Source organism: Sphingomonas aerolata (assembly GCF_023935825.1).
Lineage (GTDB): Bacteria > Pseudomonadota > Alphaproteobacteria > Sphingomonadales > Sphingomonadaceae > Sphingomonas > Sphingomonas aerolata.
On record NZ_CP098762.1, the window covers coordinates 1,493,554 to 1,549,264 of the forward strand.

Sequence of the window (55,711 nt, forward strand, 5' to 3'; positions counted from 1 at the left end):
GATGATCTGCGGTGCGCGCAGGCTGACATATTGCCAGACCTGCGCGTCGCCATTCCCCGCCTGCGCCAGGATGTTGCCCGATTCGCTCAGCAGATCGAGCGCCTGGAGCACGAGGACCAGCGCCGCGAGGATGCTGAACGTCCGCGTCATGAACAGCCGGCCCATATAGACCGCGACCGTGCGCGACGGAAAGATCGTGATCCTGCTCATGCCGTCTTCTCTTTGCGGCGCCCGGGCAGCCGGCTGGTGATCGCCTTGCCGATCCGGCCGACGCCGCGCTCAAGCGCACCGATCGGCTCGCCGCCGGGCACATAGGCGATGGTGTAGTACATCCACAGGATCAGCCCTGCGAACACCGTGAACGGCACCCACAGCGCGATCAGCGGGTCGATCCGGCCAAGCTCGCCGACGTCCGCCGCATATTGGTTCACCTTGTGATAGGTGACGATCATCACGATCGACAGGAAGACGCCGAGACCGGACGTCGATCGTTTCGCAGGCACGCCGAGCGCCACCGCCAGCATCGGCAGCAGGAACATCATCGCCACCTCCGCCAGACGGAAGTGGAATTCGGACCGGCTTGCATCGCGCAGCTCGGGCGTCGCCGCCTCATGCCCCGCACGCGCGAGTTCGGGCAGCGTGAATTCGAGGTTGCGCCCGCCGCGGACGCGGAAGCTCTCGAACTTGGGCAGGTTGATCGGCAGGTCATGGCTGCTGAAGGTCAGCACGCGCGGCGTCTTGAATTCGGGCCGTTCGTGGATCAGCGTGCCGTTGGCGAGACGGAAGATGATGACGTTGGGATCGTCGGTCGCGAGGAAGCGTCCCTTCTCCGCGGTGACGCCGATCCAGTCGTTCTTGGGCGTCTGCGCATGGACGAAGATGCCCGACAGCTCGCGCCCCTTGTCGCGGCTCTGCTCGATCCGCAGCGTCATCCGGTCGCCCAGATGCGTGAATTCACCAACCTTGATCGATGCGCCGAGCGCGCCCGTGCGCAGCTCGAAGCGGAGCCCCTCGTAATAATAGCGGGCGATCGGCTGGAGATAGCCCACGATCAGCAGGTTCGCGATCGCCAGCACGATGGCGAACATATAGGGCACCCGCAGCAGCCGGGTATAGCTCATCCCCACGCTGCGCAGGACGTCGAGTTCCGACGTCGTCGCGAGCTTGCGGAACGCGAGCAGGATGCCGAGCAGCAGCCCGATCGGAATCCCGAGGCCGAGATATTCGGGCAGCAGATTGGCGAGCATCCGCCAGACGACGCTGATCGGTCCGCCCTCGGTCGCGACGAAATCGAACAGCCGGCGCATCCGGTCGAGCACGAGCAGCATCGCCGCGATGATCAGCGTCGAAAAGAGCGGGACCGCGATCAGCCGGGCCATGTAGCGATCGATGGATTTCATGAAGCGGGGGCTCTGCGAGCGCCTCGAACGCGAGGCGTGGGGCGGGTCTATATCAGCTTTTCGCGCGGGATATAGGGCGGCGGCTATAGTTCGGACGGGGCGGGCCTGTCACGGTCTATTCGGCCGCCATCTGGCGGGGCGGGGTGGGGCGGTCGGTGCCCATCGCCGCCGCGACCGCGCGTTCCAGGCCGCTCAGCGTGAAGGGTTTGCGCAACACCTCATGGTCGCCGAACTCGCTCGTCGCGGCTTCACCCGCAAACCCCGTGACGAACAGGATCGCGATGTCGGGGAAAAGCGGCCGCAATGCCGCGATCATCTCAGGCCCCGTCTGCCGCGGCATCAGCACGTCGGAAATGATCAGGTCGATCGCGCCGTGACGCGCGAGCATCGCCGCCGCATGGGTCGGGTCGTCACAGGCGACCGGATGATGGCCAAGCTCCTCGAGCGCACCGATCGTCGCGGCGAGCACGCGGGGATCATCCTCGACCACCAACACGTTCAGCCCCGTCGGCGCGACGGGCTGTACCGGCTCTGGCAGGTCCGCAAACGGCAGGACGGGCTGCGGCTCGATCGCGGGATCGCTGGTGTCGCGGGGCAGATACAGCGTCACCGTCGTCCCTTCACCGACCACGCTGGCAATCGCGATCTCGCCGCCCAGCTGCCGGACGAGGCCGAAGATCTGGCTGAGGCCAAGGCCCGTACCCTTGCCGGTTTCCTTGGTGGTAAAGAACGGCTCGAACACGCGCTCGGCGACGTCCGGCGACATGCCGCTGCCGTCGTCTGCGACCGTGATGGTGGCAAAGTCGCCCGCCGGGCAGTCGCCGATCGCGCCCGCGGCCAGCACTGCCGCGCCGGTGGTCACGATCATCGTGCCGCGGCCGTTCATCGCGTCGCGCGCGTTGACTGCAAGGTTGAGCACCGCATTTTCGAGTTGGACGCGATCCGCGCGGACCCGCCAGCCTTTGGAGGCGTCGACCACGTGCAGCGTGATCGCATCGCCGAGCGTCCGGTCGAGCAGGTCGGACATGCCCTCGACCAGCCCTGCCACCCCCATCGTCTCGGGCTTCAGCGAATCCTCGCGGCTGAAGGCGAGCAGCCGGCGGGTCAGCGCGGCGGCACGGGTGGCGCCGTCGGTCGCGCTCTCGATGTGTCGCCGCGCGGTCGCCGGATCGCGCGCGATGTTGCGCAGCGCCAGTTCCAGCCCGCCCAGGATGACGGCCAGCATATTGTTGAAATCATGCGCAATACCCCCGGTCAGCCGACCGACCGCGTCCATCTTCTGGACCTGGCGCAGCTTGGCGTCCTGCACGCGCAACTCGGCCGTCGCCTGTTCGACCGCGGCGGACAGTTCCTCGGCACGGCTGCGTTCCATGTCCGCGTCCGCCTGCGCGACCGCCCGGTCGCTGACCGCGCGGATCGTGAACCAGCCCAGCCCGATCGCGCCGAGCACGATCAGCATCCCGAACACCGCCAGCACGCCCGCGATCGAGCTTGAGCGTTCGACCGATGCCATCGCTCGCGACGTCCGGTTGTCGAGCAGCGCCCGCTCGCGCGCGATGAGCCGGTCGAGCGTCCGGTTGATCGCGATCAGCGTCGGGGCGTTGCGGCCCTGGTAATAGCGCGCGAACGCCTGCGAATTCTTGCCGTAATTGGTGCTGAGCGCGGTCATCGACAGCTCGCGGCCGCGGTCTTCATAGGCCTGGCGCAGTTCGGCGATGTGCCCGCGCTGTTCGCCATTGTCGTAGGTCAGCCGCTCGAGCCGGTTGAGCTGCGTCCCGGCCAGGACCCATTCCTCGAAATAGAGCCGGCCGAGCTGTCGGTCGCCGCTGATCACATAGCGGCCGAGCGACGCCTCCGACCGGGCGATCGTGCTCGACAGCGTGCGCGCGAGGATCATCACGTCATAGCTGTGCGCCTGCAGCCGCAACGCGCTGTCGCGCTGACGGTTCGCGCTGCTCAGCGTGGCGATGAGCCCGACCAGAACGGCGGCGCCCAGCAGCGCCATCACGATGAGCGTGATGGTCCGCCAGGTCGCACCGCCCCCAAGGGCTGCCGCGTCGGCCTCGTCCTGCGTCACCCCGCGACGATAGCGTGCGTATTGCTCCCGACGCAATGACAGCGGCCGGCTGCTAGCCGATCACGCCGACGGCGCGACCCGCGTCGCGGAACATGCCCAGGATCGTCTCGACCTGCGCGTCGGTATGTTCGGCGCACAGCGAACAGCGCAGCAGGAACGTGCCCGCAGGCGTCGCCGGCGGGCGTGCCATGTTGACGTAGAGCCCGCCCTCGAGCAGCGACTGCCAGATCGCGATCGCCTGTTCCTGGTCGGTCAGGATGATCGCGATGATCGCCGAATCCGACGTCTCGGTGCCGAGCTTGAAGCCCATCGCCTTGAGGCCCGCATGCATCGCGCGTGCATTCTTCCAGAGCTGCGCGCGCTTGTCATGCGCGGTCATGAGCTTGCGGATCGACGTCGCGGCGGTGGCGACGACCGAGGGGGGAAGCGACGCGGTGAAGATGTACGGGCGGCAGGCGAAGCGGACCATCTCGAACTTCGGGTGGTTCGACACGACGAACCCGCCGACCGTCCCGACCGATTTCGAGAAGGTGCCGACGACGAAATCGACCTGGTCGGTCAGCCCCATCTCCTCGTACACGCCGCGGCCATTGGGGCCGAAAAAGCCCATCGAATGCGCCTCGTCGACCAGCACCATGCAACCATGCTTCTTGGCGACCGCAACCATCTCCTTGAGCGGGGCGATGTCGCCGAGCATCGAATAGACGCCTTCGAGCACCACCAGCTTGCCGGCTTCCTTGGGCAGGCGGCCGAGCCGCTTGTCGAGATCGGCGACGTCGTTGTGGCGGAAGCGGACGATCTCGGCATTGCCCTGCTTGCAGCCGTCATAGATCGACGCATGGCTGTCCGCGTCGAGGATGACGTACTCGCCCTTGCCGGCGAGCGTCGAGATGATCCCGAGATTGGCCATGTAGCCGGTCGAGAACACGATCGCGCCGCTCATGTCGTAGAACTCGCGCAGTGCCTGCTCGACGTCGATATGATCGTGGAACGTGCCGTTGAGCATCCGGCTGCCATTGGTGCCCGACCCGAATTTCTCGAGCGCGTCCTTGCCCGCCTGGATGACGTCGGGGTCGAACGTCATGCCCATATAGTTGTAGGTGCCGAGCAGGATCGTGTCCTTGCCGCGGATCACCGCCTCGGTCGGCGACTTGACCTCGTCCATCACGATCGTGAACGGATTGCGCACGCCGGACTGCACCAGCGCCTCGCGTTCGGCGATCAGGCCATCGAACTTGCTCATCAGATCGCGTTCGGGCGCGACCTCGGGGGGATCGACGGGGAGGGCGTGGGCGGTAGTGGCGGCTTCGGTCATGTTCGGTTCCAGATCAGGACGGTATCGCCCCTTGCCATTCGCCGTGAGCGAAGTCGAAGGGCCTGTGTCTCATGTGCTTCGACTACGCTCAGCACGAACGGGATATTTTTGGTTAGTCCTGCTTCAACTTCGCGACGGCATCGACCAGCTGGCCGACGGTTTCGATCTCGGCCTGCATGTTCATCGTGATGATGATGTCGAATTCATCCTCGATCGCGGCGACGAAATCCATGACGGTCAGGCTGTCCCATTCGAGATCGCCCTGGAAGGTGGTCGCATCGCTCAGCGCGACGCCCTTCTTGTTGAACGGCTCGATCTGCGCGGTGACGGTGTCGTAGATCTGCTGACGGTCGCTCATGCTCTTCCTTCCGGGTGTCGACGCAATCCTGACAGCGAATTGCGGCGGCTTTTCGGCGCTATAGCAGCCCCGCCGCGCGATACCACGCCGCGGTTTGCGCCAGGGCCTGCGGGGTCGGGACCGCGGGCGTCCAGAGCGTAGCCGGCGGCGGCGTGTGCGAGACCCAGTCGGGATGGCAGAAATAGCGGACCCGGTCGCGCGTCAGCTTGGCCTTGCCGCGCCGGACGAAACGGTCGGCGGCGGACGCCAGCGACAGGACGACGCGCGGCATCGATAGCGGCCTCACCGGTTTCCCGACCGCGACGCCGATCGCGCGCGCGAAGTCGCGATTGTCCCAGCCCTTTGGCGTGCCATCGTCGGGTTCCATGATCGCCGGCGCGACCGGGATCTCGGCCAGCGCGAGCAGCAGCGCGGTCAGATCCTCGACATAGAGCAGCGAGACGCGCGTGCCGGCAGGGGGCATCGGCACATACCCCGACCGCGCCGCCTTGAACACGTCGAGCAGGTCGTGATCGCGCGGGCCGAAGATCGCGGGCGGGCGGACGATCGTCCAGTCGAGCCCCGACGCGGCAACGCACGTCTCCGCCTCGGCCTTCGACCAGCCATAGTTGGACAGTGCCGGCGCTCGCGCCGCCAGCGACGAGACCTGGACGAAGCGGCGAATACCCGCCGACCGCGTCGCATCAACGATCGCCTGAGTGCCGGCGATATTGCCCTCGGCAAAGCCCGCGCGATCCGCGGCGTTGACCACGCCGGCGACGTGGATGACCACGTCCGCGCCCTTGACCAGCGTCGCCAGGCTCTTCGGGCGATCGAGCGCGCCTTCGATCCAGGTCACGCCGATGCGCTTGGCCTGTGGCTTGCGGGCGAGCGCGCGGATCGTGTGTCCCGTCTCCAGCGCATGGTCGATCAGGTGGCTGCCGACGAACCCGGTACCGCCGGTGATGGCCAGGATCATGACGGCTCGCTCCAGATCGACGGTTGCGCGGCAGTCATACGAGCGCCAGATGATTGCGATGGACGAGCGCCGAGCGCGGCGCATAGCCGAGGATCGCGGCGTGATCGTCGCTATGGCGGCCGAGCAGACGCGCGGTGTCCGCCGCGTCATATTCGGCGAGGCCGCGCGCAACGATGCCGGCCGGCCCCTCGATCGTCACCAGATCGCCGCGCACGAAGCCCCCGTCGAGCCTCGTCGCGCCCGCGGCCAGCAGGCTGCGCCCCTGGCCGAGCGCGGCAGCGGCGCCCGCGTCGACATGGATCGTGCCCTTTGCAGTCAGTCCGCCCGCCAGCCAGGCTTTCCGCGCAGACGCGGTGCGTTCGGCGCTGAAGATCGTGTGGCGGGCAGGGGTGGAGAGCGGATGGTCGATTCGGCCCGAGGCGATCACGAGTGGAATGCCTGCCGCCGTGGCGATTCGCGCGGCGGCGATCTTCGATGCCATGCCGCCCGATCCCATGCCGGACCCCGACCCGTCGTCCGCCATCGCCGCGACCGCGTCGATCTTGGGGACATCGGCGATATGGGCGGACGAAGGATCGACATGCGGATTGGCGGTATAGAGTCCGTCGACGTCGGAGAGCAGGACCACACCCTGCGCTCCAGCAGCCTGCGCGACCCGCGCCGCGAGCCGGTCATTGTCGCCGAAGCGGATTTCGGCGGTCGCGACGCTGTCATTCTCGTTGATGACCGGCACGACCCCGAGCGACAGGAGCCGGCTGAGCGTCGCGGCGGCATTGAGATAGCGGCGGCGGTCCTCGAGATCGTCGAGCGTCACCAGCATCTGCGCCGCGTTCAGCCCCTTCGCGGCGAGCAGCTCGGCCCAGACCTGGCTCAGCGCGATCTGCCCGGTGGCGGCCGCGGCCTGCGCATCCTCGAGACTCGCGCGGCCGCCCTTGGCGAGGCCAAGCCGCCGCGCGCCGAGCGCGATCGCCCCAGACGACACGATCGCGACCTGCTGCCCGGCACCGGTGCGCGCGGCGACGTCGGCGACGAGCCCGGCGAGCCAGTCCCGCCGGACACTGCCGTCGGGATCGACGAGCAGTGCCGAACCGATCTTTACGATCAGGCGGGGACAGGAGGACGGCGGAAACATCATTGGTCGACCCCGTAGGTCCTCCCCGTAGGTCGTCATAGCCTGCAACACCCTATCGTCATTCCCGCGGAGGCGGGAACCCATATTGGCTGGCCTCACCACCGAATCGCATACCCCTGAGGCTATGGATCCCCGCCTGCGCGGGGATGACGATGGCGTACATGATCGGGCTACGGAGCGGTTTTGAACGCTACAGCGGCGACCATGCGACCGGCTCTTCGCCCTCCGCCAGGTCCTTCGGCGCGCCCGGTGCCGGGCCGATCTCGCCGATCAGCTTGTCGAGCACGGCTTCCACGCCGGCACCGCTCGCGCCGGACATCGCCATCACCTCGGCACCGCTGGCCTCGGCCAGTTCGGCCGACAGCGCCGCGATCAGCTCGGCGTCGAGCATGTCGGTCTTGTTCAGCGCGACGATCACCTTCTTGTCGGTCAGGCCCTCGCCGTAATTGGCCAGCTCGTCGCGGACGATCCGGTAGGATTCGCCGACATCCGCGTCGTTCGCATCGACCAGATGCAGCAACACGCGGCAGCGTTCGATATGCCCGAGGAAGCGGTCGCCGATGCCTGCGCCCTCGGCCGCACCCTGGATCAGCCCGGGAATGTCCGCGACGACGAATTCGCGCTGCTTGTGGCGGACCACGCCCAGCTGCGGCCGGGTGGTGGTGAAGGCATATTCGCCAACCTTGGCCTGCGCGTTCGTGACCTGGTTGATGAAGGTCGACTTGCCCGCATTCGGCAGGCCGACGAGACCTGCATCGGCGAGCAGCTTCAGCCGCAGCCAGACCCAGGCCTCGCCATAGGGCCAGCCGGTGCCGTGCTGGCGCGGGGCGCGGTTGGTCGATGTCTTGTAGCTGGCGTTACCGCGCCCGCCGTCGCCGCCGCGGAACAGCACTTCGCGCTGGCCGACTTGCGTGAAGTCGATCAGCACCTCTTCCTTGTCCTCCGACAGCACCTGCGTGCCGAGCGGAACGCGGATCACGAGGTCCTCGCCGCCCGCGCCGGTGCGGTTCGAGCCCGAGCCGCCGGAGCCGCGCGGGGCACGGAAATGCTGTGTGTAGCGAAAGTCGATCAGCGTGTTCAGGCCGGCGATGCATTCGAACACGATGTCGCCGCCCTTGCCGCCATTGCCGCCATCGGGGCCGCCATATTCGATGAATTTCTCGCGGCGGAAGCTGACGGCACCGGGGCCGCCCTCACCCGAACGTACGTAGATCTTGGCTTGGTCTAGAAAATGCATCGCCGCCCCATAGCGAAATTGGCGAAAATCGCCAGCCTCTGCGACTCGGGCCCTGGTCGGCGTTGCTCAGGCCGACGGGCAGGCGGCGGCGTCCTTGCTCGCGAGCAGCGCGTCGAGCGCGAGTTCGCGCGCCCTGGTCGCGGGCAGGCCGAGCGCGCGGGCCATCGGCGCGCCCATCAACGCGTCGCCCAGCGCCATCAGGACCAGCGTCAGCGTCTGGTCCTGGATCGGCTGGTCGCCGGGCATGTCGCCCTCGGCAAGTTCGTCGACCAGATCGTGGATCGCGGTGAGAATCGGGTCGAGCGCGTCGGTGTTGCCCGACAGGATCATCCAGCTCGCCAGCGCGCCCGCGCCGCCCTTGCCGAATGCGTCGAAGGTCATCTCGACCACCTCGCGCGGATCCAGCTCGCCCGCGCGGACACGCAGCACCGCGGCGCCGATCGTGCCGACGATATCCGCCGCCATCCGCGTGATCAGCGCGGTCTGCAGCGCCTCGGCCGAGCCGAAATGGTGGAGCAGATTGGCGTGCGTCCGCCCGATCCGGCCCGCCACCGCCTTCAACGTGACCGCGCCGGGACCGCTTTCGACGAGCAGCGCGCGCGCGGCCTCGACTGCGGCGTCACGCGATTCGGTCGGGGAGAGGCGCTTGCGGGGTGTTGACGTCACGAAATGAAAAACCTACTTACAACTGTGTCAGTAATGACGATCTGTCTCTGTTTGGAGGTTTCCGTGGCGAAAGCAACCACACCCGTCGATCTGACGATCACACCGCGCGATCGTCGATTTGGCCGGGGCTCGCCGATTCGCCGGTGGTGGCTGAACGACGATCCGATCGCGACGGCCTTTTACAACGCCTTGTCGGTCACCTTCCCCAAGGGCGAGGGCTATTTCGTCGACAGCGTTCGCCGGTTTCGCGACGGTACGCCGCCCAAGCTGACCGCCGAGATCAACGCGTTCATCAAGCAGGAGGTGATCCACACCCGCGAGCATGTCGCGTTCAACCGCCACGTCACCGATCAGGGGTATGACGTCGCGCCGCTGATCGCCGATGTCGACGCCGCGCTCGCGCTGACCAAGGGGCGCCCGCCGATCGCGAGCCTCGCCGCGACGACCGCGCTCGAGCATTTCACCGCGATGCTCGCGCATGAATTGATCGCGAACCCCCGGCACCTCGCCGGCGGCGATCAGCAGGCGGCGGCGCTGTGGCAATGGCATGCCGCCGAGGAGATCGAGCATAAGGGCGTCGCCTATGACACCTGGTTGCACGCGACCCGCGACTGGCCTCGGTTCACCCGCTGGCGGGTCAAGTCGCTGGTGATGCTGATCACGACGTGGCGCTTCTTCACGGGGCGGGCGCGCGGCATGACCGAATTGCTGCGGCAGGACGGGCTCACGGGCCCGCGGATCTGGGCGCGGATGGCATGGTATGCGTTCGGCAACCCGGGCATGGCGCGCAAGATAGCGGGCGTGTGGGCGGCCTATTTCCTGCCCGGCTTCCATCCCTGGAAACACGACGACCGCGCGCTGATCGCGCTGGCCGAAAGTGATTATGAGGCGGCGGTGCTGCCGGTCGAGAAGCGGGCGGTCGTGGTGGCCTGAGCTACGGTTGCGGCCTCTCTTCTGCCGCGTTCTCCCGCGAAGGCGGGAGCCCAGAGTCCCAAACGGCACCGCCCGCGACTCCTGGACCCCCGCCTTCGCGGGGGGACGGGGAGTAGGGCGAATCGTCGCCAACATATTCCACCCCGGCGGAGGCCGGGGCCCAGTTGGAAAGGTCGTAGTAACGACGCGATGACCGCAGTCAACGACGTTCCCCAACTGGACCCCGGCCTCCGCCGGGGTGGTGAACCACAGCCGGGATGCGCGAATCACGCCGCCATCGGCATCGGCGCACATCGGTCCTCATCGAGCACCAGTTCGAACAGTACGGCCTGAGCCTCGCCGCCACGCCCGCGCGACGCCCGAGGCTCGACCCGCCCGGTCGGCCGGAAGCCGAGCTTGGCCAGGACGCGGCCGGACGCGGGATTGTCGACGAAATGGAACGCCTCGAGCCGCCGGAGCCCGAGCGCATGGCGCGCGATCGCGATCACCGCCTCGCCAGCTTCAGTCGCATAGCCGCGTCCCCAGGCATCGGGCGTCACCCAATAGCCGAGCTCATGGCCATACCCGTCCGGCGATGCATGGATATCGATGCCGCCAATCAGCCGCGGCGCGCCGGGGTCGAGCGCATCGATCAGGAAGCGCGGCTGATGCTCGCCGCGCGGCTGCGCCAGAAAGGCCGCCGCGTCGCCGAGTGAATAGGGCCAGGGTGCCCGCGTCAGCTTGGCGATCACGGCTTCGTGCCCGATCGCCTGCGTCAGCGCAGGCGCATCCTCGGGCCAGCCGGGCCGCAAGGTCAGTCTCTTCGTGCGCGCGAACATTGCTCTCTTCCTCTCGCGTCGTCGGCTGCGCGCATGCCACGTCAGGATGACGGGACGGCGACAGCCAAGGGGAGGGAGCAATAAAAAAGGGAGCCGGGGTGACCCGTCTCCCTTGTTCAGGTTCGCTTTCGCGACCCGGGTCACCCTGGTGGGCAACCCGGATGGTTACCCGATGTTATTCGGCTGCAACTGCCATGTCGGCGGCATCATTCGCTGCCAGCTCGACCGAGCAGAACTTGCGACCAAGTTTGCCCTGGCTGAACACGACGCGGCCATCGACCAGCGCGAACAGCGTATGGTCCGTGCCGATGCCGACATTGGTGCCCGGATAGAACTTCGTCCCGCGCTGGCGCACGAGGATGTTGCCGGCAACGCATGCCTGGCCACCGAACTTCTTCACGCCGAGACGACGACCGGCTGAATCGCGACCGTTGCGCGAAGAGCCGCCTGCTTTCTTATGTGCCATCTGAAACTACTCCTTATGCCTGAGCGGCCGGGGCGTCAGCCTCGGTCTGCTTGGCGGTCTGGCCGCCGACGGACACGATCTTCAGGATCGTGTGCTGCTGGCGATGGCCGTTCTTGCGACGATAGTTATGACGACGACGCTTCTTGAAGACGATGACCTTGTCCGCCTTCGCCTGAGCGATGATCTCTGCAGCGACGGTGAAACCCTCGACCGAGCGCAGTTCCGAGCCTTCGCCCGCCAACAGCACATCACCCAGCGTCACCGACGCACCTGCATCGCCCTCGATCTTTTCGACGACGATCTTATCTCCGGCGGCGACGCGATACTGCTTGCCGCCCGTGCGCACGACTGCGAACATGGCCCTTGTCACTTTCCAAATACATGTGCCCCACGAACGCAGGGTCCGCCGGGAGAAGCCGGGGAGCTAAGCGAGGGGCGTGACGATGTCAACCAAGAAGGGCCATTGCGGGGGGCGAAAACATCGCAGGTCCTGGCAGGAACCGCGTCAGGACGCTGTGCCCGAACCGGCGATCAGTGCCGGTGGACGGCGCGCAGCGTGTAGCGACCATCGGCAAAGTCGGTGAACAATCCGGCGATACCGGGATGGTCCACCGGTTCGTCACCCGCATCGGATACCAGGTTCTGCTGGCTGACATAGGCGACGTAGCTCGACTCGCGATTCTCGGCGAGCAGATGGTAGAAGGGCTGATCCTTCTTCGGCCGCATCTGTTCGGGAATCGCCTCGTACCATTCATCGGTGTTGGCAAAGACCGGATCCACGTCGAACACGACTCCGCGGAAATCGAACAGGCGGTGCCGGACGATATCGCCGATCGAGAAATTCGCATGGACGATCGGCGGGGCAACGACCTCGACCGCCGCCGCCGGTGCCGGCTCGGACGAGAGGGCATCGGACGCGGCGATGTCGGGGGTGGCGGGGTCGATGGGGATGTCGTGGCGGGGCATGGCGACAATTTAAGCGCTGTTTCGCGACGCACAAGCCGGGCCGCTCGTGATTGCAAAAACCCTCTTGCACTGCGGCAAGGTCTGATTTAGAGGCCCGCCCTCGACCGATCGGAGGCGCTGCTCGCAGCACTTCGGATGACCTTGCGGAGAGGTGGCAGAGTGGTCGAACGTACCGCACTCGAAATGCGGCGTACCCGCGAGGGTACCGTGGGTTCGAATCCCACCCTCTCCGCCATTTACCTTGCGCCATGTGGGTCACAGAGGCCCCTGGCCCCCGCGCCGGGGCCGCGCACTTCTCTATAGCTATCGTCCGATGATCCGCTGCTGTGGACAGCGCATTCATGTGCTCAGAGCAGTAGTCACGGGCGACGGTCAGGGAGGCGGTGCGTTGTCTCCCATGCTCGTCCCGGCCAAGGCCCCCTCCAGATCGAGACCGCGATGCGTACGTTCCTTCTGAACATCCTGCTGGCGGCCGGACTGGTGGCCCTGGCCGTCCTTTCGCGGTTCATGCTGCTCGATACCTATTCCCGCTGGCAGATCGCGGCGTTCTGGCTGCTGGCGGCGCTGCTCGAATGGGGCGTCAAACCACGGATTGGTCTGAAAGCACGCTGGCTGACCGCGCTCGCCACCGCGATCGCGACGACGTTGGCGATCCTCGCCGTGCGCTGGCACGTCGAAGGCCTGTGCCCGCACACCTGGCCGCAATGCGCGTCCTATCCGTTCTGGCGTGTCGTCCTGCACCTGATCCAGCGCGCATAGACCGGACGTGCGCCCCGGTATCGCCAAAGCAACGCCGGAAGCGTGGCCCGACGGCAACAAGTCCCGATAAAGTACAAGGATCGACGATAGACCGGCAATTTTTCGTGGAGAAATTCTTCTGTATCCGCCTAGGCGTTGAATTGCTTGAACTCGCCTGTGTGCTGGCTCGGCGTGAACCGCATCGACGGCGCTCGTAAGCAATGCTGCATTGCCCAGTGGCGTCGCCAGTCCGGTTTCATCATTCGTTCAATATACCGGGCGGCACGTCATGAAGATTGCTTTCTTTCTTTCGAACTATCCCGTTCTTTCGGAAACGTTCGTCGTTCGTCAGATCAGGGGTATGATCGACCTCGGGCATGAGGTTACGATCATTACCGGCCAGCATGATCGTTCTGTCGATGATCCACTATCCGGTGCCGCGCGTATCGTCTCCGTTCGCGCGAATACAGGAGGCTCATCGCCGATCGCGCATTTGCTGAAAAAGTCGGCTCGACTTCTGCTTGGCGCGCAATCCGGCAAGAGCCGACGGCGAATTCGCGCAGGACTTACTGGTTTGCGCGATGGAATTGTCGCGCCGATCGTCGATATTCTCAGTGTCGGCGAACAGGGACTTGGTCATTTCGATGCCATCATCGCGCATTTCGGTCCCGCGGGCGTGCGGGCGATGTATCTGCGCGACGCCGGTCTGATCTCGGGCCCGATCGCCACTGTCTTTCATGGTCTTGACGTGACCGAGCATGGTCTCGTCAAAAAATTCCTGCCGCATTACCGCCGCCTCTTCACTCAGACCGAAGCACTGCTTCCGATCAGTGAATTGTGGAAGAAGAAGCTGATCGGCTGGGGTGCTGACCCGGCGATGATCACGGTCCACCGGATGGGGGTCGACGTCAGCGACTTTCCAATGCCGCAGCCACGTCGCGGCGCTGCCGGGCCATTGCGGCTGCTGACGACGGCGCGCTTCGTCCAAAAAAAGGGGCTGATCTACGCGATCAACGCCATGTGCGCCGCGCCGGGCGACTCGCATCTGTCGATCATCGGCTACGGGCCGCTGGAAAAGGAACTGCGCGAGGCCGCTGCGGCCTGTCCTGCGCGCGTGACGTTCCTCGGCAAGATCCCGCACCGCGAGGTGCTTGCGGAGCTCAAGCGGTCCGACGTGTTCCTGCTGCCCTCCGTCGTCGCCGACAATGGCGACATGGAAGGGATTCCCGTGTCGTTGATGGAGGCCATGGCGCTCGGCGTCATCACCGTCTCCACCTGGCATAGCGGCATCCCGGAACTCATCGACGACGGCGTCGAGGGCTTTCTGGTCGAAGAGCGCAATGCCGGACAGATCGCCGACATCATAACGACAATCGAATCGGGGGAGGTGGATCTGGCGAGCATGCGGGTGGCGGCACGCGCCAAGATCGAGCGCGAATTCGACAATAGCGAGCTCGATACCAGACTCGAGCAGATTGCGTTCACGCTAGCGGGCATCGTTCCGGCGACGGAGCCGGTACGCGTGGCGGAAGCGGTGTCCTGATGCTCATCTGCTGGCATCGCCTCGGCGAATGGCGCGTTGTTTCAGTGGATGAGGCCGGTGGCGAGACTTGGGTGCGGAAATGCAAGAAGTGCGCATACTCCCAATCGCGCTTTTCCTTCGGGAGACGGCCGCACCAGCGTTGATGCTGCCGTCCCGAAATCGGGTATCGTAAGTCCGACTTTATACCGCCCGGCCACAACCGCGCGGGGTCAGCGGCCGAGCAGGCGGTCGAGATAGGCGTCCTTGTGCTTGGGGCCAAAACCGCCCTTTTTCGGTTCGATCTTGAACAGATACCGCTCGTTCCAGGCCGCGCCGCCGCCCCACCAGGTCACGCCGACGACCGTATCGGCATTGGTTTTGAGATAGGCGATCGCCGCTGCGCCTGCCGCCTCGCAGCTCGGCGGTATCGCCCCAGCGCGTCCGAACGCCGATTCGGTGATGATCCCCTTCAACCCGCGCGCCCGCAGCTCGGACGCGAAATTGTCATAGCCCGGCGTCCCCGTGCAGCTCGGCTGGGTTCCGCTCGACCCCTTGTCGAAATAGCGGTGCCCGTTGATGATGGTCAGGCCTAGCGGATCCTTCAGCCCGCCCGCGCGGTCGAGGGCGACCAGCGCACTTTCGGACGGCTTGGCGGCGTCCTCGCGCTTGCGCAGCCGGAAGGTGGCGGAGGACCCGGGATATTCCGGCGCGATGACATTGCGGATCCCCGCGGCGCGCAGGCCCGCGATGATCTGGTTGGTATCGCGCGCCCATTGATCCCAGTCGTTGGTCAGCACCGGGTCGTCGAAATGCCTCGGCTCGTTCATCGGGTCGATGATGATCCGGTCGGACCGCGGCATGCTCGCCATCAGCGACGTCCAGAACGCAACCTGTTCGGATACCGATGGCCAGCTATAGTCGTGACGATCGAGCACGACATAGGCACCGCGGTCGAGCGCGGCGCGCGTCGCTGCCACCAATTTCCTGCGGATCGCGGGGTCCGCCATCTGCGGTCCCTTGAACGGCAGGCGGACCATCGTGAATCCCTTGTCGAGATAGGCGCGGACCGACGCCGGCGTCGGGCAGAGCGTACCGTCGGCGACAAAGCTGCACCCGGCAATGTTCACGCCGAAGACGGGGCCCCTGATACGCACGTTGGCGCTCGCGCTGGACCTCACGGGCGCGTTTGCCTTTTGAGGTGCGGGGGGCGGCTGCATGCGTTGCGGGGAGGGCGCGGCCGAGGCCGGACAGCCCAGTCCGGTGGCGGAGATGGCAAGGCCGACAAGGCCGGCGGCGATCGATGGTCGGGTCATGACATGTACCTGGCGAATAAGGGTGAAAGCGAATCGGTCGCGCTTCGGATGCGCCTCCCTATCATCGAATGTCGGGATGCCTGGCGTCCATCGGGGACCGGGGTCCAAAGCCCCGTCATCGCGGAGACCTGTCTCTAGACTGCTCTCATGCCTGGCAAAGCGCCGTCGAGATCCGCGCTCATCATGCTACCGAGCGCGATCGCCGCAGTGCATCGCGTCATGTGGCAACGATAGGATATGAGATTGGAGGCCCGACCGGGAATCGAACCCGGGTGCGAGGATTTGCAGTCCTCTACGTCACCACTCCGCCATCGGGCCTCGATGCGGAGCGCGCAAATGCGGGCTTTTGTGCGGCGGGTCAACCGGGCGATCGCGTTTGTGGGCTAAAATAGTCGTGGGGTGTGCCACGGCGGTGCGCCGCCGGGTTGGGGGACGGCTTGCACGCCGGCGATGGATTGGGCACGATACGGTCCAATTCTGGCTTCATATGGAGTTTCTTTTGGACGTGATGCAGGTGTCCGGGGGAACGAACCGCGCAGGGCTGGCGCCCGATGTCTTCGCGATGCCCGCGGGGATGGCGATCCGATATGACCAGCCCTGCGACGCGCTTACCGACCTCATCACCGGCTACCATGTCTATCGCGCGACCGGTCCGGCCAGCATCGGCCAGGTCAACCGCTTCCTGCCGGGGACGGCCAATGTCCGGTTCGCGTTCGAGGCGGGGCCGATCAGCGTGGCGATCGGCCGGCGGACGTTCGGGCCCCTGCCGGCGGCGACGCTGTACGGCCCGACGGGGACCGCGCTGAAGGCGACGACCAATGGCGGCATCATGATCGGGTTCGGGGTCAGCGCGCTGGCTTGGAGCCGGCTGTTCAACCGGTCGGCGGCGGATTATCGTGACCGGATCGTGCCGCTTGCCGAGGCGCTCGGGCCGGTCGCGACCCAGCGTCTGACGACTGCACTGCGGGCGGCCGAACGCGATGATCAGGTCGCGCCGATCCTCGATGCCATCCTGTGCGACCTGCTCGGGCCGCCGCACCGCGAATCCGCGACGATCCGGCAGCTTACCCGGCTGATCGGGCAGGACGGCGGCGATGACGTCGCTGCGGTCGCGGCCAAGCTCGCGATCAGCCCCGACACGCTGCGGCGGCTGGCGGTGCGGCATTTCGGCTTCACCCCCAAGATGCTGTTGCGGCGCGCACGGTTCCTGCGCTCGTTCCTGCGCGTGTTCCGGACGCCCGGCGGCACCGACTATTCGGCGATCGACCCGAGCTATTTCGACGTGTCGCATTTCCTGCGCGACGCCGGCACGTTTCTCGGGATGACGCCGCGGCGGTTCATGGCGATGAGCACGCCGTTTCTCGACGCGAGCGTCCGCGCGCGCGCCGCGGTGCTCGGCGCGCCGACCCAGGCGCTGCAGGTTCCCGCCGAAACGAGCGAGCGGATCATCAGCGCGGTGCCGGCCCGCCGGGCGCCGAAGATCGATCCCGCCCCCGATCCCACGTCCACCCCCGTCATCGACCCGGCGGAAATTCCGATGCCCGATCAGGGCGCGCCCGTGCTAGGCGCCTGAGCGAGGTGTTGCCGCATTCTGCGTGCGCCCTCGGCGTCCCGCCCGCGGCATTTCGGTGTCACACGGGCGGGCGGGGCGCCCTAGTCCCGGCATCCGGCCCCTGTGCCGTTCCGACCTCTGTGCCGTTCCAAGCCGGGCCGTCTCGCGCGATTCGCCACAGGTCGCTTGGCGCGACGCTGGCGGCACGGTAGAGATTGACGCAAGCGAACAAGTGTATTGCGCAACTAAAACAGCTGTGCGACAGGATGGGCCATGACGACGATCAGCATCGATACGAACTCCACTACCCGCACGCATGCGGCTGTCGGCACGTCCGACGGCGGCCCCGATTTCGCGGTCATGCGTCACGCCATGGTGGCCAGCCAGCTGCGCACCAACGCGGTCAGTGACCAGCGCGTCGTCGCGGCGATGGCGCGGGTGCCGCGCGAGGCGTTCGTGCCTGACGATGTCCGGTCGATCGCCTATCGCGACGCACCGATCCCGCTCGGCGGTGGCCGTTACGCCAATCTGCCGATGGCGACCGGGCGGTTGCTGACCGAGGCCTATCTGACCGCCACCGACCGGGTCCTGCTGATCGGTGCCGCGACGGGCTACACCGCCGCGGTTCTCGCCGAGATCGTCGGCACGGTGGTTGCGGTCGACAGCGATCCGTCCTTGCTCGGCACCGCGCGCGATGCGCTGGGCGCCACGCCGACGGTCGAACTGGTCGAGGGGCCGATGGCACAGGGCCATGCCGCCGGTGCGCCCTATGACGTGCTCGTCATCGACGGCGCGGTCGAGGTGATCCCCGACACGCTGGTGGCGCAGATCCGGTCGGGCGGCCGCATCGTCGCCGGGATCGCGGATCGCGGCGTGACCCGGCTCGCATCGGGACGAAAGACCGATGGCGGCTTTGCACTGGCGGCGTTCGTCGATGTCGAGTGCGTGACGCTGCCGGGTTTCGAAACACCCAAACCCTTCAAGTTCTGAGGCACATCATGCCGCGCGCCGCTTTAGTCCGCCGTCTGCTCTCGGGTGTTGCGCTGCTATACAGCGCTGCACCGGTCCATGCGGAGACGCTCCGCGAGGCGCTGGTCAAGGCCTATACGACCAACCCGACGATCACGGCGCAGCGTGCGACGCTGCGTGCGACCGACGAAAATGTCCCGATCGCGCGTGCCTCAGGGTTGCCCTCGGCGAATGCGACCGGCGATTACACCGAGTTCGTCGTGACCGCGGCGAACAGCTTCATCGCCTTGCCGCGTCAGGTCGTGGCACGCGCGAACGTCTCCGTGCCGCTCTATCAGGGCGGGCAGGTGCGCAACTCGGTCGCCGCGGCCAAGACGCGGGTCGAGGCGGGCCGCGCGACGCTGCGCGGTACCGAGGCCGATCTGTTCACCAACGTCGTCGGCGCCTATATGGACGTGATCCGCGACGAGGCGATCGTCGGCCTGAACACGCAGAATGTTCGCGTGCTCGACATCAATCTCCAGGCCAGCCGCGACCGGTTCCAGGTCGGCGACCTGACCCGCACCGACGTCGCCCAGTCCGAGGCGCGGCTCGCGCTCGCGCGGGCGCAGCTCCAGTCGGCCGAGGCGCAGCTGATCACCAGCCGGGAAAACTATATCCGCTTTGTCGGCACGCCCGCCGGCACGCTCGATACGCCGCCGACCCTCCCGCATCTGCCTGACAGCCCCGCCCTGGCAGTGACGGTGGCGATCGACAATAATCCCGTGCTGATCGCCGCGGCGAAGGAACGCGACGCGACGCGGTACGATGTCGGGGTCGCGCGGGCGAGCCGCTTGCCGCAGATCAGCGCGACCGGCGGCGCCAGCTACACCAACTATCTCGGATCGGCGTCGACGACCGACGGCAGCATCAACACCTTTCCCAATGCGAACAAGGCGGTGCAGGCGGGCCTGTCGCTGACGATGCCGCTGTTCCAGGGCGGTCGTCCCGCCGCGCAGGTCCGCCAGGCCGAGGCGTTTCAAAGCCGCGCGATCGAGAATGTCACCGCCGCCGAGCGCAATGTGATCGCGCAGGCGCGCTCGGCCTATGCCGTCTGGCGTTCGTCGGAACAGGTGATCCAGTCGTCCGAGACCGCGGTCAACGCGAACAAGTTGAGCCTCGAGGGTGTCCGGGCAGAGAACAGCGTCGGGACGCGCACGATCCTCGACATCCTCAACGCCGAGCAGGAGCTGCTCAACAGCCAGGTCACGCTCGTGACGGCGCGGCGCGACGCCTATGTCGCGGGCTTCGCGCTGCTGGCGGCGATGGGGCAGGCGGAGGCGCGCGACCTCGGGCTCGACGGCGGCGTGCTGTACGATCCGGTCGCCAATTACGACCGCGTCCACAAGAAGATCTGGGACTGGGGCGGTGATGGTGAGCCGGTGCCGGTCGCGACGCGTACCGTCCAGTCGCCCACGCAGGACGCCGCCGTGCGCCGCGAACTTGACCCGTTGCTCGACAGCCCGGTTGACAGGAACCCGGCATTGACGACAGGTAAGGATGCGCCGAGCCGCCAATAGGGGCGCGTGGGGCGACGGGGTTTGGAATGGTCCGTATGGGGGATATCAGCGCGGAGCCGTCGATGGAGGAAATCCTCTCGTCGATCAAACGCATCATTGCCGAAGAAGGCGACGGCATGCCCAGTCGCCAGCGGCGCCACCAGCGGGCGATGCCCGCATCGGCGGCCACCGATTACGCGGCCGATTACGACGACGACGCGATCGACGACGATGAAATCCTCGAACTGAGCGACCCGATGCCGATGGTTGACCGCACCCCCCGCCCGCCGAAATCGCCGGTGCTGACCTCGGTCGACGCCGCGCCGGAACCACGCCAGGCGCCGCCGCGCAGCCAGCCCCAGCCTCATGTCGCGCCGCATGTCGCGTCGTCGGCCGCGCATGCGCCCCAGCAGCATGCTCCGCAGCCTGCAGAAGAGCCGGCCCAGCCGATCATGTCGCGCGAAACCGCGGCGGCGACGCGTGCGCCGCTCGAGGCGCTGACGCGGATGATGGTCAAGCCCGAGGGAAGCAGCGACGGCACGCTCGAGGGTCTGGTCCGCGAGATGCTGCGCCCGATGCTGCGCGAATGGATCGACGCGAACCTGCCCGACATGGTCGAGGACATGGTCGCGCGCGAGATCGCCAAGATCATGAACCAGCAGCCCTGACCGGGCCGGCCGCAGCGTTTCGCGCTGCGGCCTGTATCGGGACCCGGTCGCCCGGCGACGATCGGACACTGCTCGCCGGGTCCTGGTCCAAACGACTGTAATGTCACGACGAGCGGAACCGTGACGGTTCCGCTATGGTTGTTGGCAAATGTCCGATCACAGTGTGTCCGAGCCTGAAATCCCCGCCCGTCTCGCCGCTCAGGGCGTCCGGGGCGATATCGCGCCGGCCGATGCCAGCAGCGACATCTTCTTCGCGGCGGTGCGGACCACGCGGATGCCGATGGTGGTGACCGACCCGCATCGGCCCGACAACCCGATCATCTTCTGCAACGACGCCTTCTCGTTCATGACCGGCTACTCGCAGGACGAGATCCTCGGCTACAACTGCCGCTTCCTGCAGGGCCCCGAGACCGACCGCACGGTCGTCGGCGAATTACGCGCCGCGATCGCTAAGCGTGAAGAAGTCTCGGTCGAGATGCTCAACTATCGCAAGAACGGCTCGACCTTCTGGAACGCGCTCTACGTCTCGCCCGTGTTCGGCGACGACGGCGAGCTGCGCTATTTCTTCGCGAGCCAGCTGGACATCTCGCGCCGCCGGGAGGCCGAGGAGGCGCTGCACGAGGCGCAGCGGATGGAGGCCGTCGGCAAGCTGACCGGAGGGATCGCGCACGACTTCAACAATCTGCTGCAGGTCATCCAGGGCTATGCCGACATCCTCGACGCGCGGATCGACGCGAGCGATCGATCGGCGCGGCGGGCAGTCGATGCGATCTCGACCTCGGCCTCGCGCGCGGCGACGCTCACGCAGCAGCTGCTCGCCTTTGCGCGCAAGCAGGAATTGCGCGACCGGTTGATGAATCTCAACCAGCTGCTGGGCGACTTCCGGCCGATTCTCGACCGCAGCATCGGCAGTGGAATCACGCTGAAGCGCGACTTGGCGACCGATCTGTGGAATTGCCGCGTCGATCCGGTGCAGGCCGAGATGGCGCTGCTCAACATCATCGCCAACGCGCGCGACGCGCTCGACGGCACGGGGGAGATCACGATCACGACGCGCAACGCCGTCCTTCCCGAGGATGGCGGTGTCGCGAGGCTGGAGCCCGGCGAATATGTCGTGCTGAGCATTCGCGACAACGGGCCTGGGATCGATCCCGGGACGGTCGACAAGATCTTCGAACCCTTCTTCACGACGAAGGAGATGGGCAAGGGTGCCGGGCTGGGGCTCGCAATGGTCTACGGCTTCGTCCGGCAGTCGGGCGGCCTTGCGACGGTGCGCAACCTCAGCGGGGGCGGTGCCGAATTCTCGCTCTACTTCCCGCGTGCGAGCGGTGCGGTCGAGCGCAAGACCGCGGGGCCGATCGCACCGCATGCGGGCGGTGCCGAGCGGGTGCTGATGGTCGAGGATCAGCGCGAAGTGGGCGAGCTGGGGCGGACGATCCTTGAGGATCTCGGCTATGACGTCGTCCTGGTCAACAGCGCGCGCGCCGCGCTCGACACGCTCCGTCAGGACGCCGAATTCCGGTTGCTGTTCACCGATATCCTGATGCCCGGCGGCATGAACGGCGTCACGCTGGCCCAGTCGGTGCGGCGCGACTATCCGCACACCGCGGTGCTGCTGACGACGGGCTTTGCCGACGAGGCGATCGACGAGGGCAGCCGGTCGTTCGAACTGATCCGCAAACCCTATCGCCGGAATGAGTTGAACGACCGCATCCGGGCGGTGCTCGACAAGCCGGGGGCGCGGACGTGAGGCTGGTCTAGCCCGGACACGCTCGCTAAGGCACGGGGTATGAGCGAGCTTCCCAAAACCTTCGACCCCGCCTCCATCGAATCGCGCTGGTATGCGCATTGGGAGGCCAGCGGCCAGTTCCGCCCCGACCGCCCGAACGCGGAACCCTGGACGATCGTCAACCCGCCGCCCAACGTCACGGGCAGCCTGCATATCGGCCATGCGCTCGACAACACGCTGCAGGACATCCTGACACGCCACGCCCGCCTCAAGGGCAAGGACGCGCTCTGGGTGGTCGGCACCGATCACGCGGGCATCGCGACGCAGATGGTGGTCGAGCGCCAGATGGGCGCGATGTCCCCGCCGCAGAAGCGCACCGACCTCTCGCGTGAGGACTTCATCGCCAAGGTCTGGGCGTGGAAGGAAGAGAGCGGCGGCGAGATCACGCAGCAGCTCCGCCGTTTGGGCTGCTCGATGGACTGGGCGAACGAGCGCTTCACGATGGACGAAGGCTTTTCGAAGGCCGTCCTGAAAGTGTTCGTCGACCTGCACAAGCAGGGGCTGCTCTACCGCGACAAGCGCCTCGTGAACTGGGATCCGGGCCTCGGCACCGCGATCAGCGACCTCGAGGTCGAGACGCGTGAGATCAAGGGCAGCTTCTGGCACCTGCGCTATCCGCTCGCCGACGGATCGGGGTTCATCGAGGTCGCGACGACGCGGCCCGAGACGATGCTCGCCGACATGGCGGTCGCGGTGAACGGCGCGGATGAGCGCTACACCGCGCTGATCGGCAAGCAGGTGAAGCTGCCGATCACCGGGCGGCTGATCCCGATCATCGCCGACGACCATGCCGATCCCGAGCTCGGATCGGGCGCGGTGAAGATCACGCCCGGACACGACTTCAACGATTTCGAGGTCGGCAAGCGCGCCGGCATGGCCGCGGGCGCGATGCTCAACATGCTCGATGCTAAGGCGCGCGTCGTGCAGGTGTCCGACGGGCTGATCCCCGCCGAGCTGCTCGGGCTGACGACTGCGGAGGCGCGCAAGGCGGTCGTCGCGCAGCTGAAGGCCGAGGGCTTCCTGATCGCGCATGTCGACAAGGACGGCGTCGAGCACGACGCCGAGCCGCGCACGATCCAGACGCCGTACGGCGATCGCTCGGGCGTGGTGATCGAGCCTTGGCTGACCGACCAATGGTATGTCGACGCCAAGACGCTCGCCCAGCCCGCGATCGAGGCGGTGCGCGTCGGCGCGATCGATATCGTGCCCAAGACGTGGGAGAAGACGTTCTTCAACTGGATGGAGAACATCCAGCCCTGGTGCGTGTCGCGCCAGCTGTGGTGGGGGCATCAGATCCCGGCATGGTTCGGGCCCGACGGCACGCCATACGTAGCCGAGACGGAGGCCGAAGCGCAGGCGCTCGCCGGCGCGGGTGTCGCGTTGACGCGTGATCCCGACGTCCTCGACACATGGTTCTCCTCCGCGCTCTGGCCTTTCGCAACGCTAGGCTGGGACGGCTCTTCTTACCCCTCCCCTTCAGGGGAGGGGCAAGGGGTGGGGCCGTCCCATCTCATCGAGACCGACGCGCGCGGGGCGGCTCCCCACCCCAACCCCTCCCCTGAAGGGGAGGGGCTTGCCTCTGGATCGCAACTCGGCGGCCGCTATCCCAACGACGTGCTCATCTCCGGCTTCGACATCCTGTTCTTCTGGAACGCGCGGATGATGATGCAGGGGCTGCACTTCATGAAGGACGTGCCGTTCCGCACGCTCTACCTCCACGGCCTCGTCCGCGCGGCGGACGGCGCGAAGATGTCCAAGTCGAAGGGCAATGTCGTCAACCCGCTCGGGCTGATCGACCAGTATGGCGCCGACGCGCTCCGCTTCTTCATGGCGGCGATGGAAAGCCAGGGCCGCGACATCAAGATGGATGAGAAGCGCGTCGAGGGCTATCGCAACTTCGCGACCAAGCTGTGGAACGCCGCCCGCTTCGCGCAGGCCAACGGCATCGTCGCGAGCACCACGCTCGAGGCGCCGCGCGCGGAGCTCGCGGTCAACAAGTGGATCATCGCCGAGACGATCGCGACCGTACAACAGGTCGACCTCGCGCTCGCCGACTACCGCTTCGATGGCGCCGCAAACGCGATCTACCAGTTCGCGTGGAGCCGGTTCTGCGACTGGTATCTCGAACTCATCAAGCCGCAGATGGTCGATGACGTCCGCGGCCAGATCGACGAGGAATCGAAGGCGGTCGCCGGCTGGGTGCTCGACCAGATCCTGGTGCTGCTCCACCCGTTCATGCCGTTCATCACCGAGGAGCTGTGGCACGCGATGGGCGCGCGTGAGCACGACCTGATCGTCGCGCAGTGGCCGATGGCGGATGCGCGCTCGATGGATCCGGAGGCGAGCAGGGAGGTCGACTGGCTGATCCGGCTGGTCCAGGAAATCCGCACCGCGCGCAACGAGCTGAACGTGCCGCCGGGTGCGCGTTTGCCGCTGCACGTTCGTGACGCGAATGCGGCGACGCTCGCACGGCTCGAACGCCAGGCCCCCGCGCTCGCACGCCTCGCGCGCGTCACGCATGCCGAGGGCGAAGCCACTGGCGGCGCGGCGCAGGTCGTGGTCGACGAGGCGACCTTCGTCCTGCCGCTCGAGGGCGTGATCGATCTCGACGCCGAGCGCACCCGCCTGACCAAGGCGATCGCGGCGGCGGAGAAGGAGCGCGACGCGCTCGCAGGGAGGCTCGGCAATGCGAGCTTCGTCGAGCGCGCCAAGCCCGAAGCGGTCGAAAAGGCCAAGGCGGACCATGCCGACAAGGCGGCCGAAGCCGCGCGGCTGCAGGCGGCACTGGGACGTCTGGGCTGACCTGACCCCGTCCGATGTGCGGGACGGGGCCGGGGCGTGCGTAACGCGTGCTGCGAGCATGCGGGGTCAGGGCCGGTCCTGACCCCGCATGCAAAGGGGAGGGGACCCGACTGCGATGCCTGATGCGACGGACACGCCTGCACCAAGGACCGGCCAGCGCGACCTGACCACGGGGCCGATCGGCAAGACGTTGCTCGCGTTCGCGCTGCCGACGCTCGGATCGTCGGTCCTGCAATCGCTCAACGGTTCGATCAACGCGGTGTGGATCGGCCAGTTTCTCGGCGAGCGCGCGCTGGCGGCGACGACCAACGCGAACATCATCATGTTCCTGCTGGTCGCCGCGGTGTTCGGCTTCGGCATGGCGTCGACCATCCTGATCGGCCAGAACATGGGCCGCCGCGACATCGATGCGGTGCGCCGCGTTCTCGGCACGTCGTTCGGGCTGTTCACGATCATCTCGGTGCTGACGGTGGCGATCGGCTGGCTGGTCGCGCCGGCGATCCTGCGCGTGCTGGCGACGCCTGCCGAGGTCTATCCGCTTGCGCTCGCCTATCTGCGCGTGATCTTCGTCGCGATGCCCGCGGGGTTCCTGTCGGTGCTGCTGACGATGGCGCTGCGCGGCACCGGCGATTCGCTGACCCCGCTCAAGTTCATGGCGCTCGGCTCGGTCGTCGACGTCGCGCTCAACCCGCTGCTGATCCGCGGCTGGGGGCCGATCCCCGCGCTCGGGATCGAGGGATCCGCGCTCGCGACGCTGATCGCCAACACCGTCTCGTTCGTCGCACTGCTCGCCTATATCTATGCGAAGGACCTGCCGATCCGGCTGCGTGGCGCCGAGCTGCGCTATATCCTGCCTGATCGTGCGCTGCTGAAGACCATTGTCGTGAAGGGTGTCCCGATGGGGTTGCAGATGCTCGTCGTCTCGACCTCGGCGCTGGCGATGATCGGGCTGGTCAACCGGCACGGCACCACCACGACCGCCGCCTATGGCGCCGCCAACCAGCTCTGGACCTATGTGCAGATGCCCGCGATGGCGGTCGGTGCGGCGGTCAGCGCGATGGCGGCGCAGAATATCGGTGCGGGGCGCTGGGACCGGGTCGACCGGATCACGCGCGCGGGGCTGATGATGAACCTCGCGCTGACCGGCGGGCTGGTCGCGCTGCTGACGCTGCTCGACCGGCACGTGCTGTGGCTGTTCCTCGGGCAGGATACCGGCGCGATCGGCATCGCCACGCGGATCAACCTGATCGCGGGGTGGAGCTTCATCCTGTTCGGCGTGTCGATGGTGCTGTCGGCGACTGTCCGCGCGAACGGCGCGGTGGTCGGCCCGTTGCTGATCCTCGCGGTCGCGATGGGGCCGGTACGGTTCGGGCTCGCCTATGCGCTCGAGCCGATGATCGGCGCGGATGCGATCTGGTGGAGCTTTCCCGCGGGGTCGCTCGCCTCGATGCTGCTGACGATCGGCTATTACCTGCATGGCGGCTGGCGCAAGGGCCGGATCGTTACCGAGCCCGCCGCACACGACGCGGGCGAGGCAGCCAAGGCGGATTGCGAGCCCGCCAGCCGGTCCATGCCGGTCGGCTGAGTGCCACCCTAGGCCTGGGGCGGCGTCACCGGGGCCATGACCTGAATGATCCCGGCGGCGATCCTGGCCGTCACCGGGGTCTTGGCGAGCACCTCGCCATCGATCGAGATCGGCAGCTTGGGGATCGTGTCGACGCGCATGCTCTTACCGCGGAAGTCGCGGACCTCCTCGTGCCGCGATTCGTGACGGAAGACGCTGGCGACCCAGTTCTGCACCAGTCGCCGCTTCATCTTGCCCATCACCGCCTGCACGACGATCTCGCCCGAATCGACCGCCGCCGCGTCGACCAGCTCGGTCCCGCCATGATAGGGGCCGTTCGAGATACGCACCTCGACGACGCGCATCCGCACCGCGTCCGGGCCCTCGCCGACGATCAGCGTGAACGGGCGGAAGCGCATGAACTGATACGCCGCCCAGCCGAGATAGCCGACCCGGCCCAGCACCTTCTTGAGGCCGTGCGGCACCGTCTCGGCGATCTTCGGGCTGATCCCCATCGCCGCGCAATTGGCGAAATAATCGCCGTCAATCATGCCGAGATCGATCCGCCGCGGCGCACCCGTCCGGATGACCTCGACCGCGCCCTCGATCGTCAGCGGAATGCCGAGCGTCCGCGCAAAGCTGTTCGCGGTGCCCAGCGGAAGCACGCCGAGGATGACATCGTGCCCGACCATCAGGTCGACCAGCCCGCTGATCGTGCCGTCGCCGCCGCCCAGGATCAGCAGATCGGGCTTGGCAGCGAGCGCCCGGCGGACGGTGGGTTCCAGATCCTCGGGGTTCTCGACCGCATGCGCGTCGACCTCATAGGGAAGCCCCGACATCGCCGCGCAGGCGCGCTTGAACAGCGCCTGTCCCTTGCGCGACTTCGCGTTCACCACAAGCGCGGCGGAGCGGATCGGCCGGTCGCGCGCCGGTCCGGTATCAGGGGCCTGGGTCGTGTCTATCGTGGTGGCGGTCATGCGAGGCCCAACGCGCGAAAGGGAAATGCGTCCCCGAGGCCGAATCGGCAGCGATCGGTTTCGTTCGCGCCGACCGTAACGCTTGCCTGCGCGGCGTCCATCCCGCAAAAGCCGCGCCATGTCCGCAAGCTATCCCGCGCTGCGCCTGCGCCGCACCCGCTCGTCCGACTGGAGCCGCCGGCTCCATGCCGAGACCGTCCTCACGCCGGCCGATCTGATCTGGCCGCTGTTCGTCGTCGAGGGGGAGGGCGTCGAGCAACCGATCGCCAGCCTGCCGGGCGTATCGCGCTGGTCGGTCGACCAGATCGTCGCGCGCGGCCGCGAGGCGCGTGACCTCGGCATCCCGTGCATCGCGCTGTTTCCCTACACCCAGCCCGAGCGTCGCACCGAAGATGGTCGCGAGGCACTCAACCCCGACAATCTGATGTGCCAGGCGATCCGTGCGCTCAAGGATGCGGTGCCCGAGGTCGGCGTGCTGACCGACGTCGCGCTCGATCCCTATACCAGCCACGGCCATGACGGGCTGGTCGACGCCGCGGGCTATGTCGTCAACGACACCACCGCGGAGATGCTCGTCGCGCAGGCGCTGAACCAGGCGGCGGCGGGCGCGGACATTATCGCACCCAGCGACATGATGGACGGCCGGATCGGCATGATCCGCACCGCGCTCGAGGCGGAGTCGCATCACAACGTCCAGATCATGTCCTATGCCGCCAAATATGCGAGCGCCTTTTACGGCCCGTTCCGCGATGCGGTCGGCAGCCGCGGGCTGCTGAAGGGCGACAAGAAGACGTACCAGATGGACAACGCCAATGCCGAGGAGGCGCTGCGCGAGGTTGCGATGGATCTCGCCGAGGGCGCGGACACGGTGATGGTCAAGCCGGGCCTGCCCTATCTCGACATCATCGTCCGCGTCCGTCAGGCGTTCGAGGTGCCGGTCTTCGCCTATCAGGTGTCGGGCGAATATGCGATGATCGAGGCGTCGGCCGCAGCGGGCGCGGGCGACCGTGACGCGCTGGTGCTCGAGACGCTGATGGCGTTCAAGCGCGCCGGCTGTTCGGGCGTGCTGACCTATCATGCGGCACACGCGGCCCGGCTCCTGAATGGATGAGTTCAGGCTCGAGACCGAGCGTCTCATCCTGCGCGCGTGGCGGGACGCCGACGTCGAGGCCTTTGCGGCGATGGGGCGTGACCCCGATGTGATGCGCTTTCTCGGGCCGCCGGCGACGCTTGCCGAGACGCAGGCGGCGGTCGGCCGGATGGTCGATCGTCAACGCACGTCGGGGCATTGCTTCTGGGCGATCGAACGCAAGGCGGATGCCGCGTTTCTCGGCTTTTGCGGTCTGGTACCGGGCAAGCCGCCGATCGACGGCGCGATCGAGATCGGCTGGCGTCTCGCGCGTCATGCCTGGGGGCAGGGCTATGCGTCCGAAGCCGCGGCGGCGAGCCTCGCCTGGGGCTGGGCCCATCTGCCCGTCGCGCATATCGTCGCCATCACGGTTCCCGCCAACATGCGCAGCCGCGCGCTGATGGAGCGGCTGGGCATGACCCATGTCGAGGATGGCGATTTCGACCATCCCGATCTCGCCGCCACCGACCCGCTGCGCCGGCACGTCCTCTATCGGATCCATCGCCCCACCAATGTCTGATCCTTCCCCGATGGCACGGTGGTGCCGCGTCCTGTTCGTCGCGACGATCCTGGCAGGGTCGTTCCTGCTGTTCCTCGTCCAGCCGATGGTCGCGCGCATGGCGCTGCCGCGGCTCGGCGGCGCGCCTGCGGTGTGGAACTCGGCGATGCTCGTCTATCAGGCGCTGCTGCTCGGTGGCTATGCCTATGCGCACTGGCTCGGACGGGTGAAGCCGCGCGCGCAGGCGGTCATCCATCTCGGCGTGCTCGCGGTCGCAGCTTTGTGGCTGCCGATCGGGCTGTTCGCGCTCGATCTGCCCGCCGATGCACAGCCTGCGGTGTGGGTGCCCTGGCTGCTCGGCCTGTCGATCGGTCCGCTGTTCTTCGCGGTGTCGGCCCAGGCGCCGCTGATCCAGCGCTGGTTCAGCGCGTCGAGCGGCGGTGCGGATCCCTATGCACTTTATGCCGCGTCCAATCTCGGCAGTTTCGCCGGTCTGATCGCCTATCCGCTGGTCGTCGAGCCGTTGCTGGCGATCCACGGGCAGAGCCTGTTGTGGACCGCAGGGTACGCGGTGCTCGTCCTGTTGGTCGCACTCTGCGCGACGCGGCTGCCGCGCACCGCGTCGGCCGAGCATGTCGCCGCGACCAGCCCGGCGCCGGGCGCGGCGCTGATCCTCCACTGGATCGCGCTCGCGCTGGTGCCGTCGGGGCTGATGCTCGCCACCTCGACCTATATCACCACCGATATCGTCGCGATGCCGCTGCTCTGGGTGCTGCCGCTCGGGCTCTATCTGCTCAGCTTCACCATCGCCTTCGCGCAGGATCGCACGCTCGCCGACCTGCTGACCCGGATCGCGCCGGTGACGATCCTGCTGTTCGGCGGGGTGATCATGGGCGGATTCAACGACAAGCCGGTGTTCAGCGCGACGATCGCGCTGACCTTGCTGTTCATGGTCTCGGTCGCGCTCCACACCGCCATGTATCGCCGGCGCCCGGCGCCCGACCGGCTGACGGGCTTCTATCTGGCGATGTCGGTCGGCGGCGTGCTGGGCGGGGTGTTCGCCGCGTTGCTGGCCCCCGTGATCTTCGACTGGACCTATGAATATCCGCTGCTGATCCTGGCAGCGGGCGTGCTGGTGCCGCAGATGTACCTGCTGGCGACGTTCCGCGCGGTCTGGTCGGGGCCGGCGGTGCGGCGCCGTCTCGGGCTCGCGGCCATCATCCTCGTCATGGCGGTGGCGGCCGGGATGCGGATCAGCAACCCCGACGGCATATTGGGCGACCAGCATCAGGGCGCGGCCTTCCTGATCGTCGCCGCGATCGGCCTCGCCACGCTTGGCGCACGGTTGCCCTATGTCGTCGTGCTCGCCAGCACGCTGGTGATGTTCGGGGGCTATCGCGCGCTGGAACTCAGCGCCGAGCGGGGTGCGCGCGAGCGCAGCTATTTCGGCGTCTACACGGTGCGCGACGACGAGGGGGTCCGCGAGCTCGATCACGGGACCACCGTCCACGGCATCCAGCTGCGCGGTTCGCCCGCGCGCGAGCGGACGCCGACCACCTATTATGTTGCCGGATCGGGCGTGGGGCAGGCGATGCAGGCGCTCGGCCCGCTCTATGGCCCGGCGGCGCGGGTCGGTGTCGTCGGGCTGGGGACGGGCACCCTGTCCTGCTACGCCCGCCCGGGCGAGCAGTGGCGTTTCTACGAGATCGACCCGGCGGTCGTGCGGATCGCGCGCGATACCGGCCAGTTCAGCTATCTGTCGCGCTGCCTGCCCGATCCGGTGATCCGGATCGGCGACGCGCGGATCGCGCTGGCGGGGGAGAGGACCGCGAGCCTCGACCTGCTCGCGCTCGATGCCTTCTCGTCGGATACGGTGCCGATGCACCTGATGACGCGCGAGGCGTTCGCGACCTATGGCCGCGTGGTGTCGCGCAACGGGCTGCTGCTCGTCCATATCTCGAACCGCTATATCGACCTCGAACCCGTGGTCGCCGCCGCCGCGCGCGAGGCGGGGTGGCACGCCGTCCACCTGCTCTACCCTCCTTCGCCGCTCGACGCCGATCACCCCTCGCCATCGGACTGGATCGCGCTGTCGCGCGACCCGCGGGCGATCGCGCTGCTCCGGCAACGCAATTTAGGCTGGGAACCGATCGTCGCGCGCGACGGCATGGCCGCATGGACCGACGATTATTCGACGATCCTGCCGCTGCTCAAGGGGCTCTGGTAGGCTGAAAGGGGGGCGTCAGGCGGCGGGGAGGCTCGCCTGGATCTGCGTGATGGTCGTTCCCTGCTTCTCGGCTTCGGCCTGCGCCGCGTCGCGCACCGCGTCGAGCGCGGGATAGGCCGGCGCGAGCGTCGCCGCGCGATCGGTCGCGCGACGCTCGATATCGGTGACGAGCAGCGACGTCTGCGCCCGCCAGTCGTCGAGACCGGCCAGCGCGGTCTGGGCCGTCAGCCACGGCTCGCTGCCGACCGCACCGCCGCGTGCGGCGCGAGCCGCGGCCTGGGTGCTCGCCGCATCCTTCGCAAAGCCCGCCCTGATCCGGTCGAGCTGCGTCCGGAACGCTGCAATATCGGTGTCGAGCGTAGGATCGGGCTGGACCACCACCGGCTTGCCCGCGGGTTCGCCAAAGCCGATCGATTCGGTCGGGCGGATCCCGAGCGAGGGATAGCTGGCGCTATCCTTGCTGCAGGCGCCGACCGCCAGGGCGGGTGCGAGAAGAAGGGCGATCAGCGCGGGGCGGGAAGGCTGTTTCATGCCCGTCGCTCTATGCCGCCGACGCGGCGTACACAACTTTATCGCGCAACACCCTTGCGCCGCGAAAAATGCCTGCTATCAGCGCCCCTCCAGTGCACCCATAGCTCAGCTGGATAGAGCATCAGACTACGAATCTGAGGGTCGGGCGTTCGAATCGCTCTGGGTGCACCAGGATTTCCTGCCTCGCGGCGGGGCCAGACGGCCAGACACGGGCCGGCCAAATATGGCATGGCGATGCACCCATAGCTCAGCTGGATAGAGCATCAGACTACGAATCTGAGGGTCGGGCGTTCGAATCGCTCTGGGTGCACCATCGTCCACAACCTGCCGCGGCACGACGCCGGAAGCGGTTATCTCCCATCTCATCCGCACTGCATTGACGTCGCGACGCGACGGTCCCGTCGCATCACCCAATGCCCCCGTGCTTTTCGACATCTCCCGAAAACTTCTTGCCGCGGCCGCTTGCACAGCCGCGAAGTGCTGGGTATAGGCGCCCCTCCAGTCACCGGTCGGTCCCCCAAGGGCGTAACGATCGGACTCCGTCGGGGAGTAGCTCAGCCTGGTAGAGCACTGTCTTCGGGAGGCAGGGGCCGGAGGTTCGAATCCTCTCTTCCCGACCATCATGCACCGCATGATCATCGCTTGCCCAGGCGGCAGGCCGTAGATCCAGCACTATCAAAGCCGTTAAGGCCAATAACGTCTTGGTCGCGTCGTGTCCGCGCTCGAGCGGCATTTCGACCTGGCCGCCTCCGGGACAACGGGGGCGCGCAGGCTTACAGCGCGCTGCCTAGTGCGTAGTTTCCGAGGCTGAGAACCCGCGGCTCGATGCCGTATCCCTCGGCTCCCTGACCGTCTCCGCCGCGGCGCGCGACCGGATGATGGTTGGGAGGATGGAGTCGGCGCGATGATGGATGACGAGCCCGTTGCGGCCCAGCCTCGGCATGCCGTGATCCTGTGCCATCCGGATCCTGCGAGCTTCAACCACGCGATCGCGCACCGCTATGCCGATGCGGTGCGCGCAAACGGCCAGCACGTCGTACTGCGCGACCTCTATGCGTCGGGCTTCGATCCGGTGCTCAAACCGGCGGAATTGCCGACGCGGGATGCGGCGGTTCTCGCGCAGGACGTGCAGGACGAACGCGCGGCGATCGCTGGCTGCGACGTGTTCGTCCTCGTCTACCCGCTGTGGTTCGGCTCCCCGCCGGCGATGATGAAGGGCTATATCGAGCGCGTGTTCGGCGCAGGGATCGAGCCTGTCGCGGTCCAGCAGCGTGCGCGCAGCCTGCTGCTCGGCGGCAAGCGGCTGCTGACCTTCACAACCGCGGCGGGCAGCCGGGTCTGGCTCGACGATCAGGGGCTCGGGACGGGGCTGACGATCATGGTCGACCAGTATCTGGTCCACGCCTTCGGCATGCGGTCGCAGGAACAGCGCCGATTCGCCAATATCACCAGCCATCTCGATCCGCAGGTCGCCGGCCAGCATCTGAACGCCGTCACTGCGCAGGCGAACCGCACCTGCGCACAACTCGCGTTCGGCGACGAGGCGCTGCTGCGCGACCCTTCGCTGACCAGCCGGCTGGCCGGCTGATGCGGCCCCATCAAAGGATTATCGACATGCGCCCCATACCGCCCGCGATCCCCGCCGCTCGTCCATGGGCTCCGCACTCTTGACCGGCCTCGCCCACAAGGCACCGCCGCATGTCGTGACGCGCGCCGATCCGTTGTCGCCCGATGAACTGCACCGGATGGACGCCTATTGGCGTGCCGCCAACTACCTGTCGGTCGGCCAGATCTATCTGCGCGACAACGCGCTGCTCGAACGCCCGCTGACGGTCGCCGACGTCAAGCCGCGGCTGCTCGGCCACTGGGGCACGACGCCGGGGCTCAACTTCCTCTACGTCCATCTCAACCGGCTGATTGTCGCGCACGACCTCGACATGATCAACATCATCGGGCCGGGGCATGGCGGGCCGGGGCTGGTGGCCCACACCTATCTCGAGGGCTCCTATACCGAACGTTATCCCGCGATCGAGCGCAGCCGGTCGGGCATGCACCGGCTGTTCCGGCAATTCTCCTGGCCGGGCGGCATCCCGAGCCATGTCGCGCCCGAGACGCCGGGATCGATCCATGAGGGCGGCGAGCTCGGCTATTCGCTGGCACATGCTTACGGCGCGGCGTTCGACAATCCGGACCTGCTGGTCGCCTGCGTGATCGGCGACGGCGAGGCAGAGACGGGCGCGCTGGCGGCGAGCTGGCATTCGAACAAGTTCCTGAACCCCGCGCGCGACGGCGCAGTCCTGCCGATCCTGCACCTCAACGGGTTCAAGATCGCCAACCCCACGATCCTCGCGCGGATCGACGGGGACGAGCTCGACGCGCTGCTGCGCGGCTATGGGCATGAGCCGCTCTATGTCGGCGGCAGCGACCCCGCGCTCGTCCACCAGCAGCTCGCCGCCGCGCTCGACACCGCGCTGGCGCGGATCCAGGCGATCCAGGCCGAGGCACGCATCCCCGGCGCGACGCCCGGGCGACCGCGCTGGCCGATGATCGTGTTCCGCACGCCCAAGGGGTGGACCGGCCCGAAGACCGTCGACGGCAAGCCGGTCGAGGGCACATGGCGCGCGCATCAGGTCCCGATCGCCGACTTCAAGGACCCCAAGCATCTCCGGCTGCTCGAGGACTGGATGCGCAGCTACCGTCCCGAGGAGCTGTTCGACGCGACGGGCAAGTTCCTCGACATCTACGCCTCGCTCGCCCCGACCGGGCATCGGCGGATGGGGTCGAACCGGCATGCCAATGGCGGCGAGACGCTGGTGCCCCTGTCGCTGCCCGACTTCCGTGCGCATGCCGTGCCGGTCGACGCGCCGGGCACGGTCATGGCCGAAGCAACGCGGGTGTTCGGCGGGTATCTGCGCGACGTGATGAAGCTCAACATGCCGAGCGTGAACTTCCGCCTGTTCGGGCCCGACGAGACCGCGTCGAACCGTCTCGCCGATGTCTATGACGTGTCGGGCAAGGTCTGGATGGCTGAGGTCGAGGCGGTCGACGAGCACCTGACGTGCGACGGCCGCGTGATGGAGGTGCTGAGCGAGCATCTGTGCCAGGGCTGGCTCGAGGGCTATCTGCTCACCGGACGCCACGGGCTGTTTTCCTGTTACGAGGCGTTCGTCCACATCGTCGATTCGATGGTCAACCAGCACGCCAAATGGCTGAAGGTGACGCGCGGCATCCCGTGGCGGCGGCCGATCGCGTCGCTCAACTATCTGCTGACGTCGCATGTCTGGCGACAGGATCACAATGGCCTGTCGCATCAGGACCCGGGGTTCATCGATCACGTCGCGAACAAGACCGCGGAGGTGACGCGAATCTATCTGCCCCCCGACGCCAATTGCCTGTTGTCGGTCGGCGACCATTGCCTGCGCAGCCGCGGCTATGTGAACGTGATCGTCGCGGGCAAGCAGCCCGAATGGCAATGGCTGGGGATCGACGCGGCGGTGCGGCACTGCACCGCTGGCGCCGGCATCTGGGACTGGGCTGGCGACGATGCCGATCCCGATGTGGTGATGGCGTGTGCGGGCGACGTTCCGACGCTCGAGACGCTGGCGGCGGTCACGCTGCTGCGTGCCTATGTCCCCGATATCCGGATCCGGGTGGTCAATGTCGTCGACCTGATGGTGTTGCAGCCGCGATCCGAACATACGCACGGCCTCGACGAGCGCGAGTTCGACGCGCTGTTCACGACTGACACACCGGTGATCTTCGCGTTCCACGGCTATCCGGCGATGATCCACAAGCTGACCTACCGCCGTGCCAACCACGCCAACATCCATGTCCGCGGCTACAAGGAAATGGGCACGACGACGACGCCGTTCGACATGGTCGTGCTGAACGATCTCGACCGGTACCGGCTCGCGCTCGACGCGATCGAGCGGATCCCGCGGCTGCGCGACCGCGTCCCGCGCGAGACCGCGCGCTACTGGACGACGATGGAACGGCACAAGCTGTACATTGCCCAACAGGGCGACGATCTGCCGGAGGTCCGCGACTGGCAATGGGCGCGCTGATCCTCGCGCTGAACAGCGGGTCGTCGACGGTGAAATACGGGCTCTACGCCGTCGACCCGGACCCCGCGTTGCTCGTCGGCGGGACGATCGAGACCGCCGACGGTCACGCTTCGGTCCTCGACGCGCTCGACGCCGCGTTGCGGGACAGCCCGGCGCCAAGCGCGATCGGCCACCGGATCGTCCATGGCGGCCCGCATCGTACCGCGCATTGCCTGATCGACGATGCGGTGACCGCGGATCTGGTCGCGGCCTGTGCGTTCGCGCCGCTCCATGGTCCGGCGGCGCTCGCACTGATTGCGGCCGCACGTGCGCGCTATCCCGGGATGCCGCAGGTCGCCTGTTTCGACACCGCCTTCCATGCCGATCTGCCCGATGTCGCGCAGGTCCTTCCGATCCCGCGCCGATACCGTGCGAGCGGGGTGCGGCGGTACGGCTTTCACGGCCTGTCGTGCGAATCGATCCTGGCGCAGCTCGGGGGCGGCGTGCCGTCGCGCCTCGTCATCGCGCATCTCGGCAACGGGGCGAGCGTCACCGCGGTGCGCGACGGGCGATCGGTCGATACCAGCATGGGGCTGACGCCATCAGGCGGGGTGACGATGGCCACGCGGACGGGGGATATCGACCCCGGCATCCTGCTGTACCTGCTCCGCGAGACCGGGCTCGAGGCTGATGAACTGGCGACGATGATCGATCACGATTCGGGAATGGCGGGGATCTCGGGATTGTCGGGGGACATGCGCGTGCTGCGCGCGGCGGCCGGGAGCAACCCCAATGCCGACCTCGCGATCCGGATGTTCGAGCGATCGGTCTGCAAGCAGATCGCAGCGATGGCTGCGACGCTCGGGGGGCTCGACCTGCTCGTGCTGACCGGCGGGATCGGCGAACATGACCGCGCGACCCAGCAGGCGATCGGTACCGGCCTGGCATGGCTGCCGGGCATGGCAATCCGGATCGTCGCCTCGCGCGAGGATGACGAGATCGCCCGTCATGCCGCCCGTCTCAGCCAGGCGGCGATCGGCCCACCCTCACGCTGACCCCATCGATCCGCGCGGCGTCCTTAGCCGGCGAGCGTCAGCATGGCGGCCGCGATCGCCGCGAGCAGCGCACCGTCGGTGGTCGCGCGGTCGAGGATCCGGTCACCCTGAGGGGCCGCCGCGGCGATCAGGTCCGGCGACGGCACCCGCCCGTCGAGCAGGATCGCCCGGCCAGCCCAGCCCAGGCCCCGCATCGCGGCGAGCGCCGCCATCCCGTCGTCATCCTGCCCCGCCAGCCCGGAATCGGAGAGGTCCAGGATGATGCACGCATGCTCGCGCGATGCCGGATCGGACACCAGGGCCGCACAGCTTGCATAGGACCGTACCCGGTAGCGTTCGGAGAGCAGCAGGATCTGCCGCGCGCGGCGTCGCGCGGGATTGCCGTCGACCAGCGAGATGCCCGGGCTGGTGGGCAGAAACGGGGCCGGTGGGTTCATCGTCGATCCTTGTCGGATCTTCGATGACAGGACCCGCGGACCCGGTCTGTACGTAAAACACGGGGGGCGCTCAGGCCGGGTCGGCCGTCTCGCCCAGACCCGCGGCAAAGGCGATGCGCAGCACGTCCGACAGGCTGCGCGCCATCAGCTTTTCCATCAGATTGGCGCGGTGGACCTCGACCGTCCGCGTCGCGATGTCGAGATCGAACGCGATCAGCTTGTTCGGCCGGCCCAGGACCATCCCGTCCAGCACGTCGCGCTCGCGCGGGGTCAGCGCCGCGAGCAGGACGCGGGCCTCGGCCGCGGCGAGCTGGTCGCGGCCGATCCGTGCGGCCTTGGCAAGCGCGATCTCGATCGCCGCGAGCAGCGTCGCGCGCTCGAACGGCTTTTCCAGGAACTCGATCGCCCCCGCCTTGATCGCACGCACCGCGAGCGCGACGTCGCCGTGCCCGGTCAGCATGATCACGGGCAGGGCTATGCCGCGCTGCGCCAGCGTCGCCTGGACCTCGAGCCCGTCGATATCGGGCATCCGCACGTCGAGCAGAACGCAGCCACGCGCCTCGCGCGTGACGTGCTTGAGGAAATGCGTGCCCGACACATGCGTCTCGACCGCATAGCCCGCCTTGCGCAGCAGGAACCCGACCGACTGGCGGATCGCGGGATCGTCGTCGACGACGTGCACGACGTGGCTGGTCTCATCCATCGGCAACATCCTGTGTGGCGAGCGGTATCGTGAAGTGGAAGGCGGTACCGGCGGGGCATGTCGGTTCGACCCAGATGCGGCCGCCATGCGCCTCGACGATCGTCCGACAGATCGACAGCCCAAGGCCCATGCCGTCGCTCTTGGTCGTCGCGAACGCGTCGAACAGGCGCTCGCGGATCGCCGGATCGATGCCCGCACCGGTATCGGCCACGCTGATCCGCACCCAGCCTTCGCGATCCGCCAGCGTCGCGATCGTCAGGCGCTTGTCGGGCGCGCCGGCCATCGACTGGATGGCGTTGCGGATCAGATTGACCAGGACCTGCTGGATCTGGATGCGGTCGACCCGCACCAGATCGGCGCCCTGGCGGATATCGGTGGTGACCGTGATCCCCGCCTCGTGCGCGCCCAGCAGCCCCAGGCTGATCGCCTCCTCGACGAGTGCGGCGAGCGGCTCCACCCGCAGCGCGGTGTCGCCGCCCTCGACGAACGCGCGCAGCCGCCGGACAATCGTGCCGGCACGCAGCGACTGCGCCGCCGCCAGCTCGAGCGCCTCGGCGATCTCCGCCAGCAGCGGCGACGGCGTGTCGCCGATCATGTCCCGCGTCGCCTCCAGATAATTGGCGATCGCGGTCAGCGGCTGGTTGATCTCATGCGCGAGCGTCGATGCCATCGTGCCCATCGCGCTGACCCGCGAGACGTGGACCAGCTCGGCCTGCAGCTCCTTCAGCCGGCGCTCGGTGGCCTGGCGCTGGCTGATGTCGCGGATGAAGCCCGTGAAGATCCGCTCGCCCGCGATCGACGCCTCGCCGACCGCGAGTTCGATCGGAAAGACCTCGCCATTCTTGCGTAGCGCGTGTTCGAGCCGGACATTGCCGATGACGTGCCGCACCCCGGTCCGCCGGTAGGTGTGCAGATGCGCGTCATGCGCAGCGGCATTCGCGGGCGGCATCAGCATCGCGACGTTGCGACCGATCACCTCGTCCGTCTCATAGCCGAAGACGAGCGCGGCGGCGGCGCTGAACGATACGATGACGCCGTATTCGTTCATCACGATCATCGCATCGGGGACGGTGTTCAGGATCGAGCGGAGATGATGTTCGCGGCGCAGGATCGCGGCCTCCGCCGCCTTCTCGTCGGTGATGTCGCGGATCACCTTGCCAAAGCCGCGCAGCGCGCCCGCGTCGTCATGCAGCGCGGTGATCGTCACGCTCGCGAGAAATTCCGATCCGTCCTTGCGGACCCGCCAGTTTTCCTCCTCGATCCGGCCACCGGCATGCGCGCGCTCGAGATCGGCGCGCGGCTTGCCCGCCGCGACGTCCTCGGCCGGGTAGAAGATCGCGGCATCGCGGCCGATGATCTCGGCCTCGGTCCATCCCTTGATCCGCTCGGCGCCCCGGTTCCAGATCGTCACGCGCCCCTGCGGGTCGAGCATGTAGATCGCATAGGTCGTCGCCGCGTCGATCAGCAGGCCGAGTTCCTCCGCCAGCACGGCGGGACGTCCGGCAGCCGCGTCGCCCATGTCGGACGGATGCGCGATCATGCGGGTGGGGCGGCCGGTCGGGCTGGGCGCGTGCGGTTCATCGGGCTCTGGGCCTTGTCCGGCGGTCGGGCCCGATACGCCGATGGCCAAGGTCTTGGTCGCCGGTACGGAACCGGCCTGGATGATAGACCAGAACCGCCGCACCGGCCACCGCCGCTCGATCGAGCACCCCAGTGTCCGAACGGGTCAGGCGGGCGGCGATGCCAGCGTCAGTCGCAGGATCATCGCGGAGGGATCGCCAGGGCAGGGGGCTGCCGTCCAGCCCCGCTCGCGCTCCATGTCGATCGCCTGGTGATTGTCGCGGCTTTCGATCGATTCGAGCGTGCGGAGGCCCTTGGCGCGGGCAAACGTCGCGACGTGATCGAGCAGGACCCAGCTGATCCCGCGCCGCTTGAAATCGCTGCGGATCGCGACCGCGACCTCCGCGCGCAGGCCGTCGTCATCGCCGACCAGCATCGCGGTCGCGAGGATCCGGCCGCTGCCGATCTCGCAGGCGAGGAAATGCTCGCTATGCTCGTGATCGACGCGCAGCAGCGCGAGCAGCTGCTCGTGCCCGACATGGTTGATCGCGCTGAGGAACCGGAAGCGCAAATCCTCCTTGCCGACATGCGTGAAGAAGTCAGCCAGCGCCGCCTCGTCATCCGGCGTGATCGGGCGGACGTGAAACGCGTAGCCGGTCCGGGTCGTCAGATCCGCGCTCCAGTCGGTGGCCGGCGCGGGGAGGGTATCTGGCGAATCGGTGTTGCGGGCGGCATCGGCCATGCTGGCATCCTTCCACGGGGTGCACGCCCTCGAAAATGAGGACGGCCCCGGGTAGCGCCCGCTCGCCCGTCGCTGCACCATCGGGAAACACGTAGCGACACGATTGCCGCGCACACGAATGCCGCAGTGTACTACGTCCCAGTGATGTCAGAATGGGTAGACTTGGTGACCCCTACGAGAATCGAACTCGTGCTTACGCCGTGAGAGGGCGTCGTCCTAACCGCTAGACGAAGGGGCCGTGTAGTCGAGCCGCGCTCCTACGGAAGCGGGGCGCGGGCGTCAAGGCGGTGCGGCGGCAAAATCGCGCGAGGTGCACGTTTTGCCGCCGGATCGCCTTGACGATCGTCGTCGTCAGGCAGCGACCTTCTTGCGCTCGGCCATTTCGGCGTTGAGCATTTCGGCCAGAAGAAACGCCATCTCAAGGCTTTGGCTGGCGTTCAGGCGCGGATCGCAATGCGTGTGATACCGGTCCGCCAGGCTCTGCTCGGTGACGTCGACCGCGCCGCCGGTGCATTCGGTGACGTTCTGCCCGGTCATCTCGATATGGATGCCGCCGGCATGCGTGCCCTCGGCGCGGTGCACCGCGAAGAAGCCGCGGACCTCGGCAAGGATGCGCTCGAACGGCCGGGTCTTGTAGCCATTGGCCGCCTTGACGACGTTGCCGTGCATCGGGTCGCACGACCAGACGACGGGATGCCCCGCGCGGGTCACCGCACGGACGAGCTTGGGCAGCGCGGCCTCGATCGAATCATAGCCATAGCGCGTGATCAGCGTCATCCGGCCCGGGACGCGCGCAGGATTGAGCGTATCGAGCATCCGCAGCAGCGCGTCCGGCTCGAGGCTCGGACCGCATTTGATGCCGATCGGATTGCCGATGCCGCGCAGATATTCGACATGGCTCGACCCCTCGAATCGCGTCCGGTCGCCGATCCACAGGAAATGCGCGCTCGTGTCGTACCAGTCGCCGGTCAGCGAATCCTGCCGCGTGAGTGCCTGCTCATATTGCAGCAGCAACGCTTCATGGCTGGTGTAGAAATTGGTCTGGGCAAGCTGCGGCACGGTTTCCGGATCGATCCCGCAGGCCGCCATGAACTCGAGCGCCTCGCCGATCCGGTCCGCGGTCTCGGCATATTTCTTCGACCAGGGGCTGCGGCCCATGAAGTCGTGCGTCCAGCGATGCACCTGATGCAGGTTGGCATACCCACCCTGCGCGAACGCGCGGAGCAGGTTGAGCGTCGCCGCCGACTGCGAATAGGCACGGATCATCCGCTGCGGATCGGGGGCCCGCGACTCGGCCGTGAAGGCGATGTCGTTGACGTTGTCGCCGCGATAGCTGGGCAGCTCGACGCCGCCGATCGTCTCGGTATTGGCCGAGCGCGGCTTGGCGAACTGGCCCGCCATGCGGCCGAGCTTCACGACCGGCAGCTTCGAGGCGAAGGTAAGCACGACCGCCATCTGCAGGATGACGCGGAAGGTATCGCGGATGTTGTTCGCGCTGTGCTCGGCAAAGCTCTCGGCGCAGTCGCCGCCCTGGAGCAGGAACGCCTTGCCCGCCGCAACCTCGGCGAGGCTCGCGGTCAGGTTGCGCGCCTCGCCTGCGAAGACGAGCGGCGGAAACGTCGCAAGCTGTGCGGTCGCGGCGTCGAGCGCGCCGGCGTCGGGATACGAGGGGAGCTGGCGGGCTTCGTGCGTGGTCCAGCTGTCGGGGGCCCAGTTTGCGGCCATAATTGTTCGTCCGATTGGTGAATTCGAGGCGCGGCCATGCGCCGAATCGGCTTTTGGCGCAATCAAGTAAAGCTTGCAGGCGGACGAGTACCGGATGCAATGTGACTGATCGCAGCGATCCGGACGGTCAGGGGTTGCCCGAGATTGTAGAGAAAGCGCTTCTCAATGTCGGGCAGGTTTGGCACAGGGCGATGATGGATCTTCCCTTGCGAATTATCATTGCATTTTCGATCGTTGGCGTCGGTGTCGCGATCGGCGTGCCCGTGCTGATCATGATGATGAAGCGCCGCCGTCGCGACAAGCGCCGTCGTCGCGGGATCAAGGACTATAACAGCCCGAACAACGGCACCGCGCGCAGCTGATCGTGCGACCGCCGGTGCCTGCCACCGACGCTATCGTTCAATAGCCCGCTGCAAGATCAGCGACGTTCCGCATCGCGGACCCCGCGCGGTACGCCTGCAGATTGTCGAGGAACATCGCCGCTCCGCGTTTGAACATCCTGGTCTGGCTGCGACCCGACAGATGCATCGTCAGGATCGTGTTCGGCGCGGACCATAAGGGGTGATCGGCCGGCAACGGTTCGGGGTGCGTCGGATCAAGGAACGCCCCGCCAATCTGTCCCGAACGCAAGGCTGCGAGCAACGCCTCGTCATCGATCATGTCGCCGCGCGCGATGTTGATCAGCCATGCGCTGTCCTTCATCGCGGCAAGCTCGCCGCTGCCGATCAGCGTCTTGGTCGCATCGGTCGAGGGCGCGGCAAGCACCACCCAGTCGAACTCCCCGAGACGGGCGCGCCAGGCATCGGGCGTGAGCGTCGCGCCGCGCCCGGTCCGGGTCACGCCGGTCACGTCGACGCCAAAGGCCGCGAGCCGATCGCCGATCATCGCGCCGATCGTGCCATAGCCGATGACCAGCGCGCGCGTGTCGGCAAGCTCGATCTTGCCCGGCGCGTCCTTCAGCCAGACATGATCGGCCTGCGCGCGGAGGACGGTGTCGAGGCGCTTGGCGGCGACGAGTATCCCCATCACCGCATATTCCGCGACCGCGACCGCGTTGATGCCCGCACCGTTGGTCAGGATCACGCCCCGGTCGTGCAGCCATGCAAGGGGGAAGGCGTCGAGTCCCGCATAGATGGTCGACACCCATTTCAGCTGCGGCCCGGCGGCGCGAATCGCGTCCGCCACCAGGTGAGTCGGCTGCATGTCGACCCAGGCGATGTCCGCATCGGCGATCGCCGCATTCGCCTCGCTTGGCGTTGCAAACCATTCGACGTCGAGATCGGATGGCAGATGCGGTTCGAGCAGCGGACGGGCGGCGGCGGGGAGGACGGCTTTCATCCCCGCCTCTGTACCGCGCTTCGGGCGTGACGCCAAAGCGCGGAGTCGTCTCCGCCGCCGATCACCCGATCCGCCAGTCCCAGCCAAGCGGATCGCCGTCCATCACCTCGACCCCGGCGCTGGCGAGGTCGTCGCGGATCGCGTCCGACCGCGGGAAGTCCTTCGCAGCCCGCGCGGCGCGGCGCTCGGCAAGGCGTTCGTCGACGGCTGCGGCGTCGAGCGTGGCCGAGGCCGGCCGGACGCGCAGATCCTCGCGGCGCAGGGCTGCGAGATCAAGTCCCAGCACCGCATCGAAATCGGCCAGCGCGGCGAGTCGGTCCGCGGGCGACAGTCGCTTGTCTGCGAGCAGTTCGTCGAGGACCGGCAAGGCGCGCGGCGTTGCGAGGTCGTCGCAGACCGCGATGTCGAGTCGGTCGCGGTAGCCAGCGAGCAGAGCGCGGACGGCGTCGGTCGCGGGTTTGGCGGGATCGCTTGCCGAATTGCCTGGGGCCGCCCGGTCGCGCAACGCCTGCACGGTGAGCGCCAGCCGCTTCAGTCGCGTCGTCGCGGCCGCCAGATTGTCCCAGGAGAATTCCAGCTCGCTGCGATACTGCGCCTGGAGGCACATCAGCCGATAAGCGAGCGGGTGGAAGCCGCGATCGACGAGAGTCTGGAGAGTCGTGAACTCGCCGCCGGATTTCGACATCTTTCCCGAGCGTTCGACGAGAAAGTTGTTGTGCATCCAGAGGTTCGCCCCGGTGTCCGCACAGCCGCAACGCGCCTGATTCTGCGCAATCTCGTTCGGGTGGTGGATCTCGCGGTGGTCGATGCCGCCGGTGTGGATGTCGAACTGCGGCCCCAGATATTTCTGGCTCATCACCGAGCATTCGAGATGCCAGCCGGGTGCACCGCGTCCCCAGGGCGACTCCCATTCCATCTGGCGCATCTCGCCCGGGGCCGATGTCCGCCAGATCGCGAAATCCTGCGGGTGGCGCTTGCCCGCGACCGGATCGATCCGGCTCTCGCCGGCATCGTCGTTCGACCGGGCAAGCCGGCCATAATCCGGGACCGTGCTGGTATCGAAATACAGCCCGTCCTCGAGCAGGTAGCAATGCTCCGGCGCGATGGCCTCGGCAAAGGCGATCATCTCCGCGATATGGTCGGTCGCGAGCGGGAAGCGCGTCGGCGTGCGGATGTGGAGGTCGATCAGATTGCGCTTGAAGGCTTCGGTGTAATGTCTTGCGATCGCCCAGATATCCTGCCCGCTGGCGCGCGCGGCGGCCTCCATCTTGTCGTCGCCCGCATCGGCATCCGACGTCAGGTGGCCGACATCGGTGATGTTGACGATGTGCGTGAGGCCAAAGCCCTTCCACGTCAGCGTCCGCGACAGCGTGTCGGTAAAGACATAGGCGCGCAAATTGCCGATATGCGCATAGTTGTAGACGGTCGGTCCGCAGGAATAGAGCCCGACATTGGCGGGATCGATCGGCGCAAACGGCTCGAGCCGGCGCGTCAGGCTGTTATACAGGGTCAGGGCGTGCGTGGTCATGCGCGGCTCTTAGCGCTCGCTTGGCAGGCGCGTAAACCGGTGCCCGACGTCGATCCCGACACGGATAGGGCGGGTTTGGCTTGAAACAGCGGGCACACGCTGTTAGGGGCTCCCGTTCATGCGGCGCGGACTTGTTCGCGACGGCACTATCCATTCGTATCTATTCGACCGGAGCTTAACGGGTTTATGCAAATCATCGTCCGCGACAACAACGTCGACCAGGCCCTTCGCGCGCTCAAGAAGAAGCTGCAGCGTGAAGGCGTGTATCGCGAGATGAAGTTGCGCCGCCACTACGAGAAGCCGTCGGAAAAGCGCGCTCGCGAGCGTGCGGCTGCGATCCGTCGTTCGCGCAAGCTCGAGCGCAAGCGCGCCGAGCGCGACGGCGCACGCTAAGCTTCGCCTGCAGTAGGAACCCTCGGCTGCACGCGCAGCCAGGGTTTTGGGGGCCGCGTTACCGCGGCTCCGATTACGAATTCTACGGCACGCGCGGCGCTCCGGCGTGACCAGATGACCCGGGGTTTGTCCGATGTCGACCGTCACCGCCGTTCCGCTGCAGCCGACCAAGCGCAGCTATCTCATCTATCTGTGGCTGGGCATCGCGCTCGCGCTGATCGGCGCCGTCGCCCTTGCGCGCCAGGGTGACGATCCGCTGACCCGCAACGGGCGCGCCAAGGGTGTCGTCACGACCGCGTCGGGCCTCCAGTACAAGATCCTGACGCCGGGCAAGCCCGGTGCCGCCAAGCCGACCGATGCCGATGTCGCGCTGGTGAATTACGAGGGCAAGCTCCTCAACGGCACCACCTTCGACAAGTCGCAGCAGCCTACGCCGCTGCCCGTCACGGGCGTCGTTCCCGGCTTCTCCGAAGCGCTCAAGCTGATGCCAAAGGGCGGCAAGTACCGTTTCTGGCTGAAGCCTTCGCTCGGCTATGGCGACAAGGCGAGCGGACCGATCCCGGCCAACTCGACGCTCGTGTTCGACGTCGAGCTGCTCGACTTCCTGCCGCAAAGCGTCGTCCAGCAGATGCAGGCGCAGCAGCAGATGCAGATGCAGCAGGGTGCGCCGGGCGCCGGCGGCGCGGTACCGCAGCCGCGCTGATCGCCTCGTCGGGCGGTTCGCCGCCCGACTCGCCGGACTCGGCATCATGATACAGGGCCGTCCGCGACTGATCGTCGCGGGCGGCCTTTCTATGTCGGCGTAACTCGGATCATGCAGGGCTCGGCCGATGCGCCCGGTGACGCCTCGGGTCATCTCGCGCCCGCCTGCCATGGCCAAGGGTGGGCGCGCCGCGTCAGGGGTCAAACACCATCCGGCATTACAGCGGCATGGCGGATCATGCTCGTCTGCCGGAATTCGTGTGCAGGCCTCAGTCCCGCGGATCGTCGCAATCTATCGTCGATCTCGGTGGCACGCGGTGGCTTGCGCAGCGGTGCGAGGCGGGGAGGGGCGCTGGAGTGTCGCCGTATCCGCCCCGGACCCATCTGCGGCAGGCAAAAAAAATAGCGGCCCGAAGACCGCTATTTTCCAGAACTGAGCCTAGGCTTAGTTGCTGTCGCTGTCGTCGTCGTTATCGGCAACGATAACGATGCCGCCGACAACGGCTGCTGCTGCGAGGACTGCAACGATAACGCCGCCGCCTGCAACCTTGTTCTTCTTTGCGGTAACCGAACCGGCGCGAGCCGACTTCGAAACCGAAAGGCTTGCTGCCGAATTAACCGGTGCTGCCATGGCCGGAGCAACTGCCATCGTGGCTGCTGCTGCGGTCAGGAGATACTTCCCAAGACGCATGATGAACTCCCTTTGTGCTCGTCACGTAGGTCTTTGGCACGAAACCTGACCTTGCGCAACCGAGGTAACTGGAACGGTACGGAAGAGTTCCATACTGTTGCGAGCGGGCAACATGCCCTGATCGCCCTGGGGGTATACCCTATTGTAGTAAGACGAGAAGGCATAGTTTTCAGGATACGAGAGAATTTTCCGACGAGCCGGGGCGGGGTGCCGTCTGCAACGTCCATGTGCGATCGCCCTCGATCCCTAGCGCAGTCAGCCGACCGGTCGCATAGGCGCCCGTATCTATGCCGATACGATGCGCCATCGTCTGGACCTCTTCGATCACCGTGTGGCCATGGACGATCATCTTGTCGAGCGGGCTGCGATGATCGAGAAACGGATCGCGAATCCAGCGCAGATCCGAACCGCGCTGGTCTGCGAGCGGCGTTCCCGGACGGACGCCCGCATGCACGAACGCATAGTCGCCGATCGTGATCAGATCCTCGAAGCCCGCCAGGAACGTGCGATGCGCCTCGGGCACCAGCTGCGCGAGACGTTGCACCAGCTCCTCGTAATCGAGCCGCTCATATTCCGCCGCATCCATGCCATAGCTCAGCACCGTCTCGCGACCGCCGATCCGGCAGAAGAGCCGCAGCGCCTTGGGCTCGCCGTCGAGCGCGCCGAGGAAGATCTCCTCGTGATTGCCCTGCAGGAACCGCACGTCGGCGCGCGCCGCGGCATAGCCGATCAGCCGATCGATCACCGCGGCCGAGCCCGGACCTCGATCGACGATATCGCCGAGGAAGATGACCGTCGTCTCCGCCGCGCCGCGTGCCGCATCGTCCGCGTCGATCTGCGCGATCAGGTCGTCGAGCAGATCGGCACAGCCATGGATGTCGCCGACCGCATAGACGCGCCGGCCGTCGGGGATCGAACAGGATCGGCCCGCGGATCGCGGGGCCTTGGACCGAAAGAATCTTGAAATCATAAAGTCTATATCCGTTGGCACCGCACATAGAGGCTCGGGCGCGCCGTCGCAACGCGGCGCGGTTCGTCGACTCCTGCGCGAGGATGGATGGCGTGCGGCTGAAAGCCGTCTATCAGGGCCGCATGTCGATCGTCATGCGTATCCTGCCCGCAGTCCTGCTAAGCGCAGGTGCAGCCTCCGCGGTTCCGCCGCTGTCCGTCTCCCTCGCTGGCACCACCGCCGCTCCGGCTGCGGCACCCGCGGAGGCCCCGCCCAGGGCATTCTTCGAGGCGTTGCGCGCCGCGGATCTGCGGCTGGCGACGATCGGATACCGGCTGACCTCCGCCAATGCGGCGTTGTGCGACCGGCTGCAGCCGCAGATCGGCATGCCGATCCATGCGCTCAACCAATATAGTGCGGAGGCCAGGCCGAATGCGCTCAGCGTGTTCGGGTTCGAAACGCGGCTGGGGGTCGAGGCGGTGGTCGCCGACGGGCCGGCCGCGCGCGCAGGCGTCCGGTCGGGGGATTCGATCCAGCTGCTCGCGGGCAAGCGGCAACCCGGGATCGGTGCCGCGGACACCGCGGAAACCCCCGCCGACCGCGACGCTGCCGAGGCCCTGATCGCCGCGCAGCCGCCCGGCGCACCGATCGCGATGACGGTCCTGCGCGACGGGCGCGCGGTCACGGTCTCGATCCCGGCTGTCGCGGGCTGCCGCTCGCGATTCGAGATCCTGCTCGGCAGCGGCCTCGATGCGAGCGCGGACGGCGCTGTCGTCCAGATCGGCGAGAAGTATTTCGAAGGCTATAGTGACGCGGAGATCGCAGTGATCGTCGCGCACGAGCTGGCGCACAACATCCTGCGCCACCGCGACCGGCTCGACGCCGCGAAGATCAGCCGCGGGCTGATGGCGGAACTCGGCCGCAACGGCCGGCTGATCCGCCAGACCGAGGACGAGGCGGACCGGCTCAGCGTCTATCTGCTCGCCAATGCCGGCTATGATCCGCGCTCGGCGCCGCAATTCTGGCGCGAGAAGGGGGGCACGATCGACGGCGGCCTGTTCCGCAGCCGCACCCACGCCTCGTCCAAGGCACGGGCGACCGCGCTCGACGCCGTCGTTCAGGACATTGCCCGCCGCCCCGAACGGCCGATCCTGCCCGCCGACGTCCTCGCGCTGCGGACCCAGCCGCTTCGCTAGTTGGCGATCCGCGCCGCCGGCTGTGCGGGGCTGCGCGGCTGGTCGGGCCAGATCCCGCGCGTATCGAGCACCGTCTTCTCGCTGCGCTCCTCGAGCGGGATCGAGCGGAAGACGTCGTGATCGACCAGCACGACCATGATCGGGCAGGTCTCGATCGCGGTGTCGACGTCGATCAGGGTCGCACCGGTGCCGGCAAAGCCGGGTGGCAGCGTGCTGGCATAGGGCTCGACGATCCGGACGCGATCCCCGAAGCGATTCGCGACCGCCAGCGCGACCTTCATCGCCGGGCTCTCGCGGAAATCGTCGATATTGGCCTTGAACGCGAGGCCCAGGCACGCGACCGGCGCGGCCGGATCCGCCGCGATCATGGCGGCGACCTGCGCGATGACGTGATCGGTCTTGCCGTCATTGACCTCGCGCGCGGTGCGGATCAGCGGCGTCTGGTCGGGTGCTGCATGGACGAGGAACCAGGGGTCGACCGCGATGCAATGCCCGCCGACACCGGGCCCGGGCTGCAGGATGTTGACGCGCGGGTGGCGATTGGCGAGCCGGATCACCTCCCAGACATCGACGTTCATCGTGTCGGCGATCAGCGACAGCTCGTTGGCGAACGCGATGTTGACGTCGCGAAACGCATTCTCGGTCAGCTTCGTCATCTCCGCGGCGCGCGCGGTCGTCGTGACGCACGCGCCGCGCACGAACCGGCGGTAGAAGGTCAGCGCCTTGCGCGCACAGCGCGGCGTGATCCCGCCGATGACGCGGTCATTGTCGATCAGCTCGACCAGGATGCGTCCCGGCAGCACGCGTTCGGGGCAATAGGCGATCGCGATATCGGCCTGGTCGCGGGTCCGCCCGGGCACGCGCAGATCGGGGCGCAAAGTCGCCAGCAGGTCGCGGACCTTCTCGGTCGTCCCGACGGGCGAGGTCGATTCGAGGATGACGGTATCGCCGGGCTTCAGCACCGGCGCGATCGTCGTCGCGGCACCCAGGACATAGCTGATGTCGGGTGCATGCGCGGCGTCGAACGGGGTCGGGACCGCGATCACGAAGACGTCGGCGGGCTCGACCGTCATCGCCGCGCGCAGCGTACCGCGCGCGACCACGCCCGAAACCAGACCGTCGAGATCGACCTCCTCGATATGCACGCGCCCCGAATTGATCGTCTCGACGACGCGTTCGGTCACGTCGACGCCGAGCACGCGGGCGCCGGTCCGCGCGATGATCGCCGCGGTGGGCAGGCCGATATAGCCCAGCCCCATGACGACGACGTTCAGTTCAGTATCGGAAAGCATGACGGATGATCCTCAACGATAGGCCGGTGGGCTGGCGACCGCCTGGGCCATGGTCTGCGCGATGGTCTGGGCGATCCGGGCCGCAGCAAGGCCGTCGCCGAACGGATTATGCGCGCGCGCCATCGCGCAATAGGCCGCTTTGTCGTCAAGCAGCGTGAAGATTTCGGAAACGATGCGGTCCTCCGACGTCCCGACCAGCCTTGCGGTACCCGCCTCGATGCCCTCGGGGCGCTCGGTCGTCTCGCGCATCACCAGCACTGGCTTGCCGAGCGCAGGCGCCTCTTCCTGCACGCCGCCCGAATCGGTCAGGACGATCTCGGCCAGCCCCAGCGCGCGGACGAAGCTCGGGTAATCGAGCGGCGCGATCCGCGCGATATCGGGCTGGTCGCCAAGAATCCGGTCCATCACCGAGACGACATTCGGGTTGGGATGCACGGGAAAGACGACCGCGACGTCATCGCGCGCCGCGATCCGCGCGATTGCCCGCGCGATCCCGGCCATCGCGTCGCCGAAATTTTCGCGCCGGTGGGTCGTGACGAGGATGATCCGCTTGCCCGCACAGTCCGCCACGACCGGATCGAGCGCGGCACCGAGCGCCGGATCCGCCGCCACCCGCGCATGGGTCCAGTGCAGCGCGTCGATCACCGTGTTGCCCGTGACGTGGATCGTCGAGGGGGCGATATTCTCGCGCAGCAACGCGTCCGCCGCGGTCTGGGTCGGCGCGAAGTGCAAGGCGGCGATCGGTGCGACGATCCGCCGGTTCACTTCCTCGGGCCAGGGATGATGGATGTCGCCCGAGCGCAGGCCGGCCTCGACATGCGCGACCGGAACCTTGCGGTAATAGGCGGCGAGCGCGCCGGTCATTGCAGTGGCGGTGTCGCCCTGGACGACGACCATGTCGGGCTGCTCGGCGTCCATCACATCGCCCAGCCCGACCAGCAGCCGCGCGGTCAGCCGGTCGAGCGTCTGCCCCGGCTCCATCAGGTCGAGATCGATATCGGGGGACAGCCCCGCGATCGCGAGCACCTGGTCGAGCAGGCCGCGATGCTGTGCGGTCACGCAGGTCCTGACGACCAGCCCCGGCTGCGTCTGCAACGCCCGGATGACCGGGAAGAGTTTGATCGCTTCGGGGCGCGTCCCGAAGATGACGAGTATTTTTGACATGGAACCCGCCTACACCCCACGTCTTTAATGACGCGCTAACCGCCGCAGTTGATTTGCCGAGTCCGTTCGGCGGCATTATGCACCCGCAACGATCTGCACCCGCAACGATACAAGGGACTACTGAATGACGATCAAACCGCTGCGCAAGGCCGTATTCCCCGTTGCTGGGCTTGGCACGCGATTCCTTCCGGCGACCAAGTCGATGCCCAAGGAGATGCTGACCGTCGTCGACAAGCCGCTGATCCAATATGCCGTCGAAGAGGCACTGGAAGCGGGGATCGAGCAGATCATCTTCGTCACCGGCCGCGGCAAGGGCGCGCTCGAGGATCATTTCGACATTTCCTACGAGCTCGAGGCGACGATGCGCGCGCGCGGCAAGTCGCTGACCGTGCTCGACGGCATCCGCCAGCGGCCCGGTTCGCCCGTCTATGTCCGTCAGCAGGAGCCGCTGGGTCTCGGCCATGCGGTCTGGTGCGCGCGCGAGATCGTCGGCGACGAGCCGTTCGCGGTGCTGCTCCCCGACGAGCTGATGGTCGGCAAGCCCGGCTTCATGAAGCAGATGGTCGAGGCGTATAACAAGGTCGGCGGCAACGTCATCGGCGCGCTCGAGGTCGCTGATTCGGAAACCGACAAATACGGCATCATCTCGCCCGGCGCGACCGACGGTCGCCTGACCGAGGTCACCGCGCTGATCGAGAAGCCCGCCAAGGGCACCTCGCCGTCGAACCTGATGATCCCGGGCCGCTACATCCTCCAGCCTGAAGTGATGCGCATCCTCGAAGGGCAGGAAAAGGGTGCCGGCGGCGAGATCCAGCTGACCGACGCGATGGCGCAGCTGATCGGCAACCAGCCGTTCCACGGCTTCACCTTCGATGGCCAGCGCTACGATTGCGGCGACAAGGCGGGCTATATCCAGGCCAACCTCGCGCTCGCGCTCGCACGCGACGATATCGGACCGGTCGTCCGCGCGTTTGCCAAGACGCTGCTGGGCTGAACGGCCCGCAAGATGCGGGGCGGGTGGGTTCAGCCCATCCGCCCCGCTCGTTTCCGGATCAGCCGCTGCCGCAGCAGGGACAGCCGGGATCCTTGGGCAGCCGGATCGTCCGGAAGCGGAGCGACAACAGGTCGATCAGCAACAGCTGGCCCGCCACGTCGTCGCCGAACGGCGCGACCGCACGAATCACTTCCAGCGCGGCCAAGCTGCCGACCACGCCCGTGACGGGGCCGAGGATGCCGTCCTCCGCACAGCTCGTCTCGGCACGCTCGGGATTCTCGCCGACGAAGCAGCGATAGCAGGGCCGGTCGGGCTCCCAGCCGCGATAGACGCCGAGCTGGCCTTCAAACTGTCCGACCGCCGCCGAGACCAGCGGGATCCGCGCCGCATGCGCCGCATCGGCGACGACGAACCGCGTCGCGAAATTGTCGCAGCCGTCGAGCACCACGTCCGCGCCCGCGATCAGCGCGCCGATATTGCCCTGGTCGACCCTCAGGCGGTGCGCGTCCACCGCGACGTTCGGATTGATCCGGCGCAGCGCCGCGGCCGCGGCCTCGACCTTGGCGAGACCCTGGTCTTCGGTGCGGAAGATCGTCTGACGCTGGAGGTTCGACGTCTCGACCGCGTCGTCGTCGATCAGCACGAGGCGCCCGATCCCGGCGGCCGCGAGATACTGGATCGCCGGCGAGCCGATGCCGCCGGCGCCGATCACCACCGCCGTAGCCGCCTTCAGCCGTAGCTGACCGGTGCCGCCGAACTCGCGAAGAACGATGTGCCGGGCATAGCGCGCGAGTTCGTCGTCGGAGAGCGTCATGCCTTCCACGCGAACACCATCGTCGTGCGGTACCAGCTGTCGGAGGCGGCGCCGCGCAGATCGACATTGTTGCGCGCCGCGCCCAGCAGCAGACCGGCGGCGAACTGCTCGACCGTCGGACAGTCGATCGCGCGCGGCGTGACCCGTCGCACCCGGCCATCCGCCGCGGCGAGCAGCGCGAGGTCGAGGTTCAGGACCCAGCCCTGCGGCGTCCGCGTCGCGCCGCCGCACCGCCCGGCCAGCACCTCGCGCTGGACGAACGTGCTGGCATCCAGCGACGGGGCGACCGCGCGCCGCAGCCGCAACACCGGCAGCGCGCTCCAGTCCTGTGGCGGCAGCGGGGCGCCACCCGTCACCTGCGGCGGCGCGGACGGCGCAGGCGCGGGGGGCAGGGTCGGAACGACGGGCGGGGGGATGATTCGCGGCACGGGCAGCGCCGGTGCGGTCTGCACGTCGGCGGCCGGGGCCTGCACGGCGCCCAGCGACGCTGCCAGAAGAAGCAGCGCGATCATCGTCCGGTCGACCCGAATCCTCCATGCCCGCGCACCGTGTCGTCGAGCGTCTCGACCTCGCCGAGGCTCGCGCGCACCACGGCTGCGGGAACGAGCTGTGCGATCCGATCGCCGCGGGCGATGTCGAAGGGGGCATCGCCGAGATTGGCGAGGATGACCTTCACCTCGCCGCGATAGTCCGAATCGATCGTCCCGGGCGTGTTGAGGCAGGTGACGCCGTGCTTAAGCGCCAGCCCCGAACGCGGCCGCACCTGCACTTCGTACCCTTCGGGAATCGCGATCGCAAAGCCGGTCGCGACCGCCGCGCGGGCGCCCGGTGCAAGCGTCAGCGGCTCGGCCGCGACCACGTCCATGCCAGCGGCACCGGCGGTCGCATAGGCGGGCAGGGGGAGGCCATCGCCATGCGGCAATCTCTTGAGGTCTATACGGATCGTCATGCGGCGCGGTTTAGCGCATCGGCTGTGCGGGTTCCAGCGCATCGGCGACGCGCCGTGCCAGCTGCGCCGCGACTGCATCCTTGCCCTGCCGCGGCCAGCTCTCGACGCCGTCCTTCGTGACGATGTGGACGCTGTTGCTGTCGCCGCCCATCACGTCGCCCGACACGTCGTTGGCGACGATCCAGTCGACGTCCTTGCGTGCGCGCTTGGCGGTCGCATGCTCGACGACGCGTTCGGTCTCGGCCGCGAAGCCGATCAGCAGCGCGGGGCGCTGCCGGCTGCGCGCGAGTGTCGCGAGGATGTCGGGGTTCTCGGACAGCGCGAGCGTCGGCGTCGCATCGCCCTTCTTGATCTTCTGCACCGCGGCGTCGACGTGCCAGTCGGCGACCGCCGCGACCATGATCGCGGCATCGACGGGCAGCGCGCGGTCGACCGCATCGGCCATCTCGCGCGCGGTCTCGACGTCGATCCGCGTCGTGCCCGCAGGGGTCGGCAGCGTCACCGGCCCCGCCACCAGCGTCACCCGCGCGCCAAGTGCTGCAAGCGCGCCCGCGATCGCGAAGCCCTGCCGCCCCGACGACCGGTTGGCGATGTAGCGGACGGGGTCGATCGGCTCGTGCGTCGGCCCTGCGGTGACGAGGATGTGCCGGCCCGCGAGACGCTGCGGCTTGGCCTCGAGTGCGGCATCGATCGCGTCGGCGATCCGGTCGGGTTCGGGCAGCCGCCCCGGTCCGAATTCACCGCACGCCATCGGCCCCTCGTCGGGCGCCATGACAGTAATGCCGTCCGCGCGCAGCTGCGCGACGTTGCGCACCGTCGCGGGGTGCAGCCACATCCGCACGTTCATCGCCGGCGCCGCGAGCACCGGCTTGTCGGTCGCGAGCAGCAATGTCGTCGCAAGATCGTTGGCGAGCCCGCCCGCCATCCGCGCGATCAGGTCCGCGGTCGCGGGCGCGACGACGATCAGGTCGGCCTGACGGCTGAGCTGGATATGCCCCATCTCCGCCTCGTCTTTCAGATCCCACAGGGTCGTATAGACCTTGTCCTCGCTGAGGGCCGCGAGCGTCATCGGCGTGACGAAATGCTGCCCCGCCTCGGTCAGCACGCAGCGGACCGCATGGCCCCGCTTGCGCAGGAGGCGGACGAGTTCGCTCGCCTTGTAGGCGGCGATGCCGCCCCCGACGATCAGGAGAATACGCTTCATGCCGCGAGTCCTAGCGGATCACGCGCGTCACCGTAATCCGTCGTGTATCGCGCGCCGCGACGATCATGTCGCGCAGGCCATCGACCGC

General features: G+C 67.4%; 53 protein-coding genes and 6 tRNA genes (2 of these 59 running past the window's edge). 25 read left to right on the forward strand and 34 right to left on the reverse strand.

The genetic code is table 11. The features are described 5' to 3' along the window. The 9 genes from lptG to NEF64_RS07090 form a co-directional block, all read right to left on the reverse strand. On the reverse strand, positions 1-210 hold the 5' end (the start) of the coding sequence (gene lptG / locus NEF64_RS07050; RefSeq protein ID WP_031394135.1) for an LPS export ABC transporter permease LptG. 888 nt of this gene lie to the left of the window's left edge; the window shows 210 of its 1,098 coding nt (coding positions 1-210); its start codon is at positions 208-210; its stop codon lies beyond the left edge, outside the window. Then, positions 207-1,400, reverse strand: a complete 1,194-nt coding sequence (gene lptF, locus NEF64_RS07055) for an LPS export ABC transporter permease LptF (protein ID WP_031394134.1) — start codon at positions 1,398-1,400, stop codon at positions 207-209. Before lptF ends, lptG begins: the two co-directional genes overlap by 4 nt. Positions 1,401-1,515: 115 nt before the next feature. Next, positions 1,516-3,405, reverse strand: coding sequence for an ATP-binding protein (locus NEF64_RS07060; RefSeq protein ID WP_082446825.1), 1,890 nt, complete (start codon positions 3,403-3,405; stop codon positions 1,516-1,518). A gap of 124 nt (positions 3,406-3,529) precedes the next feature. Continuing rightward, positions 3,530-4,792, reverse strand: coding sequence for a serine palmitoyltransferase (spt, locus tag NEF64_RS07065; RefSeq protein WP_056406274.1), 1,263 nt, complete (start codon positions 4,790-4,792; stop codon positions 3,530-3,532). A 112-nt stretch (positions 4,793-4,904) separates the two neighbouring features. Then, positions 4,905-5,150: an acyl carrier protein gene (locus NEF64_RS07070; protein ID WP_037527622.1), complete on the reverse strand. Its 246-nt coding sequence runs from the start codon at positions 5,148-5,150 to the stop codon at positions 4,905-4,907. Positions 5,151-5,208: 58 nt separating this feature from the next. Then, entirely contained in the window at positions 5,209-6,108 is a 900-nt protein-coding gene (locus tag NEF64_RS07075) for an NAD-dependent epimerase/dehydratase family protein (protein ID WP_056406452.1), read from the reverse strand. Between the two features lie 34 nt (positions 6,109-6,142). Continuing rightward, positions 6,143-7,243, reverse strand: a complete 1,101-nt coding sequence (proB, locus tag NEF64_RS07080) for a glutamate 5-kinase (protein WP_056406277.1) — start codon at positions 7,241-7,243, stop codon at positions 6,143-6,145. 187 nt (positions 7,244-7,430) lie between these two features. After that, positions 7,431-8,477, reverse strand: coding sequence for a GTPase ObgE (obgE, locus tag NEF64_RS07085; protein WP_056406279.1), 1,047 nt, complete (start codon positions 8,475-8,477; stop codon positions 7,431-7,433). Between the two features lie 66 nt (positions 8,478-8,543). Beyond that, complete coding sequence (locus tag NEF64_RS07090) at positions 8,544-9,143, reverse strand: TetR/AcrR family transcriptional regulator (protein WP_031441339.1); 600 nt, start codon at positions 9,141-9,143, stop codon at positions 8,544-8,546. A 33-nt stretch (positions 9,144-9,176) separates the two neighbouring features. Here NEF64_RS07090 and NEF64_RS07095 point away from each other — a divergent pair, with 33 nt between their 5' ends. Further along, entirely contained in the window at positions 9,177-10,076 is a 900-nt protein-coding gene (locus NEF64_RS07095; protein WP_051916321.1) for a metal-dependent hydrolase, read from the forward strand. A 266-nt stretch (positions 10,077-10,342) separates the two neighbouring features. Here NEF64_RS07095 and NEF64_RS07100 read toward each other — a convergent pair whose 3' ends face one another. From NEF64_RS07100 to hspQ, 4 genes are all read right to left on the reverse strand, one after another. Continuing rightward, positions 10,343-10,894, reverse strand: coding sequence for a GNAT family N-acetyltransferase (locus tag NEF64_RS07100; protein ID WP_031393731.1), 552 nt, complete (start codon positions 10,892-10,894; stop codon positions 10,343-10,345). Between the two features lie 175 nt (positions 10,895-11,069). Then, positions 11,070-11,360 (reverse strand): 50S ribosomal protein L27, encoded by a 291-nt coding sequence (gene rpmA / locus NEF64_RS07105; protein ID WP_031393730.1) that lies wholly within the window; start codon positions 11,358-11,360, stop codon positions 11,070-11,072. A 13-nt stretch (positions 11,361-11,373) separates the two neighbouring features. Then, entirely contained in the window at positions 11,374-11,718 is a 345-nt protein-coding gene (gene rplU, locus NEF64_RS07110; protein ID WP_031393729.1) for a 50S ribosomal protein L21, read from the reverse strand. 173 nt (positions 11,719-11,891) lie between these two features. Beyond that, positions 11,892-12,326: a heat shock protein HspQ gene (gene hspQ / locus NEF64_RS07115; protein WP_081874363.1), complete on the reverse strand. Its 435-nt coding sequence runs from the start codon at positions 12,324-12,326 to the stop codon at positions 11,892-11,894. Positions 12,327-12,471: 145 nt separating this feature from the next. Here hspQ and NEF64_RS07120 point away from each other — a divergent pair. The 3 genes from NEF64_RS07120 to NEF64_RS07130 all read left to right on the forward strand — a co-directional run bounded on the left by NEF64_RS07120 (position 12,472) and on the right by NEF64_RS07130 (position 14,607). Next, positions 12,472-12,561, forward strand: a tRNA-Ser gene (locus tag NEF64_RS07120). Between the two features lie 203 nt (positions 12,562-12,764). Next, on the forward strand, positions 12,765-13,085 hold the full coding sequence (locus NEF64_RS07125; RefSeq protein ID WP_037529079.1) for a hypothetical protein: 321 nt from the start codon (positions 12,765-12,767) through the stop codon (positions 13,083-13,085). Between the two features lie 268 nt (positions 13,086-13,353). Beyond that, entirely contained in the window at positions 13,354-14,607 is a 1,254-nt protein-coding gene (locus NEF64_RS07130) for a glycosyltransferase (RefSeq protein WP_051916320.1), read from the forward strand. A gap of 209 nt (positions 14,608-14,816) precedes the next feature. Here NEF64_RS07130 and NEF64_RS07135 read toward each other — a convergent pair whose 3' ends face one another. Both NEF64_RS07135 and NEF64_RS07140 read right to left on the reverse strand, forming a co-directional pair. Beyond that, complete coding sequence (locus NEF64_RS07135) at positions 14,817-15,740, reverse strand: cellulase family glycosylhydrolase (protein WP_162235378.1); 924 nt, start codon at positions 15,738-15,740, stop codon at positions 14,817-14,819. 403 nt (positions 15,741-16,143) lie between these two features. Then, positions 16,144-16,217, reverse strand: a tRNA-Cys gene (locus tag NEF64_RS07140). Between the two features lie 169 nt (positions 16,218-16,386). Between NEF64_RS07140 and NEF64_RS07145 the strand changes: the two genes are divergently transcribed. The 7 genes from NEF64_RS07145 to NEF64_RS07175 all read left to right on the forward strand — a co-directional run bounded on the left by NEF64_RS07145 (position 16,387) and on the right by NEF64_RS07175 (position 26,802). Beyond that, positions 16,387-17,472, forward strand: coding sequence for a helix-turn-helix domain-containing protein (locus NEF64_RS07145; RefSeq protein ID WP_056406286.1), 1,086 nt, complete (start codon positions 16,387-16,389; stop codon positions 17,470-17,472). Positions 17,473-17,811: 339 nt separating this feature from the next. Further along, positions 17,812-18,441, forward strand: coding sequence for a protein-L-isoaspartate O-methyltransferase family protein (locus NEF64_RS07150; protein WP_056406454.1), 630 nt, complete (start codon positions 17,812-17,814; stop codon positions 18,439-18,441). An 8-nt stretch (positions 18,442-18,449) separates the two neighbouring features. After that, positions 18,450-19,979: a TolC family outer membrane protein gene (locus NEF64_RS07155; RefSeq protein WP_056406288.1), complete on the forward strand. Its 1,530-nt coding sequence runs from the start codon at positions 18,450-18,452 to the stop codon at positions 19,977-19,979. A 35-nt stretch (positions 19,980-20,014) separates the two neighbouring features. Then, positions 20,015-20,626, forward strand: a complete 612-nt coding sequence (locus NEF64_RS07160; protein ID WP_243845946.1) for a DUF2497 domain-containing protein — start codon at positions 20,015-20,017, stop codon at positions 20,624-20,626. Between the two features lie 148 nt (positions 20,627-20,774). Beyond that, on the forward strand, positions 20,775-22,376 hold the full coding sequence (locus NEF64_RS07165) for a histidine kinase famiy protein (protein ID WP_082446789.1): 1,602 nt from the start codon (positions 20,775-20,777) through the stop codon (positions 22,374-22,376). Between the two features lie 39 nt (positions 22,377-22,415). Continuing rightward, a complete protein-coding gene (locus tag NEF64_RS07170; protein ID WP_056406290.1) occupies positions 22,416-25,217 on the forward strand; it encodes a valine--tRNA ligase in 2,802 nt (933 codons plus the stop codon). Between the two features lie 115 nt (positions 25,218-25,332). Next, the gene (locus NEF64_RS07175) at positions 25,333-26,802 is read left to right on the forward strand and encodes an MATE family efflux transporter (RefSeq protein ID WP_056406292.1); all 1,470 of its coding nucleotides are present in this window, start codon (positions 25,333-25,335) and stop codon (positions 26,800-26,802) included. A gap of 8 nt (positions 26,803-26,810) precedes the next feature. Here NEF64_RS07175 and NEF64_RS07180 read toward each other — a convergent pair whose 3' ends face one another. Continuing rightward, positions 26,811-27,758 (reverse strand): diacylglycerol/lipid kinase family protein, encoded by a 948-nt coding sequence (locus NEF64_RS07180; RefSeq protein WP_252574731.1) that lies wholly within the window; start codon positions 27,756-27,758, stop codon positions 26,811-26,813. A 118-nt stretch (positions 27,759-27,876) separates the two neighbouring features. Here NEF64_RS07180 and hemB point away from each other — a divergent pair, with 118 nt between their 5' ends. Genes hemB through NEF64_RS07195 form a run of 3 tightly spaced genes read left to right on the forward strand, consistent with a single transcriptional unit; the run spans position 27,877 to position 31,613 of the window. Continuing rightward, complete coding sequence (gene hemB / locus NEF64_RS07185) at positions 27,877-28,869, forward strand: porphobilinogen synthase (protein WP_031396015.1); 993 nt, start codon at positions 27,877-27,879, stop codon at positions 28,867-28,869. Continuing rightward, positions 28,862-29,407: a GNAT family N-acetyltransferase gene (locus tag NEF64_RS07190; protein ID WP_056406294.1), complete on the forward strand. Its 546-nt coding sequence runs from the start codon at positions 28,862-28,864 to the stop codon at positions 29,405-29,407. The genes hemB and NEF64_RS07190 overlap by 8 nt, the downstream gene beginning before the upstream one ends. Continuing rightward, positions 29,400-31,613: a fused MFS/spermidine synthase gene (locus NEF64_RS07195; RefSeq protein ID WP_252574732.1), complete on the forward strand. Its 2,214-nt coding sequence runs from the start codon at positions 29,400-29,402 to the stop codon at positions 31,611-31,613. Before NEF64_RS07190 ends, NEF64_RS07195 begins: the two co-directional genes overlap by 8 nt. Before the next feature lie 15 nt (positions 31,614-31,628). On the opposite strand, the gene NEF64_RS07200 is transcribed toward NEF64_RS07195, so the two are convergent. Then, positions 31,629-32,144: a hypothetical protein gene (locus NEF64_RS07200; protein WP_056406299.1), complete on the reverse strand. Its 516-nt coding sequence runs from the start codon at positions 32,142-32,144 to the stop codon at positions 31,629-31,631. Between the two features lie 94 nt (positions 32,145-32,238). Here NEF64_RS07200 and NEF64_RS07205 point away from each other — a divergent pair. From NEF64_RS07205 to NEF64_RS07230, 6 genes are all read left to right on the forward strand, one after another. Then, a tRNA-Arg gene (locus NEF64_RS07205) sits at positions 32,239-32,315 on the forward strand. Between the two features lie 65 nt (positions 32,316-32,380). After that, positions 32,381-32,457: transfer RNA gene (locus tag NEF64_RS07210), tRNA-Arg, on the forward strand. Positions 32,458-32,687: 230 nt separating this feature from the next. Then, a tRNA-Pro gene (locus NEF64_RS07215) sits at positions 32,688-32,764 on the forward strand. A gap of 284 nt (positions 32,765-33,048) precedes the next feature. Next, positions 33,049-33,732 (forward strand): NAD(P)H-dependent oxidoreductase, encoded by a 684-nt coding sequence (locus NEF64_RS07220; protein ID WP_056406301.1) that lies wholly within the window; start codon positions 33,049-33,051, stop codon positions 33,730-33,732. A 79-nt stretch (positions 33,733-33,811) separates the two neighbouring features. After that, entirely contained in the window at positions 33,812-36,208 is a 2,397-nt protein-coding gene (locus NEF64_RS07225) for a phosphoketolase family protein (RefSeq protein ID WP_261362619.1), read from the forward strand. Beyond that, positions 36,196-37,242: an acetate/propionate family kinase gene (locus NEF64_RS07230; RefSeq protein ID WP_037529194.1), complete on the forward strand. Its 1,047-nt coding sequence runs from the start codon at positions 36,196-36,198 to the stop codon at positions 37,240-37,242. Before NEF64_RS07225 ends, NEF64_RS07230 begins: the two co-directional genes overlap by 13 nt. 23 nt (positions 37,243-37,265) lie before the next feature. Here NEF64_RS07230 and NEF64_RS07235 read toward each other — a convergent pair whose 3' ends face one another. From NEF64_RS07235 to NEF64_RS07260, 6 genes are all read right to left on the reverse strand, one after another. Continuing rightward, positions 37,266-37,679: a response regulator transcription factor gene (locus NEF64_RS07235; protein ID WP_056406305.1), complete on the reverse strand. Its 414-nt coding sequence runs from the start codon at positions 37,677-37,679 to the stop codon at positions 37,266-37,268. 70 nt (positions 37,680-37,749) lie between these two features. Continuing rightward, a complete protein-coding gene (locus tag NEF64_RS07240) occupies positions 37,750-38,382 on the reverse strand; it encodes a response regulator transcription factor (protein ID WP_056406307.1) in 633 nt (210 codons plus the stop codon). Further along, positions 38,375-39,922, reverse strand: coding sequence for a PAS domain-containing sensor histidine kinase (locus tag NEF64_RS07245; protein WP_235516365.1), 1,548 nt, complete (start codon positions 39,920-39,922; stop codon positions 38,375-38,377). Before NEF64_RS07245 ends, NEF64_RS07240 begins: the two co-directional genes overlap by 8 nt. A gap of 186 nt (positions 39,923-40,108) precedes the next feature. Then, entirely contained in the window at positions 40,109-40,684 is a 576-nt protein-coding gene (locus NEF64_RS07250; RefSeq protein ID WP_082446793.1) for a GNAT family N-acetyltransferase, read from the reverse strand. A gap of 163 nt (positions 40,685-40,847) precedes the next feature. Then, a tRNA-Glu gene (locus tag NEF64_RS07255) sits at positions 40,848-40,922 on the reverse strand. Positions 40,923-41,035: 113 nt separating this feature from the next. Continuing rightward, entirely contained in the window at positions 41,036-42,409 is a 1,374-nt protein-coding gene (locus tag NEF64_RS07260; protein WP_031394637.1) for a class II 3-deoxy-7-phosphoheptulonate synthase, read from the reverse strand. A gap of 101 nt (positions 42,410-42,510) precedes the next feature. Here NEF64_RS07260 and NEF64_RS07265 point away from each other — a divergent pair, with 101 nt between their 5' ends. Continuing rightward, positions 42,511-42,771: a hypothetical protein gene (locus tag NEF64_RS07265; protein ID WP_156360331.1), complete on the forward strand. Its 261-nt coding sequence runs from the start codon at positions 42,511-42,513 to the stop codon at positions 42,769-42,771. A gap of 37 nt (positions 42,772-42,808) precedes the next feature. Here the strand turns inward: NEF64_RS07265 and NEF64_RS07270 are convergent, their stop codons facing one another. Beyond that, entirely contained in the window at positions 42,809-43,747 is a 939-nt protein-coding gene (locus NEF64_RS07270) for a D-2-hydroxyacid dehydrogenase (RefSeq protein ID WP_056406309.1), read from the reverse strand. Between the two features lie 61 nt (positions 43,748-43,808). Further along, on the reverse strand, positions 43,809-45,275 hold the full coding sequence (cysS, locus tag NEF64_RS07275) for a cysteine--tRNA ligase (RefSeq protein WP_056406311.1): 1,467 nt from the start codon (positions 45,273-45,275) through the stop codon (positions 43,809-43,811). A gap of 186 nt (positions 45,276-45,461) precedes the next feature. Here cysS and rpsU point away from each other — a divergent pair, with 186 nt between their 5' ends. Together rpsU and NEF64_RS07285 are read left to right on the forward strand one after the other, a co-directional pair. Continuing rightward, a complete protein-coding gene (gene rpsU, locus NEF64_RS07280; RefSeq protein ID WP_031394635.1) occupies positions 45,462-45,668 on the forward strand; it encodes a 30S ribosomal protein S21 in 207 nt (68 codons plus the stop codon). Positions 45,669-45,801: 133 nt separating this feature from the next. Beyond that, on the forward strand, positions 45,802-46,371 hold the full coding sequence (locus NEF64_RS07285; protein ID WP_031394634.1) for an FKBP-type peptidyl-prolyl cis-trans isomerase: 570 nt from the start codon (positions 45,802-45,804) through the stop codon (positions 46,369-46,371). A 444-nt stretch (positions 46,372-46,815) separates the two neighbouring features. Here NEF64_RS07285 and NEF64_RS07290 read toward each other — a convergent pair whose 3' ends face one another. Both NEF64_RS07290 and NEF64_RS07295 read right to left on the reverse strand, forming a co-directional pair. Then, positions 46,816-47,061 carry a hypothetical protein gene (locus NEF64_RS07290; protein WP_031394633.1) on the reverse strand — a complete coding sequence of 82 codons (246 nt, stop codon included), beginning with the start codon at positions 47,059-47,061 and terminating at the stop codon, positions 46,816-46,818. 169 nt (positions 47,062-47,230) lie between these two features. Then, entirely contained in the window at positions 47,231-48,031 is an 801-nt protein-coding gene (locus NEF64_RS07295) for a metallophosphoesterase family protein (protein WP_051916432.1), read from the reverse strand. A gap of 92 nt (positions 48,032-48,123) precedes the next feature. Here NEF64_RS07295 and NEF64_RS07300 point away from each other — a divergent pair, with 92 nt between their 5' ends. Next, on the forward strand, positions 48,124-49,206 hold the full coding sequence (locus tag NEF64_RS07300) for a M48 family metallopeptidase (protein WP_156360332.1): 1,083 nt from the start codon (positions 48,124-48,126) through the stop codon (positions 49,204-49,206). Here the strand turns inward: NEF64_RS07300 and wecC are convergent. Together wecC and wecB are read right to left on the reverse strand one after the other, a co-directional pair. Further along, entirely contained in the window at positions 49,203-50,498 is a 1,296-nt protein-coding gene (gene wecC / locus NEF64_RS07305) for a UDP-N-acetyl-D-mannosamine dehydrogenase (RefSeq protein ID WP_056406315.1), read from the reverse strand. The two genes, NEF64_RS07300 and wecC, sit on opposite strands and share 4 nt — an antisense overlap. 12 nt (positions 50,499-50,510) lie before the next feature. Further along, entirely contained in the window at positions 50,511-51,662 is a 1,152-nt protein-coding gene (wecB, locus tag NEF64_RS07310) for a non-hydrolyzing UDP-N-acetylglucosamine 2-epimerase (protein WP_056406317.1), read from the reverse strand. Between the two features lie 124 nt (positions 51,663-51,786). Between wecB and galU the strand changes: the two genes are divergently transcribed. Next, positions 51,787-52,656: a UTP--glucose-1-phosphate uridylyltransferase GalU gene (galU, locus tag NEF64_RS07315; RefSeq protein ID WP_031394718.1), complete on the forward strand. Its 870-nt coding sequence runs from the start codon at positions 51,787-51,789 to the stop codon at positions 52,654-52,656. Positions 52,657-52,714: 58 nt separating this feature from the next. On the opposite strand, the gene NEF64_RS07320 is transcribed toward galU, so the two are convergent. The 5 genes in view from NEF64_RS07320 to NEF64_RS07340 are tightly spaced (at most 10 nt apart) and all read right to left on the reverse strand, a layout consistent with a single transcriptional unit that may run on beyond the window. Next, complete coding sequence (locus NEF64_RS07320) at positions 52,715-53,470, reverse strand: HesA/MoeB/ThiF family protein (RefSeq protein WP_056406318.1); 756 nt, start codon at positions 53,468-53,470, stop codon at positions 52,715-52,717. Then, on the reverse strand, positions 53,467-53,982 hold the full coding sequence (locus NEF64_RS07325) for a hypothetical protein (protein ID WP_252574733.1): 516 nt from the start codon (positions 53,980-53,982) through the stop codon (positions 53,467-53,469). Before NEF64_RS07325 ends, NEF64_RS07320 begins: the two co-directional genes overlap by 4 nt. Next, positions 53,979-54,419, reverse strand: coding sequence for a dUTP diphosphatase (dut, locus tag NEF64_RS07330; protein WP_056406322.1), 441 nt, complete (start codon positions 54,417-54,419; stop codon positions 53,979-53,981). The genes NEF64_RS07325 and dut overlap by 4 nt, the downstream gene beginning before the upstream one ends. Before the next feature lie 10 nt (positions 54,420-54,429). Further along, positions 54,430-55,623: a bifunctional phosphopantothenoylcysteine decarboxylase/phosphopantothenate--cysteine ligase CoaBC gene (coaBC, locus tag NEF64_RS07335; RefSeq protein ID WP_252574734.1), complete on the reverse strand. Its 1,194-nt coding sequence runs from the start codon at positions 55,621-55,623 to the stop codon at positions 54,430-54,432. Between the two features lie 10 nt (positions 55,624-55,633). Then, positions 55,634-55,711: the 3' end of a hypothetical protein gene (locus NEF64_RS07340; protein WP_056406326.1), read on the reverse strand. It continues 1,044 nt past the right edge of the window; the window shows 78 of its 1,122 coding nt (coding positions 1,045-1,122); the start codon falls outside the window, past its right edge; it ends in the stop codon at positions 55,634-55,636.

Excerpts from the sequence above, each read along its gene's own strand:
- NEF64_RS07150 (WP_056406454.1), top strand. The coding sequence starts at position 17,812 with ATGCGTCACGCCATGGTGGCCAGCCAGCTGCGCACCAACGCGGTCAGT.
- NEF64_RS07220 (WP_056406301.1), top strand. The coding sequence starts at position 33,049 with ATGATGGATGACGAGCCCGTTGCGGCCCAGCCTCGGCATGCCGTGATC.
- wecC (WP_056406315.1), bottom strand. The coding sequence starts at position 50,498 with ATGCTTTCCGATACTGAACTGAACGTCGTCGTCATGGGGCTGGGCTAT.
- NEF64_RS07190 (WP_056406294.1), top strand. The coding sequence starts at position 28,862 with ATGGATGAGTTCAGGCTCGAGACCGAGCGTCTCATCCTGCGCGCGTGG.
- NEF64_RS07235 (WP_056406305.1), bottom strand. The coding sequence starts at position 37,679 with ATGAACCCACCGGCCCCGTTTCTGCCCACCAGCCCGGGCATCTCGCTG.
- NEF64_RS07285 (WP_031394634.1), top strand. The coding sequence starts at position 45,802 with ATGTCGACCGTCACCGCCGTTCCGCTGCAGCCGACCAAGCGCAGCTAT.
- hemB (WP_031396015.1), top strand. The coding sequence starts at position 27,877 with ATGTCCGCAAGCTATCCCGCGCTGCGCCTGCGCCGCACCCGCTCGTCC.
- dut (WP_056406322.1), bottom strand. The coding sequence starts at position 54,419 with ATGACGATCCGTATAGACCTCAAGAGATTGCCGCATGGCGATGGCCTC.
- NEF64_RS07325 (WP_252574733.1), bottom strand. The coding sequence starts at position 53,982 with ATGATCGCGCTGCTTCTTCTGGCAGCGTCGCTGGGCGCCGTGCAGGCC.
- NEF64_RS07100 (WP_031393731.1), bottom strand. The coding sequence starts at position 10,894 with ATGTTCGCGCGCACGAAGAGACTGACCTTGCGGCCCGGCTGGCCCGAG.
- NEF64_RS07270 (WP_056406309.1), bottom strand. The coding sequence starts at position 43,747 with ATGAAAGCCGTCCTCCCCGCCGCCGCCCGTCCGCTGCTCGAACCGCAT.
- rplU (WP_031393729.1), bottom strand. The coding sequence starts at position 11,718 with ATGTTCGCAGTCGTGCGCACGGGCGGCAAGCAGTATCGCGTCGCCGCC.
- NEF64_RS07290 (WP_031394633.1), bottom strand. The coding sequence starts at position 47,061 with ATGCGTCTTGGGAAGTATCTCCTGACCGCAGCAGCAGCCACGATGGCA.
- NEF64_RS07320 (WP_056406318.1), bottom strand. The coding sequence starts at position 53,470 with ATGACGCTCTCCGACGACGAACTCGCGCGCTATGCCCGGCACATCGTT.
- NEF64_RS07170 (WP_056406290.1), top strand. The coding sequence starts at position 22,416 with ATGAGCGAGCTTCCCAAAACCTTCGACCCCGCCTCCATCGAATCGCGC.
- NEF64_RS07230 (WP_037529194.1), top strand. The coding sequence starts at position 36,196 with ATGGGCGCGCTGATCCTCGCGCTGAACAGCGGGTCGTCGACGGTGAAA.
- NEF64_RS07260 (WP_031394637.1), bottom strand. The coding sequence starts at position 42,409 with ATGGCCGCAAACTGGGCCCCCGACAGCTGGACCACGCACGAAGCCCGC.
- spt (WP_056406274.1), bottom strand. The coding sequence starts at position 4,792 with ATGACCGAAGCCGCCACTACCGCCCACGCCCTCCCCGTCGATCCCCCC.
- proB (WP_056406277.1), bottom strand. The coding sequence starts at position 7,243 with ATGATGTTTCCGCCGTCCTCCTGTCCCCGCCTGATCGTAAAGATCGGT.
- lptF (WP_031394134.1), bottom strand. The coding sequence starts at position 1,400 with ATGAAATCCATCGATCGCTACATGGCCCGGCTGATCGCGGTCCCGCTC.
- NEF64_RS07175 (WP_056406292.1), top strand. The coding sequence starts at position 25,333 with ATGCCTGATGCGACGGACACGCCTGCACCAAGGACCGGCCAGCGCGAC.
- NEF64_RS07160 (WP_243845946.1), top strand. The coding sequence starts at position 20,015 with ATGGGGGATATCAGCGCGGAGCCGTCGATGGAGGAAATCCTCTCGTCG.
- NEF64_RS07200 (WP_056406299.1), bottom strand. The coding sequence starts at position 32,144 with ATGAAACAGCCTTCCCGCCCCGCGCTGATCGCCCTTCTTCTCGCACCC.
- NEF64_RS07250 (WP_082446793.1), bottom strand. The coding sequence starts at position 40,684 with ATGGCCGATGCCGCCCGCAACACCGATTCGCCAGATACCCTCCCCGCG.
- NEF64_RS07295 (WP_051916432.1), bottom strand. The coding sequence starts at position 48,031 with ATGATTTCAAGATTCTTTCGGTCCAAGGCCCCGCGATCCGCGGGCCGA.
- rpmA (WP_031393730.1), bottom strand. The coding sequence starts at position 11,360 with ATGGCACATAAGAAAGCAGGCGGCTCTTCGCGCAACGGTCGCGATTCA.
- NEF64_RS07245 (WP_235516365.1), bottom strand. The coding sequence starts at position 39,922 with ATGATCGCGCATCCGTCCGACATGGGCGACGCGGCTGCCGGACGTCCC.
- NEF64_RS07180 (WP_252574731.1), bottom strand. The coding sequence starts at position 27,758 with ATGACCGCCACCACGATAGACACGACCCAGGCCCCTGATACCGGACCG.
- coaBC (WP_252574734.1), bottom strand. The coding sequence starts at position 55,623 with ATGAAGCGTATTCTCCTGATCGTCGGGGGCGGCATCGCCGCCTACAAG.
- NEF64_RS07060 (WP_082446825.1), bottom strand. The coding sequence starts at position 3,405 with ATGGCGCTGCTGGGCGCCGCCGTTCTGGTCGGGCTCATCGCCACGCTG.
- galU (WP_031394718.1), top strand. The coding sequence starts at position 51,787 with ATGACGATCAAACCGCTGCGCAAGGCCGTATTCCCCGTTGCTGGGCTT.
- NEF64_RS07240 (WP_056406307.1), bottom strand. The coding sequence starts at position 38,382 with ATGGATGAGACCAGCCACGTCGTGCACGTCGTCGACGACGATCCCGCG.
- obgE (WP_056406279.1), bottom strand. The coding sequence starts at position 8,477 with ATGCATTTTCTAGACCAAGCCAAGATCTACGTACGTTCGGGTGAGGGC.
- NEF64_RS07130 (WP_051916320.1), top strand. The coding sequence starts at position 13,354 with ATGAAGATTGCTTTCTTTCTTTCGAACTATCCCGTTCTTTCGGAAACG.
- hspQ (WP_081874363.1), bottom strand. The coding sequence starts at position 12,326 with ATGCCCCGCCACGACATCCCCATCGACCCCGCCACCCCCGACATCGCC.
- rpsU (WP_031394635.1), top strand. The coding sequence starts at position 45,462 with ATGCAAATCATCGTCCGCGACAACAACGTCGACCAGGCCCTTCGCGCG.
- NEF64_RS07125 (WP_037529079.1), top strand. The coding sequence starts at position 12,765 with ATGCGTACGTTCCTTCTGAACATCCTGCTGGCGGCCGGACTGGTGGCC.
- NEF64_RS07070 (WP_037527622.1), bottom strand. The coding sequence starts at position 5,150 with ATGAGCGACCGTCAGCAGATCTACGACACCGTCACCGCGCAGATCGAG.
- NEF64_RS07075 (WP_056406452.1), bottom strand. The coding sequence starts at position 6,108 with ATGATCCTGGCCATCACCGGCGGTACCGGGTTCGTCGGCAGCCACCTG.
- NEF64_RS07145 (WP_056406286.1), top strand. The coding sequence starts at position 16,387 with ATGGAGTTTCTTTTGGACGTGATGCAGGTGTCCGGGGGAACGAACCGC.
- wecB (WP_056406317.1), bottom strand. The coding sequence starts at position 51,662 with ATGTCAAAAATACTCGTCATCTTCGGGACGCGCCCCGAAGCGATCAAA.
- NEF64_RS07155 (WP_056406288.1), top strand. The coding sequence starts at position 18,450 with ATGCCGCGCGCCGCTTTAGTCCGCCGTCTGCTCTCGGGTGTTGCGCTG.
- NEF64_RS07095 (WP_051916321.1), top strand. The coding sequence starts at position 9,177 with ATGACGATCTGTCTCTGTTTGGAGGTTTCCGTGGCGAAAGCAACCACA.
- NEF64_RS07195 (WP_252574732.1), top strand. The coding sequence starts at position 29,400 with ATGTCTGATCCTTCCCCGATGGCACGGTGGTGCCGCGTCCTGTTCGTC.
- NEF64_RS07165 (WP_082446789.1), top strand. The coding sequence starts at position 20,775 with ATGTCCGATCACAGTGTGTCCGAGCCTGAAATCCCCGCCCGTCTCGCC.
- cysS (WP_056406311.1), bottom strand. The coding sequence starts at position 45,275 with ATGACCACGCACGCCCTGACCCTGTATAACAGCCTGACGCGCCGGCTC.